This is a genomic window from Morganella sp. EGD-HP17 (genome assembly GCF_000512315.2).
Classification (GTDB): domain Bacteria; phylum Pseudomonadota; class Gammaproteobacteria; order Enterobacterales; family Enterobacteriaceae; genus Morganella; species Morganella morganii.
The window spans coordinates 287,384-345,054 of the sequence record NZ_AZRH01000002.1; the positions used below are offsets into that span (position 1 = coordinate 287,384).

At 52.9% G+C, this 57,671-nt stretch carries 56 protein-coding genes and 6 tRNA genes (2 of these 62 running past the window's edge); 40 read left to right on the forward strand and 22 right to left on the reverse strand.

All coding sequences use genetic code 11. From position 1 onward, the window contains the following. The 7 genes from sucC to sdhC form a co-directional block, all read right to left on the reverse strand. Positions 1–390, reverse strand: the start of a protein-coding gene (sucC, locus tag X965_RS03760) for an ADP-forming succinate--CoA ligase subunit beta (protein WP_004235648.1). The gene continues 777 nt to the left of window position 1, outside the view; the window shows 390 of its 1,167 coding nt (coding positions 1–390); its start codon is at positions 388–390; the stop codon falls past the left edge of the window. Positions 391–538: 148 nt separating this feature from the next. Next, a complete protein-coding gene (gene odhB / locus X965_RS03765) occupies positions 539–1,750 on the reverse strand; it encodes a 2-oxoglutarate dehydrogenase complex dihydrolipoyllysine-residue succinyltransferase (RefSeq protein ID WP_004241611.1) in 1,212 nt (403 codons plus the stop codon). Between the two features lie 14 nt (positions 1,751–1,764). Then, positions 1,765–4,569, reverse strand: coding sequence for a 2-oxoglutarate dehydrogenase E1 component (gene sucA, locus X965_RS03770; RefSeq protein WP_004235645.1), 2,805 nt, complete (start codon positions 4,567–4,569; stop codon positions 1,765–1,767). 461 nt (positions 4,570–5,030) lie between these two features. After that, positions 5,031–5,747 (reverse strand): succinate dehydrogenase iron-sulfur subunit, encoded by a 717-nt coding sequence (locus tag X965_RS03780; RefSeq protein ID WP_036417103.1) that lies wholly within the window; start codon positions 5,745–5,747, stop codon positions 5,031–5,033. A 34-nt stretch (positions 5,748–5,781) separates the two neighbouring features. After that, positions 5,782–7,548: a succinate dehydrogenase flavoprotein subunit gene (gene sdhA, locus X965_RS03785; RefSeq protein WP_036417105.1), complete on the reverse strand. Its 1,767-nt coding sequence runs from the start codon at positions 7,546–7,548 to the stop codon at positions 5,782–5,784. Continuing rightward, positions 7,549–7,908, reverse strand: a complete 360-nt coding sequence (gene sdhD / locus X965_RS03790) for a succinate dehydrogenase, hydrophobic membrane anchor protein (RefSeq protein ID WP_036417107.1) — start codon at positions 7,906–7,908, stop codon at positions 7,549–7,551. Continuing rightward, entirely contained in the window at positions 7,902–8,291 is a 390-nt protein-coding gene (gene sdhC / locus X965_RS03795; protein WP_015422545.1) for a succinate dehydrogenase cytochrome b556 subunit, read from the reverse strand. Before sdhC ends, sdhD begins: the two co-directional genes overlap by 7 nt. Before the next feature lie 589 nt (positions 8,292–8,880). On the opposite strand from sdhC, the gene X965_RS03800 reads away from it, so the two are divergent. Next, entirely contained in the window at positions 8,881–10,176 is a 1,296-nt protein-coding gene (locus X965_RS03800) for a citrate synthase (RefSeq protein WP_004235639.1), read from the forward strand. Positions 10,177–10,245: 69 nt separating this feature from the next. Here X965_RS03800 and X965_RS03805 read toward each other — a convergent pair whose 3' ends face one another. Continuing rightward, positions 10,246–11,010 (reverse strand): helix-turn-helix domain-containing protein, encoded by a 765-nt coding sequence (locus X965_RS03805; RefSeq protein ID WP_036417161.1) that lies wholly within the window; start codon positions 11,008–11,010, stop codon positions 10,246–10,248. A 104-nt stretch (positions 11,011–11,114) separates the two neighbouring features. On the opposite strand from X965_RS03805, the gene X965_RS03810 reads away from it, so the two are divergent. Then, a complete protein-coding gene (locus tag X965_RS03810; RefSeq protein WP_036417109.1) occupies positions 11,115–12,260 on the forward strand; it encodes a multidrug effflux MFS transporter in 1,146 nt (381 codons plus the stop codon). Positions 12,261–12,299: 39 nt separating this feature from the next. Here the strand turns inward: X965_RS03810 and X965_RS03815 are convergent, their stop codons facing one another. Together X965_RS03815 and X965_RS03820 are read right to left on the reverse strand one after the other, a co-directional pair. Further along, complete coding sequence (locus tag X965_RS03815; RefSeq protein ID WP_004235636.1) at positions 12,300–13,043, reverse strand: type 2 GTP cyclohydrolase I; 744 nt, start codon at positions 13,041–13,043, stop codon at positions 12,300–12,302. Between the two features lie 127 nt (positions 13,044–13,170). Next, positions 13,171–13,383 carry a YbfA family protein gene (locus X965_RS03820; RefSeq protein ID WP_015422543.1) on the reverse strand — a complete coding sequence of 71 codons (213 nt, stop codon included), beginning with the start codon at positions 13,381–13,383 and terminating at the stop codon, positions 13,171–13,173. Positions 13,384–13,657: 274 nt separating this feature from the next. Between X965_RS03820 and X965_RS03825 the strand changes: the two genes are divergently transcribed. Beyond that, positions 13,658–14,086, forward strand: a complete 429-nt coding sequence (locus X965_RS03825) for an EamA family transporter (RefSeq protein ID WP_004241607.1) — start codon at positions 13,658–13,660, stop codon at positions 14,084–14,086. A gap of 61 nt (positions 14,087–14,147) precedes the next feature. Here X965_RS03825 and pgm read toward each other — a convergent pair whose 3' ends face one another. Together pgm and seqA are read right to left on the reverse strand one after the other, a co-directional pair. Continuing rightward, positions 14,148–15,788: a phosphoglucomutase (alpha-D-glucose-1,6-bisphosphate-dependent) gene (pgm, locus tag X965_RS03830; RefSeq protein ID WP_004241605.1), complete on the reverse strand. Its 1,641-nt coding sequence runs from the start codon at positions 15,786–15,788 to the stop codon at positions 14,148–14,150. Between the two features lie 47 nt (positions 15,789–15,835). Beyond that, complete coding sequence (gene seqA, locus X965_RS03835) at positions 15,836–16,390, reverse strand: replication initiation negative regulator SeqA (protein ID WP_004241604.1); 555 nt, start codon at positions 16,388–16,390, stop codon at positions 15,836–15,838. Between the two features lie 258 nt (positions 16,391–16,648). On the opposite strand from seqA, the gene ybfF reads away from it, so the two are divergent. Further along, positions 16,649–17,428 (forward strand): esterase, encoded by a 780-nt coding sequence (gene ybfF / locus X965_RS03840; RefSeq protein WP_036417111.1) that lies wholly within the window; start codon positions 16,649–16,651, stop codon positions 17,426–17,428. 29 nt (positions 17,429–17,457) lie between these two features. Here the strand turns inward: ybfF and X965_RS03845 are convergent, their stop codons facing one another. Further along, positions 17,458–17,712 carry a hypothetical protein gene (locus X965_RS03845; RefSeq protein WP_036417113.1) on the reverse strand — a complete coding sequence of 85 codons (255 nt, stop codon included), beginning with the start codon at positions 17,710–17,712 and terminating at the stop codon, positions 17,458–17,460. Between the two features lie 309 nt (positions 17,713–18,021). Between X965_RS03845 and ybfE the strand changes: the two genes are divergently transcribed. From ybfE to fur, 3 genes are all read left to right on the forward strand, one after another. Next, complete coding sequence (gene ybfE, locus X965_RS03850) at positions 18,022–18,315, forward strand: LexA regulated protein (RefSeq protein WP_004235627.1); 294 nt, start codon at positions 18,022–18,024, stop codon at positions 18,313–18,315. Positions 18,316–18,461: 146 nt separating this feature from the next. Then, positions 18,462–18,992 (forward strand): flavodoxin FldA, encoded by a 531-nt coding sequence (gene fldA, locus X965_RS03855; protein WP_004235625.1) that lies wholly within the window; start codon positions 18,462–18,464, stop codon positions 18,990–18,992. A gap of 179 nt (positions 18,993–19,171) precedes the next feature. Further along, positions 19,172–19,621, forward strand: a complete 450-nt coding sequence (fur, locus tag X965_RS03860) for a ferric iron uptake transcriptional regulator (RefSeq protein ID WP_004235623.1) — start codon at positions 19,172–19,174, stop codon at positions 19,619–19,621. 131 nt (positions 19,622–19,752) lie between these two features. Here the strand turns inward: fur and glnS are convergent, their stop codons facing one another. Together glnS and nagE are read right to left on the reverse strand one after the other, a co-directional pair. After that, the gene (glnS, locus tag X965_RS03865) at positions 19,753–21,420 is read right to left on the reverse strand and encodes a glutamine--tRNA ligase (protein ID WP_004235622.1); all 1,668 of its coding nucleotides are present in this window, start codon (positions 21,418–21,420) and stop codon (positions 19,753–19,755) included. A gap of 174 nt (positions 21,421–21,594) precedes the next feature. After that, positions 21,595–23,628, reverse strand: coding sequence for an N-acetylglucosamine-specific PTS transporter subunit IIBC (gene nagE / locus X965_RS03870; RefSeq protein WP_036417115.1), 2,034 nt, complete (start codon positions 23,626–23,628; stop codon positions 21,595–21,597). Positions 23,629–24,057: 429 nt separating this feature from the next. Here nagE and nagB point away from each other — a divergent pair, with 429 nt between their 5' ends. The 10 genes from nagB to X965_RS03915 all read left to right on the forward strand — a co-directional run bounded on the left by nagB (position 24,058) and on the right by X965_RS03915 (position 28,155). Continuing rightward, on the forward strand, positions 24,058–24,867 hold the full coding sequence (gene nagB / locus X965_RS03875) for a glucosamine-6-phosphate deaminase (RefSeq protein WP_004235620.1): 810 nt from the start codon (positions 24,058–24,060) through the stop codon (positions 24,865–24,867). Positions 24,868–24,950: 83 nt separating this feature from the next. After that, positions 24,951–26,114 carry an N-acetylglucosamine-6-phosphate deacetylase gene (gene nagA / locus X965_RS03880; protein ID WP_036417116.1) on the forward strand — a complete coding sequence of 388 codons (1,164 nt, stop codon included), beginning with the start codon at positions 24,951–24,953 and terminating at the stop codon, positions 26,112–26,114. Positions 26,115–26,127: 13 nt separating this feature from the next. Then, positions 26,128–27,363, forward strand: a complete 1,236-nt coding sequence (locus X965_RS03885; RefSeq protein ID WP_004235618.1) for an ROK family protein — start codon at positions 26,128–26,130, stop codon at positions 27,361–27,363. 15 nt (positions 27,364–27,378) lie between these two features. Next, complete coding sequence (locus X965_RS18880; protein ID WP_004235617.1) at positions 27,379–27,576, forward strand: hypothetical protein; 198 nt, start codon at positions 27,379–27,381, stop codon at positions 27,574–27,576. Then, positions 27,554–27,630: transfer RNA gene (locus X965_RS03890), tRNA-Met, on the forward strand. The genes X965_RS18880 and X965_RS03890 overlap by 23 nt, the downstream gene beginning before the upstream one ends. Positions 27,631–27,638: 8 nt before the next feature. Continuing rightward, positions 27,639–27,723: transfer RNA gene (locus tag X965_RS03895), tRNA-Leu, on the forward strand. 39 nt (positions 27,724–27,762) lie between these two features. Then, positions 27,763–27,837, forward strand: a tRNA-Gln gene (locus tag X965_RS03900). A gap of 48 nt (positions 27,838–27,885) precedes the next feature. Next, positions 27,886–27,960, forward strand: a tRNA-Gln gene (locus X965_RS03905). Positions 27,961–27,998: 38 nt separating this feature from the next. Continuing rightward, positions 27,999–28,075 (forward strand) — tRNA-Met (locus X965_RS03910). A 5-nt stretch (positions 28,076–28,080) separates the two neighbouring features. Next, a tRNA-Gln gene (locus tag X965_RS03915) sits at positions 28,081–28,155 on the forward strand. A gap of 217 nt (positions 28,156–28,372) precedes the next feature. Here X965_RS03915 and ubiF read toward each other — a convergent pair. After that, entirely contained in the window at positions 28,373–29,554 is a 1,182-nt protein-coding gene (gene ubiF / locus X965_RS03920; RefSeq protein WP_036417119.1) for a 3-demethoxyubiquinol 3-hydroxylase, read from the reverse strand. 204 nt (positions 29,555–29,758) lie between these two features. On the opposite strand from ubiF, the gene miaB reads away from it, so the two are divergent. The 5 genes from miaB to lnt all read left to right on the forward strand — a co-directional run bounded on the left by miaB (position 29,759) and on the right by lnt (position 35,304). Beyond that, positions 29,759–31,198, forward strand: a complete 1,440-nt coding sequence (gene miaB, locus X965_RS03925) for a tRNA (N6-isopentenyl adenosine(37)-C2)-methylthiotransferase MiaB (RefSeq protein WP_036417121.1) — start codon at positions 29,759–29,761, stop codon at positions 31,196–31,198. A gap of 52 nt (positions 31,199–31,250) precedes the next feature. Continuing rightward, positions 31,251–32,333: a PhoH family protein gene (locus X965_RS03930; RefSeq protein WP_004241591.1), complete on the forward strand. Its 1,083-nt coding sequence runs from the start codon at positions 31,251–31,253 to the stop codon at positions 32,331–32,333. Next, positions 32,326–32,793: an rRNA maturation RNase YbeY gene (ybeY, locus tag X965_RS03935; RefSeq protein ID WP_004235613.1), complete on the forward strand. Its 468-nt coding sequence runs from the start codon at positions 32,326–32,328 to the stop codon at positions 32,791–32,793. The genes X965_RS03930 and ybeY overlap by 8 nt, the downstream gene beginning before the upstream one ends. Before the next feature lie 70 nt (positions 32,794–32,863). Continuing rightward, the gene (corC, locus tag X965_RS03940; RefSeq protein ID WP_004235612.1) at positions 32,864–33,754 is read left to right on the forward strand and encodes a CNNM family magnesium/cobalt transport protein CorC; all 891 of its coding nucleotides are present in this window, start codon (positions 32,864–32,866) and stop codon (positions 33,752–33,754) included. Beyond that, positions 33,751–35,304 (forward strand): apolipoprotein N-acyltransferase, encoded by a 1,554-nt coding sequence (lnt, locus tag X965_RS03945; protein ID WP_036417123.1) that lies wholly within the window; start codon positions 33,751–33,753, stop codon positions 35,302–35,304. The genes corC and lnt overlap by 4 nt, the downstream gene beginning before the upstream one ends. Before the next feature lie 71 nt (positions 35,305–35,375). Here the strand turns inward: lnt and X965_RS03950 are convergent, their stop codons facing one another. The 4 genes from X965_RS03950 to X965_RS03965 are packed head-to-tail and all read right to left on the reverse strand — an operon-like array spanning position 35,376 to position 39,060. Further along, the gene (locus X965_RS03950) at positions 35,376–35,873 is read right to left on the reverse strand and encodes a protein disulfide oxidoreductase (protein ID WP_004235610.1); all 498 of its coding nucleotides are present in this window, start codon (positions 35,871–35,873) and stop codon (positions 35,376–35,378) included. Next, complete coding sequence (locus X965_RS03955) at positions 35,873–36,601, reverse strand: DsbA family protein (RefSeq protein ID WP_004235609.1); 729 nt, start codon at positions 36,599–36,601, stop codon at positions 35,873–35,875. The genes X965_RS03950 and X965_RS03955 overlap by 1 nt, the downstream gene beginning before the upstream one ends. After that, positions 36,598–38,634 carry a protein-disulfide reductase DsbD gene (locus X965_RS03960; protein ID WP_036417164.1) on the reverse strand — a complete coding sequence of 679 codons (2,037 nt, stop codon included), beginning with the start codon at positions 38,632–38,634 and terminating at the stop codon, positions 36,598–36,600. The genes X965_RS03955 and X965_RS03960 overlap by 4 nt, the downstream gene beginning before the upstream one ends. Positions 38,635–38,691: 57 nt before the next feature. Further along, entirely contained in the window at positions 38,692–39,060 is a 369-nt protein-coding gene (locus X965_RS03965; RefSeq protein WP_036417125.1) for a hypothetical protein, read from the reverse strand. A 424-nt stretch (positions 39,061–39,484) separates the two neighbouring features. Between X965_RS03965 and X965_RS03970 the strand changes: the two genes are divergently transcribed. From X965_RS03970 to nadD, 8 genes are all read left to right on the forward strand, one after another. Further along, positions 39,485–40,387, forward strand: coding sequence for a glutamate/aspartate ABC transporter substrate-binding protein (locus tag X965_RS03970; RefSeq protein ID WP_032099113.1), 903 nt, complete (start codon positions 39,485–39,487; stop codon positions 40,385–40,387). 198 nt (positions 40,388–40,585) lie between these two features. Further along, the gene (locus X965_RS03975) at positions 40,586–41,323 is read left to right on the forward strand and encodes an amino acid ABC transporter permease (RefSeq protein WP_004235603.1); all 738 of its coding nucleotides are present in this window, start codon (positions 40,586–40,588) and stop codon (positions 41,321–41,323) included. Beyond that, complete coding sequence (gene gltK, locus X965_RS03980) at positions 41,323–42,000, forward strand: glutamate/aspartate ABC transporter permease GltK (protein ID WP_004235602.1); 678 nt, start codon at positions 41,323–41,325, stop codon at positions 41,998–42,000. Before X965_RS03975 ends, gltK begins: the two co-directional genes overlap by 1 nt. Further along, positions 41,997–42,722: an amino acid ABC transporter ATP-binding protein gene (locus X965_RS03985; RefSeq protein ID WP_004240836.1), complete on the forward strand. Its 726-nt coding sequence runs from the start codon at positions 41,997–41,999 to the stop codon at positions 42,720–42,722. The genes gltK and X965_RS03985 overlap by 4 nt, the downstream gene beginning before the upstream one ends. Positions 42,723–42,938: 216 nt before the next feature. Beyond that, entirely contained in the window at positions 42,939–45,521 is a 2,583-nt protein-coding gene (leuS, locus tag X965_RS03990; RefSeq protein WP_036417127.1) for a leucine--tRNA ligase, read from the forward strand. 14 nt (positions 45,522–45,535) lie between these two features. Further along, on the forward strand, positions 45,536–46,090 hold the full coding sequence (lptE, locus tag X965_RS03995) for an LPS assembly lipoprotein LptE (RefSeq protein WP_015422538.1): 555 nt from the start codon (positions 45,536–45,538) through the stop codon (positions 46,088–46,090). Then, positions 46,087–47,130 carry a DNA polymerase III subunit delta gene (gene holA, locus X965_RS04000; protein ID WP_004235598.1) on the forward strand — a complete coding sequence of 348 codons (1,044 nt, stop codon included), beginning with the start codon at positions 46,087–46,089 and terminating at the stop codon, positions 47,128–47,130. Before lptE ends, holA begins: the two co-directional genes overlap by 4 nt. Then, positions 47,111–47,767 (forward strand): nicotinate-nucleotide adenylyltransferase, encoded by a 657-nt coding sequence (nadD, locus tag X965_RS04005; protein ID WP_004235597.1) that lies wholly within the window; start codon positions 47,111–47,113, stop codon positions 47,765–47,767. The genes holA and nadD overlap by 20 nt, the downstream gene beginning before the upstream one ends. A 1-nt stretch (position 47,768) precedes the next feature. Here nadD and X965_RS04010 read toward each other — a convergent pair whose 3' ends face one another. Beyond that, positions 47,769–48,488, reverse strand: a complete 720-nt coding sequence (locus X965_RS04010) for an SDR family oxidoreductase (RefSeq protein ID WP_036417128.1) — start codon at positions 48,486–48,488, stop codon at positions 47,769–47,771. A 103-nt stretch (positions 48,489–48,591) separates the two neighbouring features. Between X965_RS04010 and X965_RS04015 the strand changes: the two genes are divergently transcribed. Next, a complete protein-coding gene (locus X965_RS04015; RefSeq protein WP_004240845.1) occupies positions 48,592–48,951 on the forward strand; it encodes a helix-turn-helix domain-containing protein in 360 nt (119 codons plus the stop codon). On the opposite strand, the gene X965_RS04020 is transcribed toward X965_RS04015, so the two are convergent. Beyond that, a complete protein-coding gene (locus tag X965_RS04020; RefSeq protein WP_036417166.1) occupies positions 48,921–49,448 on the reverse strand; it encodes a YbgA family protein in 528 nt (175 codons plus the stop codon). The genes X965_RS04015 and X965_RS04020 overlap by 31 nt on opposite strands. 290 nt (positions 49,449–49,738) lie before the next feature. Here X965_RS04020 and rsfS point away from each other — a divergent pair, with 290 nt between their 5' ends. The 9 genes from rsfS to lipA form a co-directional block, all read left to right on the forward strand. Further along, positions 49,739–50,065, forward strand: coding sequence for a ribosome silencing factor (gene rsfS, locus X965_RS04025; RefSeq protein WP_004240847.1), 327 nt, complete (start codon positions 49,739–49,741; stop codon positions 50,063–50,065). A 3-nt stretch (positions 50,066–50,068) separates the two neighbouring features. Next, complete coding sequence (gene rlmH / locus X965_RS04030) at positions 50,069–50,539, forward strand: 23S rRNA (pseudouridine(1915)-N(3))-methyltransferase RlmH (protein ID WP_004235593.1); 471 nt, start codon at positions 50,069–50,071, stop codon at positions 50,537–50,539. A gap of 56 nt (positions 50,540–50,595) precedes the next feature. After that, the gene (mrdA, locus tag X965_RS04035) at positions 50,596–52,476 is read left to right on the forward strand and encodes a peptidoglycan DD-transpeptidase MrdA (protein ID WP_032099116.1); all 1,881 of its coding nucleotides are present in this window, start codon (positions 50,596–50,598) and stop codon (positions 52,474–52,476) included. Positions 52,477–52,481: 5 nt separating this feature from the next. Continuing rightward, positions 52,482–53,594 carry a peptidoglycan glycosyltransferase MrdB gene (gene mrdB, locus X965_RS04040; protein WP_004235591.1) on the forward strand — a complete coding sequence of 371 codons (1,113 nt, stop codon included), beginning with the start codon at positions 52,482–52,484 and terminating at the stop codon, positions 53,592–53,594. Between the two features lie 17 nt (positions 53,595–53,611). Then, positions 53,612–54,601, forward strand: coding sequence for an endolytic peptidoglycan transglycosylase RlpA (gene rlpA / locus X965_RS04045; RefSeq protein WP_036417130.1), 990 nt, complete (start codon positions 53,612–53,614; stop codon positions 54,599–54,601). Positions 54,602–54,694: 93 nt separating this feature from the next. Next, entirely contained in the window at positions 54,695–55,909 is a 1,215-nt protein-coding gene (gene dacA / locus X965_RS04050; RefSeq protein WP_004235589.1) for a D-alanyl-D-alanine carboxypeptidase DacA, read from the forward strand. 68 nt (positions 55,910–55,977) lie between these two features. Then, on the forward strand, positions 55,978–56,241 hold the full coding sequence (gene ybeD / locus X965_RS04055) for a DUF493 family protein YbeD (protein WP_004235588.1): 264 nt from the start codon (positions 55,978–55,980) through the stop codon (positions 56,239–56,241). Between the two features lie 141 nt (positions 56,242–56,382). After that, complete coding sequence (lipB, locus tag X965_RS04060; RefSeq protein WP_004235586.1) at positions 56,383–57,015, forward strand: lipoyl(octanoyl) transferase LipB; 633 nt, start codon at positions 56,383–56,385, stop codon at positions 57,013–57,015. 131 nt (positions 57,016–57,146) lie between these two features. After that, a protein-coding gene (gene lipA / locus X965_RS04065) for a lipoyl synthase (RefSeq protein WP_004235585.1) crosses the window boundary here: on the forward strand, positions 57,147–57,671 show its 5' portion. It continues 441 nt past the right edge of the window; 525 of the gene's 966 nt are visible here — the first part of the coding sequence; it begins with the start codon at positions 57,147–57,149; its stop codon lies beyond the right edge, outside the window.

The following is a 57,671-nucleotide window of genomic DNA, read 5'->3' on the forward strand; positions in this document are numbered from 1 at the left end:
ACCACCTTCAGTGGAGGCCATAAAGACCACACGGCGTGAACCGCGATCCACCACGGCCCCCAGATAAAGCTCTTTGGCGATATCTGTTGCGCCTTCCACCAGCACCTGATGCACAGGCTGACCCAGTGCATCTGTCTGATAGGTTACCAGACGCTTGCCTAACCACTGTTCGGCAAACGCGCGAATTTCGTCTTTGCTCTTAACCAGTTTCACACCGCCCGCTTTCCCGCGGCCCCCGGCATGAACCTGGCATTTTACGACCCACGGGCCGCTGCCGATTTTGGATGCAGCTTCTTCCGCTTCACGGGGTGTGGAGCAGGCATAGCCTGCCGGTGCAGGTAAACCATACCGGGTGAAGAGTTGTTTTGCCTGATACTCGTGTAAATTCATGATGTTCTATCCATAATTTGTCTGATGAGAGCGGACTCTCTTATTGTTGTTGCCTGGATAGCGCCGGTTTTCCGGCGCAGGGACACAGATTCACTGTCGCGAGTTCAGCCGGGCGGTTTTAGCGCGATGCCGCCCGGATGAGGGTTGATTACACGTCGAGCAGTAAACGTGCCGGATCTTCTAACATCTCTTTAATGGTCACGAGGAATCCGACAGATTCACGGCCATCAATCAGACGGTGGTCATAAGAGAGCGCCAGGTACATCATCGGCAGGATCACCACCTGACCATTTACCGCCATCGGACGATCTTTGATAGCATGCATCCCCAAAATCGCACTCTGCGGCGGGTTAATGATCGGTGTGGACATCAGCGAACCGAATACCCCGCCGTTGGTAATGGTAAAGTTACCGCCGGTCAGGTCTTCCACTGTCAGTTTGCCTTCCTGACCTTTGACAGCCAGCTCTTTAATGCGTTTTTCGATTTCAGCCATGCTCAGCGCATCCGCATCACGCAGGACCGGGGTCACCAGACCGCGCGGCGTGGAGACCGCAATACTGATATCGAAATAGTTGTGATACACCACATCAGTACCGTCGATAGAAGCATTCACTTCCGGATAACGTTTCAGTGCCTCAACCACCGCTTTCACATAGAAAGACATGAAACCGAGGCGCACACCGTGGCGTTTTTCAAAGGATTCGCCATACTGTTTACGCATATCCATCACCGGCTTCATGCTCACCTCGTTAAAGGTGGTCAGCATTGCGGTGTTGTTTTTCGCTTCCAGCAGACGTTCTGCCACACGCTTGCGCAGACGGGTCATCGGCACGCGTTTTTCACTGCGGTGCGGTAAACCGGCCTGAGAAACCGGCTCAGCGGCGGCTTTTGCAGGCGCTTTCGGCTGCTGAGACAGATATTTCTCAACATCTTCACGGGTCAGACGACCACCGACACCACTGCCGGTAATATCTGCCGCTTTCAGGCCATGCTCTGCGAGCAGGCGGCGCACAGCAGGGCTTACCGCGTCATTGGTTTCTTCATCCAGACCGGCGTTCTGACGCTGTGCCGGTGTGGACTGTACTTTTTCTTTTATTTCTGCAGGCAGACCGGTGCTGTCGCCCAGACGGATACGTCCGAGCAGTTGTTTAGAGAGGACGGTTGCCCCTTCTTCTTCCAGCACCGCTTCCAGAACACCGGAATCACTGGCAGGAACTTCCAGCACGACTTTGTCTGTTTCAATTTCCACCAGCACTTCATCACGTTCGACGCTGTCACCCGGTTTTTTGTGCCAGGTTGCCACGGTGGCATCAGCAACAGACTCGGGGAGATCAGGAACCAGAATTTCTATGCTACTCATTGCTTTTCCTTAATTTATTCAACGTTCAGTGCATCATTAACCAGCTCTTGTTGTTGCTGCTGGTGAACAGACGTATAACCCACGGCCGGAGAGGCGGATGCCGGACGGCCCGCATAACGCAGTGCCGCACCTGCCGGAACCGCATCACGGAAATTGTGCTGGCAGCAGTACCACGCGCCCTGGTTGAGCGGCTCTTCCTGGCACCAGACAAAATCTTTCACATGGCTGAATGGTGCGAGAATCGCATGTATATCTTCATGCGGGAACGGATAGAGCTGTTCAATACGGATAATCGCCACATCCGTCTGATTATTCTTGCGGCGCTGCTCCAGTAAATCGTAGTAAACCTTACCGGAACACAGCACAACGCGCTTCACATCTGCCGGATTCAGATCATCTGCTTCACCGATAACCGCTTCAAAGTGACCTTCGGCCAGTTCTTCCAGAGAAGAGACCGCCAGCGGGTGACGCAGCAGTGATTTCGGTGACATGACAATCAGCGGACGGCGCATACCGCGCAGTGCCTGACGGCGCAGCATATGGTAAACCTGTGCCGGGGTTGACGGGACACAGACCTGCATGTTCTGTTCCGCGCAAAGCTGAAGGTAGCGTTCCAGACGGGCGCTGGAGTGCTCCGGCCCCTGGCCTTCGTAGCCGTGCGGCAGTAACATCACCAGTCCGCACATCCGGCCCCACTTCTGTTCGCCGGAGCTGATGAACTGGTCAATCACCACCTGTGCCACGTTGGCGAAGTCACCAAACTGGGCTTCCCAGATAGTCAGGCCGCGCGGGTCAGTGGTTGCATAGCCGTATTCAAAGGCCAGTACCGCTTCCTCAGACAGGACGGAGTCCCATACATTGAAGCGTCCCTGGGCGTTATGGACATTCATCAGCGGCACATAGCAGGAGCCGTTGCTCTGGTTATGAATAACCGCGTGACGATGGAAGAACGTACCGCGTCCCGCATCCTCACCGGACAGACGCACCGGAACACCTTCATCCACCAGTGTTGCGTAAGCCAGATTCTCCGCCGCACCCCAGTCGAGCAGTTTATTACCTTCCGCCATTTCCGCACGGTCGGTATAGATTTTTTCGACACGCGGGTGCATATGCACTTCTTCCGGCACGGTACTGATACGGCGCGCCAGATCACCGAGGCGTTTCAGTTCCACTTTATTGGCGTAGCTGTCGTTCCAGTTGTGATTCAGGTACGGTTCCCAGGTAAGCGCTGCTTTACCGATTTCACGCCACTCTTCCACCACACAGTCACCGCGATCCATCGCATCACGGTACATATTGACCATTTCAGTCACATCACCGGCAGCGACCACACCTTCGGCAATCAGTTTATCGCCGTAGATTTTACGCGGTGTCGGGTGCTGTTTGATTTTCTGGTACATCATCGGCTGGGTTGCACTCGGCTCATCCGCCTCGTTATGGCCGTGACGGCGGTAGCAGACCAGGTCGATCATCACATCGCGGTTAAAGGTATTACGGAAATCCAGTGCCAGGCGGGTCACGAATGCCACAGCTTCCGGATCATCAGCATTCACGTGGAAAATCGGTGCCTGTACCATCTTCATGATGTCAGTACAGTATTCCGTTGACCGGGTATCTTTCGGGTTGGAGGTGGTGAAACCAATCTGGTTATTGATAACAATGCGGACAGTCCCGCCCACTTCATAGCCCCGGGCCTGTGACATATTCAGGGTTTCCTGAACAATCCCCTGGCCGGTTACCGCTGAGTCACCGTGAATGGTGATCGGCAGAACCATTTTGCTCAGACTTTCCGGCAGACGGTCGCGGCGGGCGCGGACAGAGCCGATGACCACCGGGCTGACAATCTCAAGGTGAGACGGGTTAAAGGCGAGTGCCAGATGCACCTGAGCCCCTTCTGTCACGAAGTCAGACGAGAAACCCTGATGGTATTTCACATCACCGGTACCCAGATGATCTTTGTGTTTACCGGCAAACTCATCAAACAGATCCGCCGGTTTTTTACCGAACAGGTTAACCAGAACGTTCAGACGACCGCGGTGTGCCATACCCAGCACCACTTCGCGGGTGTCCTGCTTACCGGCATGACGGATCAGGTCTTTCAGCATCGGAATGAGGGAATCGCCCCCTTCCAGTGAGAAACGTTTTGCGCCCGGGAATTTCGCCCCGAGATAGCGCTCCAGCCCTTCGGCTGCGGTCAGATCCGCCAGGAAACGCCGTTTTTCATCAGCACTGAACAGCTTACTGACGTCAACGGATTCCAGACGTTGCTGGAGCCAGCGTTTCTCTTCGGTATTGGTGATATGCATATACTCAGCGCCGATGGAGCCGCAGTAAATGCGTTTTAATGCATCAAACAACTCGCTCAGCCGCATGGTTTCGCTGCCGATGGCAAAAGAACCGACGTTAAAGGTTTCATCAAAATCGGCTTTGGTCAGATTGTGGAACGCCGGGTCCAGATCCGGAACCGGTTCCTGTTTCCACAGGCCGAGCGGGTCAAGGTTGGCATTCTGATGACCGCGGAAGCGGAATGCGTTGATAAGCTGCAGGACTTTGACCTGCTTGGAATCCATCGCCGGATCGCTGACGGAGGTGTGGTAGCGGGTCGAATCTTTGGCCAGACGACGGAAGTAGTCGCGCGTCTGTGAATGAGGTTGTTCTGTGATGTCCGCTTTCGGCAGTGAGTCGAAAATCTCCCGCCAACTTCCATCGACGGAGGACGGATCGTTCAGATAGTCTTCATAGATATCTTCTATGTAGGCCTGGTTTTCTCCAGCCAGAAAGCTGGAATCCAGCCAGTCCTTCAGTGCGCCGTTCTGCATTATGATCCCTTAAGCTTAGAGCTTCATCCCCGTTGTCTTCCCGGCTGCGGTGTACCGGCTGCGTGTCCGTCCGGAAAACAGAGTGGTTCTGTTCTGCGGATTCCCCGTCTGCCGCTGCCCTGCAACCTGAATGAGGCCGGGTTTAGTTTTCGCCGTGATAACTAATACCGCGATACATTGCGGTGCGTAAAGGATTCCCGGGTGGTGCTTGTGCATCTTATGTTCTGTGTATCCCTGAGGAACCTTTAGCAACGGAATAACCGTTGCTGAAGATCCCTGTACTGTCTATAACCATACTTACATTTGAACCAAAAAACTCACATCTTAATCACAATTAACTACATTTATTGTCGCTTCTAACACTTACTGCGATAGATTATGCCTATTGTTACGGGTTGGTAAAAGATGCCTGCCGGGCAGGCATCTTATTATTATCAATCGCTTAAGCAGAATAAAGTCAATTATGCACTGCGTTTCAGTAACATTGATTTAATATGACCAATTGCTTTTGTCGGATTCAGCCCTTTCGGACATACACTGACGCAGTTCATGATGCCGTGACAGCGGAATACGCTGAAAGCATCACTGATGTCGTCAAGACGGGATTCTGTCTCGGTATCGCGGCTGTCCGTCAGGAAACGGTACGCGGCTAACAGACCGGCCGGACCGATAAATTTGTCCGGGTTCCACCAGAAGGACGGGCAGGATGTCGAGCAGCAGGCACACAGGATACATTCGTACAGACCATCGAGCTTTTCACGCTGCGCCGGTGACTGTAAATGCTCACGAGCCGGCGGGTTTTTGTTGTCGTTGATCAGATACGGGCGGATCTTTTCATACTGCGCGTAGAACTGCCCCATATCCACCACCAGATCCCGCACCACCGGTAAGCCCGGCAGCGGACGGATCACCACTTTTTTACCGCCTTTCATCAGCGCCGACAACGGAGTGATACAGGCCAGACCGTTTTTGCCGTTCATATTGATACCGTCAGAACCACACACCCCTTCACGACAGGAGCGGCGGAATGACAGGCTCGGATCCTGCTCTTTCAGCAGAATCAGTGCATCCAGCACCATCATGTCCCGGCCTTCTTCCACATCCATCTGATAGTTCTGCATGTGTGGTGCGTTATCCACATCCGGGTTATAGCGATAAACTGAAAATTCAACTTTCATAGTATTCTCTCCGCAAATGCCTCATCACCACACATCAGTAAGTACGAATCTTCGGCGGGAATGGGTCACGCAGCTTAGGCTGCATGTTCACCGCACGGCGTGTCATGGTTTCAGATTGCGGCAGGTACAGGGAATGACACAGCCAGTTCGCATCATCGCGCTCCGGATAGTCAAAACGGCTGTGCGCACCACGGCTTTCAGTACGGAAGTTGGCGGCCATTGCAGTGGAATACGCCGTTTCCATCAGGTTATCCAGCTCCAGACACTCGATGCGCTGGGTGTTGAATTCTGATGAGGTATCATCCAGACGCGCATACTGCAGACGCTCTTTAATAGCTTTCAGTTCTTCCAGTCCTTTGGCCATCGCATCCCCTTCGCGGAATACCGAGAAGTTGTGCTGCATACAGGATTGCAGGGCCTTGCGGATAGCAACCGGATCCTCACCGCTACGGGTGTTATTCCAGCGGTTCAGACGCGCCAGTGCCGCATCGATATCCGATTCACCGGCATCACGCATTGCGCCCTGCTCCAGAATGGATTCTTTCAGATGCAGACCGGCTGAACGGCCGAAGACCACCAGGTCAAGCAGTGAGTTACCGCCGAGGCGGTTTGCACCGTGAACAGAAACACAAGCAATTTCACCGACTGCAAACAGACCCGGAACCAGCACATCCTCACCCTGCTCATTCATGGTCACAACCTGACCGGTGACTTTCGTCGGGATGCCGCCCATCATATAGTGGCAGGTCGGGATAACCGGAATCGGCTCTTTGACAGGGTCAACGTGGGCGAATGTCCGGGACAGTTCCAGAATACCCGGCAGACGGGATTCCAGCACTTCTTTGCCCAGATGGTCGAGTTTCAGTTTGGCATGTGGTCCCCACGGGCCGTCACAACCACGGCCTTCGCGGATTTCGATCATAATGGAACGGGCAACCACGTCACGCCCGGCAAGATCTTTAGCGTTCGGTGCGTAGCGCTCCATAAAGCGTTCGCCGTCTTTATTGAGCAGATAACCGCCCTCACCACGGCAGCCTTCAGTAACCAGTACCCCGGCACCGGCAATCCCGGTCGGGTGGAACTGCCACATTTCCATATCCTGCAGTGGAATACCGGCACGCACCGCCATACCGACACCATCACCGGTGTTGATATGGGCGTTAGTGGTGGACTGATAGATACGCCCCGCACCGCCGGTCGCCAGAATCGTGGCTTTGGCTTTGAAATAGACCACTTCACCGGTTTCGATACAGATAGCGGTGGTGCCCATAATGGCGCCGTCCTGGTTTTTCACCAGATCCAGGGCATACCATTCGGAAAAAATCGTGGTGTGATTTTTCAGGTTCTGCTGATACAGCGTATGCAGCAGTGCGTGACCGGTACGGTCAGCCGCAGCGGCAGTACGTGCAGCCTGCTCGCCCCCGAAATCTTTGGATTGTCCGCCGAACGGACGCTGATAAATACTGCCGTCGTCCAGACGGGAGAACGGTAACCCCATGTGCTCCAGTTCCAGCACCGCTTCCGGGCCGGTTTTACACATGTATTCGATAGCATCCTGGTCACCGATGTAATCCGACCCTTTTACGGTGTCGTACATGTGCCATTCCCAGTTATCCGGATGGGTATTCCCCAGCGCCACAGTGATACCGCCCTGGGCGGATACTGTATGAGAGCGGGTCGGGAACACTTTGGATAACAGGGCACAGGACAGGCCGGACTGAGAAATCTGAAGTGCCGCGCGCATACCTGCGCCGCCTGCACCGATAACAACTGCGTCAAACTCTCTGACAGGTAAGCTCATTTAGACACCCCACACAATGATTGAACCGTAAATGACATAGGCTGCCAGCACAATAATGATAATAAATTGCAGCAGCAGGCGCAGGCTCAGGCACTTGACGTAATCCGTCAGTACCTGCCATAACCCGACCCAGGCATGGGCGAGAATGGCGATCAGTGTCAGGGTGGTGAACACCTGAGTGAATGAAGCGGTAAAGAAGCTGGACCAGACGTCATAAGTGATGTCAGAGGTAAAAGCCACAAAACCGACGAGGTAGAGTACATAAAGTGTAATCACAATGGCGCTGGCACGCAGAATTAACCAATCCTGAATACCGTTACGGCCGAGCGTGGTCGCACTGATTTTTGAATTTTTCACCATACCAGAACCCCCGCCAACACGGCTAAAATCACAGTCAGAACCATGGAAATCTTCGCGGATGAAATACCGGCAGCCAGCGTTTCATCAACAAATCCGAAATCCATTAACATGTGACGAATGCCACCACAGATGTGGTAAGCCAATGCAGTGAGGATGCCCCAGAGGATAAACTTCGCGAAGAAACCGCTCATGATATCAGCAGCCTGCGCAAACCCTTCCGGCGAGGACAGCGACAACCCTAATAACCACAGCAGAATCGCTACAGCAATGAAGGTAATGACGCCTGAGACACGGTGTAAAATTGAAGCGATTGCAGGGATCGGAAAGTGGATCGTCTGCAAGTCTAAATTGACAGGTCGTTGTTTTTTCACAATTTTGCCCACACAGCTCTTTATTATTTTTCCTTCCTCCGGACCCAGGCGGAAATCAGACAGCGCTGGGGAAATAAGAACAATCCTTAAGTAAAATCAACATCCGTATTGTTTTACAAAAGTAATGATTCAGTTACGCTGGGTGCTCCTGCTTCAGGGAATTCCGGAGACCTTGAGGCAGTATATGGACTTCACAATATGATTACAATTCCCATACAAAATGTTTGGTCAGATTTAGCCAGAACAGTGAATAAGATCACGGTTCACACAATAAAAACGCCCATTATTATGACTTGTGACATTCTGACAACATTTGAATTACATTATGTGGTTAAATACAAAAATTAAAACGGCAATTACCGGTAAGAAAGACTTCCCGTAAGTGCAAACTTATGCAAAAGTGTAACTTGCAAAAAATGCACAATATCTTGCTGTACAACATAACTTTTATCGCAACACAAAGTTTCATTAACAATCTGATAACCCGTCATGCGCCGTACCGGATAACGTAACACCAGGTACGGTATCCATTCAGGTAACGCATCAGGGGTTATCACAATAAGATTGAAAAACAAATAATAAATGCGCTAAGGAGACCTACATGTCTAATACAAAGGCGGAGCTGACACTAAACGGCGTCAGGGTTACTGATCTGGATATCCTGAGCCCGACTCTCGGCCAGCCCGTAGTTGATGTCCGGACGCTCGGCGGAAAAGGCTACTACACCTTTGATCCCGGCTTCACCTCCACTGCGTCCTGTGAATCAAAAATCACGTATATCGACGGTGATGAAGGTATCCTGTTACATCGCGGCTTCCCGATTGAAGAGCTGGCGATGAAATCTGATTATCTGGAAGTGTGCTACATCCTGCTGTATGGCGAAGCGCCTGATCAGAAAGAGTACGACGAATTTAAAGAAACCGTAAAACGCCACACCATGATCCACGAGCAGATCACCCGCTTGTTCAATGGGTTCCGCCGTGACTCTCACCCGATGGCCGTGCTCTGCGGCGTGACCGGCGCACTGGCGGCGTTCTACCATGACTCGCTGGATGTGAACAATCCGCGCCACCGCGAAATTGCGGCCTACCGTCTGCTCTCCAAAATGCCGACCGTCGCGGCAATGTGTTACAAATATTCTGTCGGGCAGCCGTTTGTCTATCCGAAGAACAATCTTTCCTACGCCGGTAACTTCCTGCGTATGATGTTTGCCACCCCGTGTGAAGAGTATGTGGTTAATCCGGTGCTGGAACGTGCCATGGACAGAATCCTGATCCTGCACGCAGACCACGAACAAAACGCCTCCACTTCCACTGTCCGGACCGCCGGTTCTTCCGGTGCCAACCCGTTCGCCTGTATCGCAGCCGGTATTGCCTCCCTGTGGGGACCTGCTCACGGCGGTGCGAACGAAGCCTGCCTGCGTATGCTGGAAGAGATCCAGACCGTCGATCACATCCCGGCCTTTATTGAGCGCGCGAAAGATAAAAATGACTCTTTCCGTCTGATGGGCTTCGGCCACCGCGTGTACAAAAACCATGACCCGCGTGCCAAAGTGATGCGTGAAACCTGTCACGAAGTACTGAACGAACTGGGCCTGAATGACAGCCTGCTCGAAGTGGCGATGGAGCTGGAACGTATCGCACTGAACGACCCGTACTTTATCGAGAAGAAACTCTATCCGAACGTGGATTTCTACTCCGGTATCATCCTGAAAGCGCTGGGTATTCCGTCAAATATGTTCACGGTAATCTTTGCTATCGGCCGCACCATCGGCTGGATCGCCCACTGGAGCGAAATGCACGACGACGGCCTGAAAATTGCCCGTCCGCGCCAGCTTTATACCGGTTACACTGAGCGTCCGTTTGAAACCAAAGTCACCAAACGCTGTTCATCGTGACAATACCGTATTAATCCTTATAAAACCCTCTCCGGAGGGTTTTTTTATGCATTTTTAACTCCCAGCTATTCATTTACCCATATATTCACCGGGTGTTTTTCCGGTCATCTTACGGAAGAAAGAGACAAACGCGCTGTCACTGGCAAATCCGAGAGCCTGTGCAATATCACTGCTGCGGTATTTTTTCGCCAAAAGTTCAACAGATTTTATTAATCGCCACTGCTGCCGCCATTGCTGATAGCTCATACCGGTTTCCCGCCGGAAAATCCGCGTTATCGTCTTTTCCCCGGCACCGCAGCAGGATGCCAGTTCATTAAGCGGCGACGGCAGTATCCGGGTGTCCAGGGTTTTCAGCCGCCGGTCTGAAGGCAGCGGTAATTGCATATCTTCCCGCCCGGCCAGCGCCAGCTCATCCAGAAACACCGGCAGCAGATGCTGTAAGCGGGGTTGTGTCCAGTCACTGTCAAACGGCAGTCCGGCAAAGAGAAACAGGATCTCACGCAGCAGCGGCGATACGCCGAAGATTTCACAGGTTGACGGCAGACAGGCACTGAGTTGTGCATCCGGATACAGTGAGCGGTAACCGACAGCCTCAAACATCTGCGCGCGATGCAGCATCTGCGGCGGGATCCACGCCACCCGCGTCGGTGGCAGAACGGAGAGAGTGTCCGTCAGGGTGATCTGAATCGCCCCTCGTTCGGTAAACAGCAATTGTCCGCGCTGATGGCAGTGAAAACCGGAATCATGCTGCGCCGCCATCTCTGCGGCAATGCCAATCAGTGGTGCGGAATAGCTGTCCGCATCAAATGCATCACTTTGCTTCAGCCACGCCATGTTGTCCCTTTTGATAAACAGAATGTCCTTATTATTATAATAAGACATCCCACCTTTTGCTAATCTGCTCCCCGTTCATTTCAGTTACAAAAAAGGGGGACAAAATGACAATACAAAAACCCGCATTAACACTTGCCGTTGCCCTGATGATGTTCCCGCAGATAGCGGAAACCATCTACAGTCCGGCGCTGACAGATATCGCACAGGGATTCGGCGTCAGTGCGGCACAGGCAGGACAGACTCTGTCCCTGTACTTTTTCGCCTTCGCACTCGGCGTGGTCACCTGGGGACGTTTATGTGATATCGCCGGGCGCAGACGCACCATGCTGAGCGGTCTGATACTTTACGCTGCCGCCTCCTGCGGCGCGGTTATCACACAGGATTTCAGCGTGTTACTGATCCTGCGGATGCTGTCTGCCTTCGGGGCGGCGGTCGGCTCAGTAGGCACACAAACCATCATGCGTGACTGTTACCGCGGGGATGAGCTGGCAAAAGTATTCTCTGTCATGGGGATAGCACTGGCTGTCAGCCCGGCACTGGGCATGTTCAGCGGCGCGTTGCTGACCGGTTTTGCCGGATATCAAGGCGTCTTTACCGGGCTTGCGGTACTGGCGGTTGTTCTGCTGGTATGGACAGCACTCCGGTTACCGGAAACACGTCCGGCACATATCACGTCAGTTTCGCTGCCGGAAACAGCCGGCCGTATGCTGTGTGACCGCTTTATTCTGCGCAATGTGCTGCTGATTGCCTTTCTGAATATCAGCCTGTTCAGCTACTACCAGTTAGCACCATTTTATCTCAGCGGGCTGGGCTTTACACAACAGGAATTCGGTTACAGCGGATTACTGCTCGCGCTTGGCGTGGCCGCAGGCTCTGTGATCAACCGTGTCCTGCTTAAACGCGGATGGCACAGCCATTCACTGATCCGCCTTGCTGCCGTAACCGGTATGGTCAGCGCTGCTGCGGTCTGGCTGTTGTCAGGATCGATTTTGTTTGTGCTGCCGGTAACAGGTATCGTGATTTGTTACGGGCTCGCCATTCCGAATATTCTGGCCGGTGTGTTACAGGATTACCGTGACCGCCCCGGTACTGCCGGTGCGCTGCTCGGTCTGATGTATTACCTGCTGATTGGCGGCGGACTGGCACTGGCCGGGCTGAGTCAGCATCTTGGCCTGACACTGTGTGTCTGTGCTGCGGGAACACTGCTCTGTGCACCGCGCAAGACAGTACAAAGCACACAAACAACATAAGAAAAAGCCGGTCTTCTGACCGGCTTTTCCTGTTACCCGTTATGCCGGGTTCGGGATATCCACAAAAATCACATCCAGCCCGTGCGTTTTCTGCAGCCATTCACCCAGAGCACGGATCCCGCCGCGCTCGGTGGCATGGTGACCGGCGGCAAAGAAGTGCATCCCGCATTCACGGGCGATATGGATTGTCTGCTCTGATACCTCGCCGGTCACAAAGCCGTCAAGCCCCGCATCTGCGGCTGCCTGAATAAAACTCTGACCGCCGCCGGTACACCAGCCCAGTTTTTTAATCTGAGCAGGCGCGTTATCCCCGCAATGCAGAATCTCCCTATCCAGCCCCTGCTGTAAACGCTGCACCAGTTCCTCGCCGCTGACCGGTTGCGCGAACTCACCGCACGGAAGCAGCGGATCAACCTGTCCGGTGACCGTGACCCCCATCAGTTGCGCCAGTTTCGCGTTATTTCCCAGTTCCGGATGGGCATCCAGCGGCAGATGATAACCGTATAAATTCATATCGTTACACAGCAGTGTTTTGATCCGGCGCTGCTTCATGCCCCGGATACTGACCGGCTCGTTTTTCCAGAAATAGCCGTGATGCACCAGCACCGCGTCCGCATTCAGTCTCACCGCTTCATCCAGTAATGCCTGACAGGCGGTCACGCCGGTCACCACGCGCTGAACCTGTTCACGTCCTTCAACCTGCAGACCGTTCGGGGCATAATCCTGAAAATCCTGTACTGCCAGCTTTTCATTAATAATCTGTTCTAATTCAATATGATTCATACATTTTTCCTGTCCGTGCGGATAGATTTACCATACCTTCCCTGCCCGCCAATAGCAATTTGCAGACATAAAAAAACGCCCCGCGATAACATCGCCGGGCGTCTCTTTTGCTTTCCGGATGCCGGTATCAGTGCTGCTGGGTACTGCTTACCGCATTTTCTGAACGTGCCAGCCAGACCGGTTTATCGCTTGTCTTGGACCACACACGGTACAGATAGCTCCAGAAGCGGGCGCGATCCCGGTAGAACAGCATAAACGGGAACGCCAGGATACCTAAAGATACTGCACCGGTACGGCGCAAGAGAACCTTATGCAACGGATATACCTGAAATGTTGACATTGAGACCCTCCTTAATAACGGATTATCGCAGAACAGCAATAATCACCGAATGTATTTCTCTTTCATATTAACCCGGCTGGTGAAAATTTACCACTCATCTGACCACTTGACGCCGGTATGATACGCACAAAATGCCCCTTTTAAGTAATTAAATTACATAATTGTTATTTTTTATCATTTCATTAACAGTTTTATTATTTAAAATTAAGCTACCACGCTGATGAAAATACCTTATGATATTCACATCACTAATTGATAATGGGAATTATTTATTATGAGCGCCTGGCTGATCTATGCCCTGCTGTCTGCTATCAGCGCCGCAATGGTTGCTGTTTTCGGGAAAATGGGGTTGCAGCATCTGGATGCCAATACCGCAACCGCGATCCGTGCCGTGATTATGGCGCTGTTTCTGGTCGGCGTGGTGGTGGTTCAGGGAAAATTTAATCTTATCAGTGAGATAATCGAAAACCGTAAAGCCCTGTTCTTTATCGCTCTGAGCGGAATTGCCGGAGCACTTTCCTGGCTGTTCTATTTTATGGCAATAAAAAACGGTCAGGTTTCACAGGTTGCCCCGATTGATAAACTGAGTGTGGTCTTTGCCGTTATTTTTGCCGTGATCCTGTTCGGTGAGAAAATTTCCCTGATTGCAGCCGGTGGCGTTGCGCTGATCACCGTTGGTGCGCTGATGGTCGCGCTGGGCTGAGACAGGCAAAAAAAAAACGCGGAGGGAAGATCCGCTCCGCGCTGCTTTTCCGGGGAATGCGTCAGTCCGCAATCACCTGGTTGACTATTTCAATCGCTTCTTTTTCTATCTGTACCAGATGTTCCGGACCCCGGAAACTTTCACAGTAGATTTTATAGGCATCTTCCGTACCGGAAGGACGCGCGGCAAACCACCCCTGCTCACTCATGATTTTCAGGCCGCCGATCGACGCACCGTTACCCGGCGCGGCTGTCAGGCGGGCGGTGATCGGATCACCGGCCAGGGTATCTGCAGTAACCATTTCCGGAGACAGTTTTGACAGCCGGGATTTCTCCGCGTGACTGGCCGCTGCCTGGATCCGGCTGTAGCACGGTGAACCGAATTTTTCCGCCAGCTCATCATAATGCTGCTGCGGGTTTTTGCCGGTCACGGCGGTCAGCTCCGCTGCCAGCAGGCAGAGGATAATACCGTCTTTATCGGTTGACCACGGTGTACCGTCAAAGCGCAGGAACGAAGCCCCCGCACTCTCTTCGCCGCCAAAGCCCAGTGTGCCGTTATACAGCCCGTCCACAAACCACTTGAACCCGACCGGGACTTCCACAAGATCACGCTGCAAATCAGCGACCACGCGATCAATCATCGCACTGGATACCAGGGTTTTGCCGACACCGACAGAGGCCGGCCAGTCCGGACGGTGCTGAAATAAATAGTTAATCGCCACCGCCAGATAATGATTCGGATTCATCAGCCCTTTCGGCGTCACAATCCCGTGGCGGTCGTAATCCGGGTCATTGGCGAAGGCCAGCGAGAAGCGGTCACGCATGCTGAGCAGACCCGCCATCGCCCATTTTGAGGAGCAATCCATACGGATAACCCCGTCGTGATCCAGCGGCATAAAGCGGAATGTCTGATCCACCTGCTCATTGACCAGCTCAATATCCAGATCATAAAAATCACGGATGCGTTTCCAGTACTCAATCCCGGCACCACCCAGCGGATCCACGCCGATTTTGAGTTTCGCGTTACGGATAGCATCCATGTTGATCACGTCACTGAGCGAACTGACGTAAGGCTCAATCAGGTTCACCGCAGTAACCAGCGGGCTGCGCAGGGCATCACACACCGGCATCTGTTTCACCTGCGCCATATTACCGGCCAGCAGCACATTGGCACGCTTTTCGATAACAGAGGTAAGGTCAGTGTCTGCCGGGCCGCCGGTCGGCGGGTTATATTTGATGCCACCATCTTCCGGCGGGTTGTGCGACGGGGTGATCACAATGCCGTCGGCTTTATCAGCATGGTCGCGGTTGTAAGTCAGGATGGCATGAGACACCGCCGGTGTCGGGGTGAAACCATTATTTTCCTGAATAATAACGCGGACACCATTTGCTGCCAGTACGGATAACACCGTCTGAAATGCCGCTTCAGAGAGGGCGTGAGTATCTTTACCCACATAGCACGGCCCGGTAATGCCCTGCTGCTGACGGATTTCGGCGATTGCCTGAGTGACCGCCAGAATATGTGCTTCATTGAAACTGCCGCGCGCCGCACTGCCGCGGTGGCCGGAAGTCCCGAATTTGACCTGCTGTGCCGGATCCGCCGCATCAGGTGCAAGGGTATAATACTGAGAGGTTAGCTGCGCCACATTGATTAAATCGGATTGTTGCGCAGGCTGACCAGCCCGCGGGTGCGTATGAGCCACTGTGTCATTCTCCCCTGATTACGCCGTCACCGGCAGATAAATACCCCTTACAGGGTATTGCAGACTTTCTCGACAGTATTTGCCGGGAAGCCCATTCCCTGCATAATCTGTTCTACCATGCTCTGTTTGCGCTGAGTATTGGTGTTGGTGATAACCCAGAACGGCGTGCCCGGAATGTGGCGCGGCTTGCTGGTTTTACCGCTGGCCAGCAGCGTGTGCTCATCACCGGCGAAATAGACACGGGTGCGGCCGTGGAGTTCATCGGTGCTTTTGCTGAACCCTTGCGGATCAATATTATACAGTGCGGATAACACCAGCATAAAACGATCGATCGTTTTCTTTTTCTCTGCATAGCTGTCGGACAGCAGCAGTTCGCGCATGACGCGGACCGGATCCTGAGACGTGGTTTTTACCGGACGCGGGGTAACCGGCGGCGTTTTGTTATCCGCGCTGTCAGTTGCAACAGGTGCGCAGGTGGTACCCGGAGCCTGCGGCCCTAAATTGAGCATACGGCGCAAAATTTCCGATGCGCTTTCACCAATGTGCTGTGTGTGGCTGGCAATATAACTGTAAAGTTCTTCATCTACATCGATTGTTTTCATTTCTACCCGGTTCTTTTATTCGTTAACGCGGAACACGTTATTATAAGATAGAAAAATGCAAAACAAAACAAGTAAAATTTCAATAACTTAAACTAAAAACCCCCGCAGTTTGCCCCGTACGGCATTTAAAAAATAAATCAGTAAGTTATCGTTTCCGGGCACACAATCAATCACAGAAACATTTACTTAACATGTTGGTTTCCGGGGGCTGCCGTGTCATCATATCCGCCTGTTTTGCTCTGCGGATCGGTTGTTAATATGAAATTACCTGCATTACTTCATCATGAAATATTCACGCCTGAAATATCACATCACACCACACCCATTGTTCTGATCCACGGTTTGTTCGGGGATCTGCATAACCTCGGGGTGCTTGGCCGTGAACTGCGGAAAACGCACACTGTGGTACAGATTGATGTCCGTAACCACGGCGATTCACCGCGCGCACAAACCATGACTTACCGGGAGATGGCGCAGGATGTGCTTGATCTTATCCGCTCCCTGAACGTTGAAAAAGTGATTGTGATTGGCCATTCCATGGGCGGAAAAATCGCCATGGCGCTGGCTGCACTGGCTCCGGATGTTACTGAAAAACTGATTGTTATTGATATGGCTCCCGTCGCTTACGGCGTACGCCGTCATGATGAGATTATTGCGGCACTGGAAGATGTTACCGCCGCCGGTGTCACCACACGTACTGAGGCCACCGCAATTATGGCGCAGCGCATCCGTGAGGATGGCGTTATTCCGTTCCTGCTGAAATCCTTTAAGCAGGGAGAATGGAAATTCAATCTGCCGGTTATCAAAGCACAGTATGAATCCATCATCGGCTGGGAAACTCTGCCGCCGCAACAGGTTCCGCTGCTGCTTATCCCGGGCGGTAATTCATCGTATGTGAAACCGGAATACCGCGACGCCATTATGGCGCAGTTCCCGCAGGCAACCGCCCATGTGATTGCCGGATGCGGCCACTGGGTACACGCTGAAAAACCGGACGCGGTTCTGCGCGCCATCAGCCGTTTCCTGGATAAAGCCTGACAGCAGTGCCGCTGTCACGGCGGCATCATTCACTGACGGAAGCTCAGTATCAGACTGTCAGTATCACTCTCCTGCCACCAGGCCACAACAGAACGCACCTGATACCTGACATCCTGCCCCGGCAGATCAAAACAGATATCCAGCAGACAGCAGCCGGATAAAATCAGACACAAATACTGAAGCGGGCGGATAAACACCGTCAGCATCTGCTTTACTTTGCAGCCGTACTGATACTTTTTGTGCGATATCCGCGATAACTCCGCAGATTCTGAGATACGATCCATGTGCGCGTCCTCTGTTATTCCCTTGCTGAAAATACATACTACGTAATGCCTGCCCGCAAAAACACTCCGTTATCCTGAGCTGAATACTCTTTTTTTTCTAATATATTCATAACGATAATTGCAATATTGAATTCATTGACGAAACCCATCACCCGTCCTGCAGGGCTGCCGCACAGACGGGCAGACGGTGCGATGTTAATCAATCTGCACGAAATCCGCGGTAACAGGCCGCGAAGCGGTGGCGGTAAGCGGGATGGCGGTGTATCATTGCGCGTTTATCATTGTAATCCGCCTTTTCGTAGTAAAATTATGGCCAAAGAACAAACGGATCGTACCACGCTGGATTTGTTCGCTGACGAACGCCGGCCCGGACGACCGAAAACAAACCCGCTCTCCCGTGATGAGCAGTTGCGGATTAACAAACGCAATCAGCTGCGGCGTGACAAAGTTAACGGATTACGCCGCGTTGAGCTCAAACTGAATGCGGATATTGTCGATGCCCTGAACCAGCTGGCATACGAAGAAAACGTGAACCGGGGCGAGCTTATCGAGCAAATTCTGCTTGATTACCTTCAGCGTTCAGATTTATGCACCAAATTGTGAGACGACACACCACACAAATTTGACAGACTTCAAATACTGTTTTCGTCAGAATGGTATTTATGAAGATGAAATAGTTATAATTTCTGCTTGTTGTCGCTGCGGCGTCCTTTTGCAGGCACAGAGATTTTCGGTTGAGAGGCTTATTTATGGCAATCGCAGGTATATTTTTTGGTAGTGACACCGGTAACACAGAAAATATCGCTAAAATGATTCAGAAATTACTCGGCGATGACGTTGCTGAAGTCCGGGATGTTGCCAAGTGCAGCAAAGAGGACATCGAAGGGTTTGATTTCTTACTGCTGGGTATCCCGACCTGGTATTACGGCGAAGCACAGTGTGACTGGGATGATTTTTTCCCGACACTGGAAGAAATTGATTTTAACGGTAAAATTGTGGCTATCTTCGGTTGTGGTGACCAGGAGGATTACGCAGAGTATTTCTGTGACGCCATGGGCACCATCCGTGACATCATTGAACCGCGCGGCGCGACCATTGTGGGCCACTGGCCGACAGAAGGCTACCACTTTGAAGAGTCAAAAGGCCTGGCGGACGACAGTCACTTTATCGGCCTGGCTATTGATGAAGATCGCCAGCCGGAGCTGACTAACGAACGCGTGGCAAAATGGGTTGAGCAGATCCGCGAAGAAATGAGTCTTGACGAGATTCTGGCAATTTAAGGTTTTCCCTTAAATTGCGAATGATAATTCTGCTTATTTATGTAATGATATTATTTATCCGGTCCGGCATCGGTCAGGCGAATCGCACCTGACACCTTTTGATAGCCGGACATTGTGTTCAGCCGTTGAGCGTTTTCCCGAATGTGCGCTCACCAGCGACAATATAGGACTAAATCCGCATGACCGATAACAATAAAGCATTGAAAAATGCAGGACTGAAAGTCACACTTCCCCGCCTGAAGATTCTGGAAGTGTTGCAGGATCCGGAGTGCCATCACGTCAGTGCGGAAGATCTCTACAAAAAACTGATCGATATCGGTGAAGAGATTGGACTCGCAACTGTCTACCGCGTTCTGAACCAGTTTGATGACGCCGGTATTGTCACCCGTCATAACTTTGAGGGCGGCAAATCCGTTTTCGAACTGACCCAGCAACACCACCACGATCACCTGATCTGCCTGGATTGCGGTAAAGTGATTGAGTTCAGTGATGAATCCATTGAATCACGTCAGAAAAATATCGCGGAACGCCACGGTATTAAACTCACCAACCACAGCCTGTACCTGTACGGCCACTGTGCGGATGGTGACTGCCGTTCTGATGAAGGTATCCACGACGAGAAAAAATAATTCTCGCCGTTAACCATTTTGTATGAAAGGCGCGTATCGCGCCTTTTTTGTTGCCGTTTTTCAGAACACATGCACACAAAAAAGCCGTTCCTGCGAACGGCTTTTTTATATTAATAACACTGTGTTATCTGTTATTTACTCTCAATTTTCGCCCAGGTATCACGCAGGCCGACAGTCCGGTTAAAGACTAATTTATCCGCTGAGGATAATTTGGCATCAGCACAGAAATACCCTTCACGCTCAAACTGATACGGCTTGCTGCTGTCAGCGGCAACCAGTGACGGCTCCACAAAGCCCTGACGGATCACCAGAGAATCCGGGTTAAGCGTCGACAGGAAATCATCCTCTGCGCCCGGGTTCGGTACACTGAACAGGCGGTCATACAGACGGATTTCCGCCGGTACCGCGTGTTTCACGCTGACCCAGTGGATAACGCCCTTCACTTTACGTCCGTCAGCCGGATCTTTATTCAGGGTTTCCGGATCATAGGTACAGTAGATAGTGGTGATATTGCCTTCGCTGTCTTTTTCCGCGCGCTCTGCTTTAATCACAAACGCATTACGCAGACGCACTTCTTTATTCAGCACCAGACGCTTGTACTGCTTGTTCGCTTCTTCACGGAAGTCCGCGCGATCAATCCAGATTTCACGGCTGAACGGCACTTCGCGGCTGCCCATCTCCGGTTTGTTCGGATGATTCGGCATGGTGACCATCACATCGCCTTCCGGCATGTTTTCAATCACGACTTTCACCGGGTCGATAACCGCCATGGCGCGTGGTGCGCTTTCGTTCAGGTCATCACGGATACAGGATTCCAGAGCCGCCATTTCGACGTTGTTATCCTGTTTGGTGACGCCGATACGGCGGCAGAACTCGCGGATAGAGGCAGCGGTATAACCACGGCGGCGCAGACCGGAAATGGTCAGCATGCGCGGGTCATCCCAGCCTTCAACAAATTTCTCTGTTACCAGCTGATTCAGTTTCCGCTTGGACATCACGGTGTATTCAAGATTCAGGCGGGAGAACTCATACTGACGCGGATGGCAGTCAATAGTGATGTTATCCAGCACCCAGTCATACAGACGGCGGTTGTCCTGGAATTCCAGCGTACAGAGTGAATGGGTGATCCCTTCCAGCGCATCAGAAATACAGTGGGTGAAATCATACATCGGGTAGATGCACCATTTGTCACCGGACTGATGGTGGGTCGCAAACTTAATGCGGTAAATCACCGGATCACGCATCACCATAAAGGAGGATGCCATATCGATTTTGGCACGCAGACACGCTTTACCTTCCTCAAAGCCACCGTCACGCATTTTTTCAAACAGCGCGAGGTTCTCTTCCGGGGTGCGGTCGCGGTACGGGCTGTTTCTGCCCGGCTCTTTTAAGGTGCCGCGGTATTCACGGATCTCTTCCGGACTTAATTCGCAGACATACGCCAGACCTTTGTTGATCAGTTCAACGGCGTAGTTGTACAGCGTGTCGAAATAGTCGGAGGAGTAACATACTTTGCCGCTCCACTGAAAACCGAGCCATTTGACATCGTTTTCAATGGAATTAACGTATTCCACGTCTTCTTTAACCGGGTTGGTGTCATCAAAACGCAGATTGCATTGCCCCTGATAGTCTTGTGCAATGCCGAAATTCAGGCAGATTGATTTCGCATGACCAATATGCAGGTAACCGTTCGGCTCAGGCGGGAAGCGCGTGTGAACCGTGGTATGTTTTCCGGAAGCCAGGTCTTCGTCAATAATCTGACGAATAAAGTTTGTCGGGCGGGCATCAGCCTCGTTCATTGTCATAATTCCTCAATGCAATATGCGCGTTAATAACCTCTTATCATCCGATATGATGCGCTCATATACAACCACCTGAGCACAGAAATATCAGCCGGGCAGATGCCTTCGCGCAAAAAACAGATAAAAAAACGGGGAGCAGCTGCCTCCCGTTATTATCATAACCGCAATCACTTATTTAATGACATGATACAGCTCAGATTCGTTTGCCTTAACCAGACCTTTGGCAACAATCTCCACGCGATCATAATCATCGATATTACTGATGATTACCGGGCTTATCATGGATTTGGCATGTTCGTTCAGATACGCCAGATCCAGTTTCAGCACCGCATCACCGGCAGCAACCTGTGCGCCTTCTTCAATCAGGCGGGTAAAACCGTTACCGTTCAGATTCACGGTATCAATACCCATGTGGACAATAATTTCCGCACCATTATCGGTTTCCAGGCAGAATGCATGGTTGGTATCGAAAATTTTCACCACAGTACCTGCCGCCGGGGCATATACGGTGTCACTTTTCGGTTTGATGGCAATACCGTCGCCGACAACACGGCCGGCAAATGCTTCATCCGGTACAGCGGATAAATCAACCACTTCACCGTCGAATGGTGCCACCAGCGTCAGTACCACGTTACCATTGCCCTGTGCTTTGGCTTTCACAGCTTCCGGAGCCGCCGCCGCAGCCTGAGCTGCCGCAACCGGGCCTTCTTTCAGCACGTCACGCATTGCGTTGGCGATCAGCTCGGCACGGGTGCCGACAATCACCTGCACACTCTCTTTATTCAGACGGATAACGCCGGAAGCACCGATTTGTTTCGCATAAGCATCATTGACCTGCGCGGAGTCTTTTACAGTCAGACGCAGACGGGTGATACAGGCATCAATACCGGTCAGGTTATCTGACCCGCCGATAGCCGCGATATACTGACGTGCTTCGCTGCTGATGGATTTTTTCTCATCTTTTTTGTTATCAGTGCTGACATTCTCACTGTAACCATCAACGGTATCGTTGGTTGCCATCGCCGCTTCACGGCCCGGGGTTAACAGGTTGAATTTGGTGATAACAAAGCGGAATACCACATAGTACAGCGCGAAGAAGACCAGGCCCTGCAGGATCAGCATATACCAGTTGGTTGCCAGCGGGTTGCGTGAAGACAACGCCATATCCACCAGCCCCGCACTGAAGCCGAAACCGGAAATCCACTGCATGGTTGCAGCGATAAACAGGGAGATACCGGTCAGGAAGGCGTGGATGACATACAGCACCGGTGCCACAAACATAAAGGAGAATTCAATCGGCTCGGTGATACCGGTGAAGAACGCGGCAAATGCACCGGCGATCATAATACCGGCAACTTTTGCTTTGTTTTCCGGTTTGGCGCAGTGATAAATCGCCAGCGCGGCACCCGGGATACCAAACATCATGATCGGGAAGAAACCGGCCTGATAGCGCCCTGTGATACCCGGAATCGCCGTACCGGCATCAATGGATTGCTGACCGGCCAGGAAGTTAGGAATATCGTTGATATCCGCCACGTTGAACCAGAACACGGAGTTCAGTGCATGGTGCAGACCGACCGGGATCAGCAGACGGTTAAAGAAGCCGTAAATCCCCGCGCCCCACGCGCCCAGGTCTTTGATGCTCTTACCGAAGGAAACCAGTGCATCATAAATGACCGGCCAGACATACATCAGCACCGCAGCCACCAGGATCATCACGAATGATGCCAGGATAGGCACCAGACGGCGGCCGCTGAAGAATGACAATGCCATCGGCAGCTCAACACCGCTGTAACGGTTATACAGTTCGGCGGAAATAACACCGACCAGGATACCGATAAACTGGTTGTTGATCTTACCGAACGCCGCCGGAACCGCTTCCGGAGGGATCCCCTGAATCATACCGACTGTCGCGGTGGAACACAGGGTGGTCACCACCATAAAGCTGACAAAACCGGTCAGTGCTGCCGCACCGTCTTTGTCTTTTGACATCCCGTAAGCGATACCGATAGCAAACAGCATTGACATGTTATCAATGATAGCTGCACCGGATTTAATCAGGAACGCGGCAACCACGTTGTCCGCACCCCAGCCCGTCGGGTCGATCCAGTAGCCGACCCCCATCAGAATTGCCGCAGCCGGCAATGTGGCGACAGGCACCATCAGTGCCCGGCCAATCCGCTGCAGATAGTTCAGTATACCCACTCACTCCCCCTTGCCGCCCTGACGAACGGCCTTTTTTGTTTTACAGCATTATTATCACAGCCATGACCGGCTGCCTTATTGTGTACAACTGAATTTGTAACAACCGGTCTGATCACTCACCGGATTGTGTAACACTTATTTTACTGCCAACTATACGTATCAGTCTAAAAAGTTTATTTCGCTTCGCAAATTAAATAGCTGTGATTTGTGATTATTGTCACCAATATTCGTCACCGGCTGGTTAAAATGCTGGCAGTCACACAAAACTTATTTTAAGATAAAAAATATCTTTTCCGGCGGCTGTATTCTCTCCCGTGACTAATAAATTCCGGGTATTCATGCTATAGATGAGACAGGAAGGATCTTCCTGAGACAGCACAGCAGATACCGGGCCGATAACCCGGTATAACTTAACGAGGTAGAATCGATATGCGTTTAATCCCTCTTGCGAAAGCGCAGGATGTCGGTCAGTGGTCCGCACAGTACATCGCTGACAAAATCAATGCGTTCCGCCCGACGGCTGAGCGACCGTTTGTTCTGGGACTGCCGACCGGCGGCACCCCGCTGGCCACCTACAAGGCGCTGATCGCCCTGCATCAGGCCGGAAAAGTCAGTTTCCGTCATGTGGTGACTTTTAATATGGATGAGTATATCGGCCTGCCGGAATCCCATCCGCAGAGCTATCACTCATTTATGCATGAGAATTTCTTTAATCACATTGATATCCCGGCAGAAAACATCAACCTGCTCAATGGTAATGCCCCGGATACCGATGCGGAATGTGAACGCTACGAAGCGAAGATGAAAGCTTACGGCGGCGTGCAGCTGTTTATGGGCGGCGTCGGTAATGACGGTCACATTGCCTTTAACGAACCGGGCTCATCACTGACTTCACGCACCCGTGTCAAAACGCTGACACCGGAAACCCGTATCGCCAACTCCCGTTTCTTTGATAATGACATCAATAAAGTGCCGAAATATGCGCTCACTGTAGGTGTCGGCACACTGATGGATGCCAAAGAACTGCTGATCCTCGCCACCGGCCATAACAAGGCGATGGCGGTACAGCAGGCGGTTGAAGGCTCGGTGAATCATATGTGGACGATTACCTGTGTGCAGATCCACCCGAAAGCCATTGTGGTGTGTGATGAACCGGCCACACTTGAGCTGAAAGTGAAAACCCTGAAGTATTTCTGTCACCTTGAATCTGACATTATCGAACAATTTGCTGCTGAATAACCGCTGCTGACCGCCCTTTATCCGGGCGGTTTTTGTTGTGTTGTCTTATCTTTAAATAAGTATTCTCTCCCCCAGGAGGCGTTATGTACGCATTAACCAATGCCATTATTTATACCGGTCACGATCGTCTGGAAAACCACGCGGTCATTATTGACGGCGAATTAATCCACAGCGTGTGTCCGGTCAGTGAGTTACCGGACGGAATTGACACCCGGGATCTGGGCGGTGCCATTCTCTCCCCGGGATTTATTGATTTGCAGGTCAACGGCTGCGGCGGCGTACAGTTTAATGACAATGAGGACGATATCACTGTCCGCACCCTGGATATTATGCAGAAAGCCAACGAACGCACCGGCTGCACCAGCTTCCTGCCGACACTGATCACCAGCCCTGATTCGCTGATGAAACTGAGTGTCAGCACCATGCGTGATTATCTGAAAAATCATAAAAATCAGGCACTTGGACTGCATCTGGAAGGGCCTTACATCAACCCGGTGAAGAAAGGTACGCACAATCCGGACTATATCCGTAAGCCGGATGCCGCGATGATTGATTTCCTGTGTGACAACGCAGATGTGATAACCAAACTCACCCTGGCACCGGAAATGGTGGAACCCGCTGTTATCCGCAAACTGACGGATGCCGGAATTGTGGTCTCCTCCGGGCACTCCAATGCGGGTTATGAAGAGTCCCGTGCCGGGTTTGAAAACGGTATCACCCTCTCCACACACCTGTTTAATGCCATGCCGTACATTTCCGGCCGCCAGCCGGGACTGATTGGCGCGATTTATGATACCTCAGAAATATATGCCGGAATTATTGCTGACGGCCTGCATGTTTCCTGGCCGAACATCCGCAACAGTAAAGCTCTCAAGCGTGACAAGCTGATCCTGGTCACCGATGCCACTGCCCCGGCGGGGCTTGATCCGAAAACCAGCGGGCTGGATCATTTTATCTTTGCCGGCAAAACGATATATTATCGTAATGGTTTATGTGTGGACGAAAACGGCACACTGAGTGGTTCCTCACTCACCATGATCCGCGCAGTGGCAAACTGTGTTCAGCATGTCGGTATTCCGCTGGATGAAACCCTGCGCATGGCCACACTCTATCCGGCACGGGCAATTGGTGTTCAGGACAGACTGGGAAGTATTAAATCCGGCAGTATTGCCAACCTGACCGCCTTCACCGCTGATTTTTCTGTCTGTATGACAATCGTTAACGGGAATGTGGTCCATACATCATGAGTAAAAGACGCCGATGGGTAACGGAATTCCGCAGATAGGTAATATTGATTTAGTCAAACAGCTGAACGGGGCGGTGGTTTACCGCCTGATAGACCGTTCCGGCCCGATTTCACGCATTCAGATTGCCGAACAAAGTCAGCTGGCACCCGCCAGCGTGACCAAAATTACCCGTCAGCTTCTTGAGCGCGGCCTGATAAAAGAGGTGGATCAGCAGGCATCCACCGGCGGACGCCGCGCTATCTCCATTATTTCCGAGCACCGCGCCTTCCAGACTATCGGCGTGCGTCTCGGCCGCCATGATGCCACGATCGCACTGTTTGATCTCAGCGGACGGGCGCTCGAAGAAGAGACCTGTCCCCTGGAAGCCACTTCTCAGGCAGATGCGGAAGCTAAACTCATTGCGCTGATCGACAACTTCAGACAGACGCACCAGCGCCGCATCCGCGAGCTTATCGCTATTGCGGTGATACTGCCCGGACTGGTCGATCCGGATCGCGGTATTGTGCGCTATATGCCTCACATTACTGTCAGTGACTGGCCGCTGACTGAAAATCTTCATCACCATTTTAAACTGCCGTGCTATGCCGGCCATGATATCCGCAGCCTCGCGCTGGCCGAACACTATTTCGGCGCCACGCGCGATTGCGCGGATTCCCTGCTGGTGCGTATTCACCGGGGGGCCGGGGCGGGGATCATTATCAACAATCAGATCCTGCTGAACCGGCGTGGTAATCTCGGCGAAATCGGCCATATTCAGATAGATCCGCTCGGCGAACGCTGCCACTGCGGAAACTTCGGCTGTCTGGAAACAGTCGCGTCGGATGCCGCCATTGAAACCCGGGTAAAACACCAGCTGGCTCAGGGATTTGAGAGTGAACTGACGCCGGATAACTGCTCCATCCGCGCCATCTGCCGTGCCGCTAACCGGGGGGATGCTCTCGCGGCAGAAGTGATAAAACAGGTCGGTAATTCCCTCGGAAAAGCCATTGCCATCACAATAAACCTGTTTAACCCGCAAAAAGTGGTGATTGCCGGTGAGATAACCGCCGCTGAAAATGTGCTGCTCCCTGCTCTGCAAAGCTGCATAAATACGCAGTCGCTGAAAAATTTCCGCGAGGATCTGCCGGTGGTGATTTCACAGCTGCCGCCGAACTCCGCTATCGGGGCATTTGCCCTGATAAAACGGGCGATGCTGTACGGTGAACTGCTGCTGCATGTTCTGGAAAATAAACCGGATACGGCGGAATAATCCGCCACCGGATAAATGCGTCAACTCCGTGATTTTATCCTGTTTTTTGTACTGTTTATCTTCAAAGTGATTATTATGCAGGCAAACAAACGGATTTCATCAAAATATCTGCAAAAAGCAGTTGACGCTTTTGGCTGTAATCCGCATAATGCGCCCCGCAACGCCGATGAAGGTCACGCAAAAAAAAGATGGCTACGTAGCTCAGTTGGTTAGAGCACAACACTCATAATGTTGGGGTCACAGGTTCGAATCCCGTCGTAGCCACCATCTTTTTTGCGGGAGTGGCGAAATTGGTAGACGCACCAGATTTAGGTTCTGGCGCCGCAAGGTGTGCGAGTTCAAGTCTCGCCTCCCGCACCATTTCTCGTGACATTCGTTGTTGCCCATTGTATTTCCGGATGGGGTATCGCCAAGCGGTAAGGCACCAGGTTTTGATCCTGGCATTCCCAGGTTCGAATCCTGGTACCCCAGCCATCTTCCACTGAGTGGAAAAATGAAGTATGATAGGCGTCGTTTTTCAGGTGGGGTATCGCCAAGCGGTAAGGCACCAGGTTTTGATCCTGGCATGCCCTGGTTCGAATCCAGGTACCCCAGCCATATTTCTGGGAAACGGTTTTGTCAAAGCAGTAAAAGATGGCTACGTAGCTCAGCTGGTTAGAGCACAACACTCATAATGTTGGGGTCACAGGTTCGATTCCCGTCGTAGCCACCATCTTTTGGGGTATCGCCAAGCGGTAAGGCACTGGATTCTGATTCCAGCATTCCCAGGTTCGAATCCTGGTACCCCAGCCAAATTCTGAAAGCCCGTCTCTGACGGGCTTTTTGCTTTTCTGAGTCCGGATAAAAACCTTATTCTGTTATTTCGTGTTTCTGCTGCCAGCGGGTAAAAACGAAAAGACGCTGTAAACACATCCCTGTCCGCTCGATTCGCGCCATCCATGGCGCTTTACGCTTTTCGTTTCTTTTACCCGCTGTCCGCTGTTACCTGACCGGCCGGAAAACCAACGGGTTATACTCCCAGCGCATATTTCAGCGCCAGTTTTTTCAGCGGTGTTGCACGTTGTGCCACCGTCAGTGCCAGGTTACGCAACGGCTGTAATCCCGGCAGGGTATTACTGAAAGTGAGATAAAACGCATCCATCCCGGCCTGCATCAGCAGGTTATCCGGACGGCGGCGGCGCTCATAACGTCTGAGAACAGATTCGCTGCCCCAGTCCTCACAGCACTCCCGCGCCGCAATCAGGGTATTCAGCAGAGTATCCGCATCACGGTAACCGAGGTTTACTCCCTGCCCAGCCAGCGGATTGATGGTATGCGCCGCGTCACCGATCAGCGCCAGACCGTCCTGTACATAACGGGCGGCATGATGTCGCACCAGCGGGAAAGAGCCGCAGGCCAGCGGCGTGACATCTCCGAGACGCTCAGGGAATGATGCGCGGATTTCCGCCTGCAGTTGCGGCAGCGGCAGTTTACTGAGCTGGCGGATCCGCGCCGGTGAGTCATACCAGACCAGCGAGGCATAAGAGTCAAACAGCGGCAGAAACGCACGCGGGCCGGACGGGAAAAACTGCTGCCAGGTGATATCCTGCTGCTCACGCCCGGTATCAACGGTGATCAGCATACAGGACTGACGATACTGCCAGCCGCGGCTGCCGATACCGGCCAGCGTTCTGACCTGTGATTTCGCGCCGTCCGCGCCGATAACCAGCCGGGTATTAATTACGTCGCCGTTATCAAATGCAAGCAACCATTCACCGGATTGCTTTGTCATACTCTGCAACCGCGCCGGGCACAGACAGGTGATCAGCTCATGTGTGGTGATCATCTCCCACAATGCCCGCTGCAGCACCGGGTTTTCCACCATATACCCCAGCTCAGGTAACCCGAGGCTCTCTGCGGTAAAGGTCACTTCCGACCCCGGTTCCTCATACGTTTCCAGGGTGCGGTACGGCACACAACGCATGGCACGGACACGCTCCCATACCCCGAGACTCTCCAGTAACTCAGCAGACGCGCGGCTGATAGCGGAAATCCGCACGTCAGGGCGGCTCTGAGCATCGAACGGTGCCGGTGCCTGTAACTCAGCCACAGTGACACGAAAACCGGCCTGAGCCAGTCCCAGGGCTGTGGCGGCACCAATCATTCCCCCGCCGATAACGGTGACTTCAGAATGTGTTAACGGGTTATCCATGACATACCTATTCTAATACGTTGATTTTTTGTTCAATTGCCGTAAATTCACCGGGAAAGGTGAAGATCCGTGCTGCCGGGTCTGGTCACTGGTGTGTCAAATGACTACAATATCGACCATTGGTTACATCAAAACCTGATTGAATACACACAATGCTTTTCAGTGTTGCGGGTATTGTTTCACTGAAAACAGCGGATTGAGAAAATGTCGACGAGTAAAAAACTGTACATAAAAACCTGGGGCTGTCAGATGAATGAGTACGATTCATCCAAAATGGCTGACCTGCTGGAAAGCACCCACGGCTATACTTTAACAGACAATGCCGATGAAGCCGATATTCTCCTGCTTAATACCTGTTCTATCCGTGAGAAAGCGCAGGAAAAAGTGTTCCACCAGCTCGGCCGCTGGAAAAACCTCAAGGATGTGAATCCGGACATTATTATCGGTGTCGGAGGCTGTGTGGCCTCCCAGGAAGGAGATTTTATCCGCCGCCGCGCCCCGGCTGTGGACATTGTCTTCGGCCCGCAGACACTGCACCGCCTGCCGGAGATGATCAACAAACTCAGAGGCGACCGCAGCCCGATTGTGGACATCAGCTTCCCGGAAATCGAAAAATTTGACCGCCTGCCGGAACCGCGCGCCGAAGGCCCGTCCGCCTTTGTTTCTATCATGGAAGGCTGTAATAAATACTGCACCTTCTGCGTGGTGCCTTACACCCGTGGTGAAGAAGTCAGCCGTCCGTGTGATGATGTGCTGTTTGAAATCGCACAGTTAGCCGCTCAGGGCGTGCGTGAAGTGAACCTGCTGGGTCAGAACGTGAATGCTTACCGTGGCCCGGCGTTTGACGGCAGTATCTGCAGTTTTGCCGAACTGATCCGTCTGGTGGCCGCCATTGACGGTATCGACCGCATCCGCTTTACCACCAGCCATCCGATTGAATTCACGGATGATATTATCGCTGTGTATGAAGATACCCCGGAACTGGTCAGCTTCCTGCATCTGCCGGTACAGAGCGGCTCAGACCGTATTCTGACCCAGATGAAACGCGCCCATACCGCGCTGGAATACAAATCCATCATCCGCAAACTGCGCAAAGCACGTCCGGATATCCTGATAAGCTCTGACTTTATCGTCGGCTTCCCTGGAGAAACTAATGACGACTTCGAAAAAACCATGCAGCTTATTGCAGACGTGAATTTCGATATGAGCTTCAGTTTCATCTACTCCCCGCGTCCGGGTACCCCGGCGGCTGATCTGCCGGATGACGTGACCGAAGAAGAGAAAAAACAGCGTCTGTACCTGTTACAGCTGCGGATTAACCAGCAGGCGATGAGCTACAGCCGCCAGATGCTCGGCACCACACAGCGTATCCTGGTGGAAGGCCCGTCCCGTAAAGACGTCATGGAATTATCCGGACGCACCGAAAACAACCGCGTGGTGAACTTTGAAGGCACCCCGGACATGATCGGCAAATTTGTGGATGTTGAGATTACCGATGTTTACACCAACTCACTGCGCGGCCGCGTGATCCGGACAGAAGATCAGATGAACCTGCGTGTTCACGAAACCCCGGAATCCGTGATTGCCCGCACCCGTAAAGAAGACGAACTGGGTGTCGGCATCTATCAGCCATCCGTACACTAACTAACGATCACGCGCAGAATGACCTGCGCGTGAGAATACACAGAGAGATTCAGTGACAGAGACCTATATATCACCTTCACAGGTAGCAACACAGGAAATTTTCCTCGAACCCGCCGAAAATCAGCGTCTGCAAAGCCTCTGCGGTCCCTTCGATGATAACATCAAACTGCTTGAGCGCCGTCTCGGCACCGAAATCAGCCGCCGCGACAACCGCTTCCGGCTGACCGGCAAACCGCACTGCGTCAAAGCCGCTGCGGCTATCCTGCGCCAGCTCTATGTGGAAACCGCCCCGGTGCGCGGTGTGATCCGCGATATCGACCCGGAGCAGGTTCACCTGGCCGTGGCAGAGAGCCGTGTACTGGAACAGAGTGATGAACATGTGCCGGACTACGGCAAATCCGTCAATATCAAAACCAAACGCGGTGTGGTTAAACCGCGCACGCCAAACCAGGCGCAGTATATCGCCCATATTCTCGACCACGATATCACCTTCGGTATCGGCCCTGCCGGGACCGGGAAAACCTATCTGGCGGTTGCTGCAGCTGTGGATGCCCTGGAGCGTCAGGAAATCCGCCGCATCCTGCTGACGCGCCCTGCCGTTGAGGCCGGTGAGAAACTCGGCTTCCTGCCCGGCGATCTCAGTCAGAAAGTCGATCCGTATCTGCGCCCGCTGTACGACGCGCTGTTTGAAATGCTCGGCTTTGAGAAAGTGGAAAAGCTGATTGAGCGCAACGTGATTGAAGTCGCGCCGCTGGCCTATATGCGCGGCCGGACCCTGAACGATGCCTTTATTATTCTCGATGAAAGCCAGAACACCACCATCGAACAGATGAAAATGTTCCTGACCCGTATCGGCTTTAACTCCAAAGCGGTTATCACCGGGGATATCACCCAGATTGACCTGCCGAACGGCAATAAATCCGGTCTGCGCCACGCCATTGAAGTGTTGGCGGATGTACCGGAACTGAGCTTTAACTTCTTTCACAGTGAAGACGTGGTGCGTCATCCTATCGTGGCAAAAGTGGTTATTGCCTATGAAGCGTGGGAAGCCGCAGAACAGAAACGCAAACAGATGCTGAAACAGCAGCGTGATGCCGAACGCGCGCAGGCGCAGCAGGAACAATCTCATGAGTAATCCGGTTCTTGATTTACAAATCGCCTGTGAAAACACAGACAACCTGCCCTCTGAAGCTCAGTTTCAGCGCTGGATTGACGGCGTGCTGCCGATGTTTCAGGAAGAGAGTGAAGTTACCATCCGCCTGGTGGATGAAGCGGAAAGCCACGAGCTGAACCTGACTTACCGCGGCATGGATAAACCGACCAACGTGCTCTCCTTCCCGTTTGAAGTGCCGCCGGAAATTGAACTGCCGCTGCTGGGGGATTTGATTATCTGCCGTCAGGTGGTGGAGCGCGAAGCCGCCGAACAGGAAAAAACCGAAGAAGAACACTGGGCGCATATGGTCATCCACGGCTGCCTGCATCTGCTGGGTTATGACCACATCGAAGACGATGAAGCAGAAGAGATGGAAGGCCTGGAAACGGAAATCTTAAAAAAATTAGGCTATTCTGATCCGTATATCACAGAAAAAGCGTAGTCAGCGATGCCGTTTTTATGCTACATAATACGGCATCTTTCATTAAATCGGGGAATGTAAAAAAACCGCCATGAGCGACGACCATCCATCGGGTAGTGATACACCGAACCAGAAAAAGGGTTTCTTTTCTCTGCTGCGCCAGCAACTGTTCCACGGCGAGCCCAAAAGCCGTGAAGACCTCGTTGAGGTCATCCGTGATTCCGAACAAAATGCACTGATCGATCCTGACACCCGCGACATGCTCGAAGGGGTAATGGATATTTCTGATCAGCGTGTCCGCGATATCATGATCCCGCGTTCACAAATTGTGACTCTCAAGCGCAATCAGACACTCGACGAGTGCCTGGATGTCATTATTGATTCTGCCCACTCCCGCTTTCCGGTGATCAGTGAAGACAAAGATCACATTGAAGGCCTGCTGATGGCAAAAGATTTGCTGCCGTTTATGCGCAGTGATTCCGAAGAGTTCAGTATTGATAAAGTGCTGCGCCAGGCGGTTGTTGTGCCGGAAAGTAAGCGTGTTGACCGTCTGCTTAAGGAGTTCCGCTCCCAGCGCTATCATATGGCGATTGTGATCGATGAATTCGGCGGAGTCTCCGGACTTGTCACTATCGAGGATATTCTGGAGTTAATTGTCGGCGAAATTGAGGATGAATATGATGATGAGGATGACGTGGATATCCGCCAGCTCAGTCTGCACTCCTATTCTGTCCGCGCCCTCACCCAGATAGAAGATTTTAACGACGCATTCGGCACCCGCTTCAGTGATGAAGAGGTCGATACCGTCGGCGGGCTGGTGATGCAGGCCTTCGGCCATCTGCCGACCCGTGGTGAAACCATTGAGATTGACAACTACCAGTTCAAAGTTGCGATGGCAGACAGTCGTAAAATTATCCAGTTACATGTTAAGATTCCGGACGATGCTCCAATCCCGTCTTTAGATGAAGATAATCTGACATGATAAAATCACCTCATGGTTTACGCCAGTGGCCGCGTCTGCTGCTGGCACTGATTTTCGGGGCCGGCGGAACGCTGGCCTTTTCGCCTTTTGATCTCTGGTATTTCTCACTGCCCGCACTGGCCGCCCTGCTGCTGCTGACTCTCAACCGGACAGGTAAACAGGCCTGTGCTATCGGTTTCGCCTGGGGGCTGGGTTTATTCGGCAGCGGCGTAAACTGGGTGTATGTCAGTATCGCGGATTTCGGTGGTATGCCGGAAATTGCCAACCTGTTCCTTGTTGTCCTGCTGGCTGCCTATCTGGCGCTCTATCCGATGCTGTTTGCCGGCCTGCTGGCCAAATGCTTCCCGCACGCCACAGTCTGGCGTCTGGTGATTGCCGCCCCGGCACTCTGGCAGCTCACTGAATTTTTACGCGGCTGGGTGCTGACCGGCTTCCCGTGGCTGGAATTCGGCTATACCCAGATTGACGGCCCGATGCGTGCACTGGCGCCAATCCTGGGTGTGAATGCCATCACCTTCCTGCTGATAGTGATAAGCGGGCTGATTGCTCTTTCACTCTCACAGCGCCGTATCCGTCCGCTGATCCCGGCGCTGGTACTGCTGTTCGCGCCGTGGCTCGCCCGCAACTACCAGTGGTATCAGATGAACAACGACCCGACTCAGGTCGCGCTGGTTCAGGGAAATATCGCCCAGTCCCTGAAATGGGAACAGGGTATGCTGGATAAAACGCTGGGTATCTATCTCAAAGAGAGCCGCCCGTACTTCCGGCCTGATACCCTGATTATCTGGCCGGAATCCGCTATTCCGGATTTTGCCGCCAGTCAGTCTGCGTTTCTGGATCAGCTCAACGGCCTGCTGACACTCAGCGGCGCACAGCTGATCACCGGTGTGGTGGATGCAGTTCCGAAAGCGGACGGCAAAGAATATGATGTTTACAACACCCTGATTGTGCTGGGTAATAAGAGTGAATACGACAGCCGGGATAAAAACCGCTATTACAAACATCACTTAGTGCCGTTCGGGGAGTTTGTGCCGCTGGAAGATTTACTGCGTCCGCTGGCGCCGTTCTTTAATCTGCCGATGTCTGCTTTCAGCCGCGGGGGTTACATCCAGCCGCCGCTGACCGCCGGAAAAATGACACTCACCGCCGAGATTTGCTATGAAGTGATCCTCGGGGAGCAGGTGCGCCGCAATATGACCGATAAAACCGGCGTGCTGCTGACTGCCTCCAATGATGCCTGGTTCGGCCGCTCCATCGGCCCGTGGCAGCATTTCCAGATGGCACGGATGCGTGCGCTGGAGCTGGGTCGTCCGCTGCTGCGTGCCACCAATAACGGTATTACCGCTATTATTGCGCCGGACGGCTCTGTCACCGCTCAGTTGCCGCAGTTCACACAGGCCACCCTGAGTGCCACTGTAACCTCAGCGTCCGGCTTCACACCGTATTACCGTATGGGCACCTGGCCGGTCTGGGGTGCCACCGTTGTCTTCCTGGGTCTGGCACTGATAAAACGCAGAAAGAGCACAGAACGCGGTCTGCATTTTCGCTGATACGAAAAGTTTCCGCAGATAAAAAAATCCCGCCGTGATTGCTCACCGCGGGATTTTTCATTTCAGACTGATTACTTCGCCAGCCACAACCGTGCCATCATCCCCAACTGACTGGTCCAGCCGCTGGTGTAACTGACTATCTCCCCTTTGTGATAAATCACAAAAGTCGGCGTGACATTCACACCCCAGAGCTGAGAGATACGGCCATCCGGATCATTAATCACCGGAAAATAGTAACCTTTCGCTGCCATCCCTTTCGCCAGCCGGTCATCTTCACCGGAGCGGATAGCAACCGTCACCACATTGTAGCCAGACTCAGACAGTTCGCTGACTGACGGCGAGGTCAGTTTGCAGATCCCGCACCAGGATGCCCAGAAGTAGACCAACAGCGGTTTTTCCGCACTCATCTGCGCAATGGACACCGGTGTGCCATCTGTCAGTGTCAGCGAAGGCACCGTGTTTAAATCCGGTGCCTGCGGTTTGCGCCAGTAGTCCATCGCCTGTGACGCAATAAATAAAATCACCAGCAGCAGGAGAAATTCCTTTCCCCATCTGCGCAGTAACCGCATTATTTAACCTTAGCCAGCTGTTCCTTAATGATGGCATCCAGCTGTGCTTCATCCACGGCACCCGGCAGCATCACATCACCAATCAGCGTTGCAGGGGTTCCCTGAACACCTAACTGCTCTGCCAGCATCATATTCATACGCATGGTATTCATACTGTTATCAGTGACTTTCACATCACCGGCTTTGGCGGTTTTCAGTGCGCTGTTGATGTCATCCTGAGTCAGTGCGGTTTTCTTCTGCATCAGTCGGTTATGCAGCGGTGCAAATGCTTCCGGCTTGCTTTCCCATACAGAAAGTGCGGCACGGCTGGCATTCAGGGAACTTTCCCCTTTGAACGGCAGCAGTTTGAAGACAACTGCCACGTCAGGGTATTTTTTCACCATCGCTTCCAGCTGCGGATCAAAACGCTTGCAGTACGGGCAGTTGTAATCGGTGAAAGACACGATGGTCAGTTTCGGTGATTTTGAACCGATACGCGGCGTGTATTTATCATTAAACAGCGCGTCAGCATTGGCTTTAACGGCATCTTTCATCTGTGCGGTCTGTTTTTCGGTCTGTTTCTGCTGAAGCGCCATAATCGCTTCTTCCAGAATTTCCGGGTTTTTGACCAGCGTGTCACGAACCAATTCACGCACCTGCGCTTCCTGGTCAGCGGTAAAAGCGGCCGCATGAGCTGTGGCTGTAAAGATAAGCGGAGCAATCATTAAAGCCGCGAGTGTTTTTTTCATGGTTCAATTCCTTGTGACTGATTTAACAGATGTAAGAGTGTTTCTTTATCCAGCAATGGTGACAAGATTTCACCATCAGGTAAAGCGGGGCCGTAAATCTGATTAAACGGCACAGCCAGATGCCCGCGCTTTTGTAAAAACGCATTAATATCCGGTGACGGTTTGGTCCAGTCCCCGCGCAGTGCGACAACATCCGGTTCACGGAGTGCGTCCTGAACATCATCGCGTAATAATACATTGTATTTGTTTGCTTTGCAGGTCACGCACCATTCGGCGGTCACATCCACAAAAACCCGTTTCCCCTGAGAAAGCGCGGTGTTCACCGCCTCTTCCGTCAGCGGCTGCCAGTCCACCTGATCACTGACCAGGCTCTGCTGCCGGTCATCCGTCATATTGATACCGGCCCAGACACCTCCTGCCACCAGCAGTGCCACCAGTGCCGCAGATCCCCGCTTAATACCGGTACGGCGGAAAGCCAGCAGCGCAAGTACCAGCAGCACAACTCCCACCATCACGGCAGCGGTTTCCGGCCCGGTGTGCGGGATCAGCAGACTGATCAGCCACAGTGCCGTAATAAACATCATGCCACCCAGCACCAGACGCAGGCCGTTCATCCAGCGGCCCGGTTTCGGCAGCGCCCGGGCAATTCCCGGAAACGCGGCGATCAGCAGCCACGGCAGGCTCATCCCCAGCCCCAGCGCGGTAAAAATCATCCACAGCTGTGAATACGGAGCCACCAGCGCAAACGCAACGGCGGTACCGAGGAACGGCGCGGTACAGGGGGTCGCCAGCAGCGTGGCAAACATACCTTCCATAAAGTGGCCGCGCATCCCTTTGCCGCCCGCTGTCGCCAGTTTTGTGGTTGCATTACTGCTCAGGCGGATAGAAAAAACACCGAACAGATTGGCACTGAACAGTAAAGTTACCACCACCATAAAGCCGAGGAACCACGGGTTCTGGAACTGAATTCCCCAGCCGACCGCACTTTGTGTCAGACGTAACAGCGACACCAGCGCCGCGAGGATCCAGAAGGAGACCATAATACCGGAGGAGGAGACCAGGAACTGGGTGCGGATCATCCGCTGTTCGCGGTTTTCCACATACAGCACAGAGCCGAGTTTCATCGCCAGCACCGGCAGAACACACGGCATAACGTTGAGGATCAGCCCGCCCAGCAATGCAAACAGCAGCAACATAATAAAGGAGGTATCACTGCCGGATGCGGCCGCAATATCCGGTCCGCTGCCGATCACCGTGGTGAGCGCCTGCGCTGCCGGGCCGTCTGTCACAACGACCGACAGCGGTTTTCCGTTCAGATCTGACGGCATTTCCCCCCAGTCATCCGTTACTTTAACGGTGGCAGTGAGATTATCCCCGGAAATCGTAAATAACGGTGCGGCAAAAATGGTTTCTTTATCCGCATTAAAAAACAGCTGCGGATCCTGCCAGCCGCCCGGGCGGTGCAGTGCCATCGTCAGCGTCCCGCCGTTCACCCGGCTGCCGCCGATAGTAATATCACCGCCGGTCTGCGGCACCTGCTGCATGGCCATCGCATACTGACGGTCAAAATCGTCCGGCGCGGGTTCTGAGGTATCCAGTGAGACCGGATAATCGGTCAGGATACAGACATTACTGCATGTGGATAAGGTCAGTGTCCCGCTGAGCACCGGCAGCGCCTGAGCCGCCGTGACTTCCAGCGGGAACACCACACTGCCGCCGTAGCCCTGGGTGGAGAGCCCTGCGACATCAAAACGCTGAGGTGCGGGCCAGAACCACTGTGTTCCGGCAGAGGCCTCCTGCCATGTCAGTTCAGGAGCAACGCCTCCCTCTCCCGGTGACTGCCAGTAGGTTTTCCAGCCGGGTTGTAATTCAACCGCCAGCAGCAGACGCAGTTTTCCGTCTTTCCACTGATCTGATGTGACTCTGACACGGGCGTGATCATTGTGCGGCATTTCGGTCCAGCCGGTATCAGCCGCATGCACAGTGGTCAGCGTGAACAAAAACAGCACAAACGCTGTTAATACAGAACGCATAATTTTTTTCATCTCCGAATTAAGCAAAAAACCCGACAATACACAGATTGCCGGTTGCTAATCCCTCATTACACAGAAATGGAGATGCCTGCGCAGCCGCATCGGCGGGATATGCTGACGCCACGAGCGCGAACGGTAACGGACAGGAACAATCACCGCGGTCATGACGAAGAAAAGAAGTTCAAAAAAGAGAGGTTCTGCCGGGAACTGCGGCACGGTACTCAGCGACTTGGCGCTGATATCACAGGTGCCGCCGGGATTGGCGCTGCCGGTTTCGGTATCACTCAGCAGCACCGGGGTAGTGAAATCCGCAGACGGGCTCAGACTGATGCGCGGCGCACCAGACATCCGTTGTGTCAGACACAACAGGATAAAGAATAATGTGAAAAACAGCAGCAGATAACCCTGCCTGCGTTGCTTCAGCATAGCCCGCTCCCCGATAGTTACCGCCTATCTTACACAGCCTGCGATTTCAGACAACCGGATAACCATAACTTTACACATTTAACCGCAATGTGATGTTACCGCCGCACAGCAGAATTGTTACAACAGCGGATTATGACACAATAGCACTTCCCGGCCATAACAGCATCCCGCCTGACAGTAAAAACAACCATTAATAGGTTAATAATCACCCCGATATCAGCACATAAAACCAAATCAACTAAAAATATCATAATTTAATGTGAGTGTACGTTCTGTGTGTAACTTGCACATCTTTATCTGACAGAGTGAGAGGGATCTCCCGATTTAAAACAAATTAACTTCCATTAATTAACAATTATGTTCTATTTTTAACAATACAAACACAAGAGCAATACACGTCCTTATACCGTTTCCCGAAAAGGAGTTGTTTATGCGCAAGTTAGTTTTGTCTGTACTGGTCACCGGAGCCGCGCTTGCCAGTGCGGCGGTTTCTGCTGAAGAGCTGACCGGTACACTGAAAAAAATCAATGACAGCGGCGTGATTGTTGTCGGTCACCGCGAATCCTCTGTTCCTTTCTCTTATTATGATAACCAGCAAAAGGTGGTCGGCTATTCCCAGGATTACTCCAACCATATTGTTGATGCAGTGAAAAAGACCCTGAATAAGCCGGATTTACAGGTCAAACTAATTCCGGTGACCTCTCAGAACCGTATCCCGCTGTTACAGAACGGCACATTCGATTTTGAGTGCGGCTCCACCACCAACAACCTGGCCCGCCAGCAGCAGGCCGCCTTCTCCAATACTATTTTTGTGGTCGGTACCCGTCTGCTGACCGGTAAAGATTCCGGTATCAAAGACTTTGCCGATCTCGCCGGGAAAAACGTGGTGGTCACATCCGGTACCACGTCTGAAATGCTGCTCAACAAACTCAATGATGAGAAGCAGATGAAGATGCGCATTATCAGCGCCAAAGATCACGGGGATGCCTTCCGCACCCTGGAATCCGGTCGTGCTGTCGCCTTTATGATGGATGATGCCCTGCTGGCCGGTGAGCGCGCCAAAGCGAAAAAACCGGATAACTGGGTGATTGTCGGCACACCGCAGTCCGAAGAAGCTTACGGCTGTATGCTGCGCAAAGATGATCCGCAGTTCAAAGCCCTGATCGATAAAACGGTTTCTGATGCACAAACCTCCGGTGAGGCTGAGAAATCCTACACCCGCTGGTTCAAACAGCCGATTCCGCCTAAGAACCTCAACCTGAACTTTGAATTATCCGATGAAATGAAAGGGCTGTTCAAAGCGCCGAATGACAAGGCCTTTGAATAACCACCACGGCGGCTGACAGCCTGACCGGCTGCGCCGTCCGGACTGAGGATATAACTAAGACCGCCGCGCCCGCGTTCACAACTGACGCGGGCGCGGACGATAAACCACAGTCCGTTGCATGCAAACACACTGTCTGTCCGGTAACCACTGGTTATCCGTCTTATACAAGGAGTTCGTTCTTTTACCGGGAGCCGCGCTATGTCAGCTAACTGGGACTGGGGCATCTTTTTTCAGCCCGCCCCCTTCGGCAACACCACTTACCTCGGCTGGATCCTGTCCGGCCTGAAGGTCACTGTGCTGCTGTCAATCTGTGCCTGGATTATCGCCTTTCTGGTGGGATCCCTGTTCGGTATTCTCCGTACGGTACCGAATAAGTTTCTCTCCTCGCTCGGCACCATTTATGTGGAAATTTTCCGTAATGTGCCGCTGATCGTCCAGTTCTTCACCTGGTATCTGGTGATCCCGGAGTTCCTTCCGTCGTCCCTGCGCGACTGGTTTAAAATGGATCTCGACCCGAATATCCAGTTCTTTATTTCCTCCACCCTCTGTCTGGGGCTGTTTACCGCCGCCCGTATGACCGAACAGGTACGTGCCGCCATTCAGTCACTGCCGCGCGGCCAGAAAGCCGCCGGGCTGGCAATGGGGCTGACACTGCCGCAGACTTACCGCTATGTGCTGCTGCCGAATGCCTACCGCGTGATTATTCCGCCGATGACATCGGAAATGCTCAATCTGGTGAAAAACTCCGCCATCGCCTCCACTATCGGGCTGGTCGATATGGCCGCGCAGGCCGGGAAGTTACTGGATTATTCCGCCAGAGCCTATGAGTCCTTTACCGCAATCACCCTCGCCTATGTCGGCATCAACGTTATTATTATGCTGGCCATGCATTTACTGGAAAAACGGGTGCGTCTGCCCGGGACAGGAGGCCACTGATGTACGAATTTGACTGGAGTTCGGTGATGCCGGGTATGCCGTTCCTGTTACAGGGGCTGGTTATTACGGCGAAAATCACAGTTACAGCGATTGTTATCGGCATCCTGTGGGGCACGATACTGGCTATGATGCGCCTGTCATCCATAAAGATTGTAAGCTGGCTGGCTGCTCTCTATGTGAACGCCTTCCGCTCCGTTCCGCTGGTAATGGTGCTGTTATGGTTCTATCTGATTGTGCCTAACTTAGTCCAAAATGTTCTTGGCATATCACCAAAAACAGATATCCGTCTGATCTCAGCTATGGTAGCGTTTTCCCTGTTTGAAGCTGCGTATTATGCTGAAATTATCCGCGCCGGGATTCAGAGTGTGTCACGGGGACAAACATCCGCCTCACTCGCCCTCGGTATGACCAAAATGCAGACCATGCGCCTGGTGGTTCTGCCGCAGGCATTCCGCGCGATGATCCCGCTGCTGCTGACCCAGGGAATCGTCCTGTTCCAGGATACCTCGCTGGTGTATGTGCTCAGCCTGACCGATTTCTTCCGCACCGCCAGCAATATCGGCGAGCGTGACGGAACACAAATCGAAATGGTGCTGTTTGCGGGTGCGGTTTATTTTGTTATCAGCTTTGGTGCGTCAATGCTGGTTAATTATCTCAAGAGAAGGACTGTGTCATGATCTCCCTGAAAAATATCTCCAAATGGTACGGTCAGTTCCGTGTCTTAACCGACTGCTCGACCGAAGTCAAAAAAGGGGAAGTGGTTGTGGTGTGCGGCCCGTCCGGCTCCGGTAAATCCACGCTGATAAAAACCGTCAACGGCCTTGAGCCGGTGCAGCAGGGCGAGATTTTCGTCAATGATATTCAGGTGAATGACAAACGCACCAACCTGGCGAAACTGCGTTCCAAAGTCGGCATGGTCTTCCAGCACTTTGAGCTGTTCCCGCACCTCTCCATTGTGGAAAACCTGACCCTGGCACAGGTAAAAGTGCTGGGGCGCGATAAAGCGGCAGCAAAAGAAAAAGGACTGAAACTGCTGGAGCGTGTCGGGCTGTCTGCCCATGCGGATAAATTCCCGTCCCAGTTGTCCGGCGGGCAGCAGCAGCGTGTGGCTATCGCCCGCGCCCTGTGTATGGATCCTGTCGCCATGCTGTTTGATGAGCCGACATCCGCCCTCGACCCGGAAATGATCAACGAAGTACTGGATGTGATGGTTGAACTGGCACACGAAGGTATGACAATGATGGTGGTCACCCATGAAATGGGCTTTGCCCGTAAAGTGGCGGACCGCGTGATTTTTATGGATGAAGGCAAAATCGTCGAAGACAGCAGAAAAGACGATTTCTTTGCCAACCCGAAATCCGAGCGCGCCAAAGATTTTCTTGCCAAGATTCTGCACTGATGTTCTGACCGGCCGGTCACAGACCGGCCTTTCTTCTTCACTTTATCATTCCCCCGCTTTTTTCATCCCTTTACGCCCTTAACTGTTGTTCCCTCAGGGGCATATCGGCTATGCTAACGCGTCAGAAATTAACGAAACCCAATATTTTCATGCTGTCCGCCCGGTCTGGTCGTCAGTCCGTGTCCGGCAGTTCATCACCACAGGAATACCGGTGCCATGCAAGAACAATATCGTCCCGAAGACATAGAGCAACAAGTCCAGAGTCACTGGCAGGAAAAACAAACATTTAAAGTGACTGAAGATAACAGTAAAGAGAAATACTACTGCCTGTCTATGCTGCCATACCCTTCAGGACGACTACACATGGGTCACGTGCGTAACTACACCCTGGGTGATGTGATGTCACGTTACCAGCGCATGCTGGGTAAAAACGTCTTACAGCCAATCGGCTGGGATGCGTTCGGTCTGCCTGCGGAAGGTGCTGCGGTAAAAAATAACACTGCACCGGCACCGTGGACCTATGCCAATATCGAATACATGAAACAGCAGCTGAAAAAGCTGGGTTTCGCCTACGACTGGGATCGCGAAGTCACCACCTGTACGCCGGAATATTACCGCTGGGAACAGTGGTTCTTCACCAAGCTGTATGAAAAAGGTCTGGCGTATAAGAAGACTTCCGCCGTGAACTGGTGTCCGCATGACCTGACGGTGCTTGCCAACGAGCAGGTTATCGACGGCTGCTGCTGGCGTTGTGATACCCCGGTTGAGCGCAAAGAGATCCCGCAGTGGTTTATCAAAATCACCGCTTATGCCGAAGAACTCCTCAATGATCTGGATACGCTGGAAGACTGGCCGGAGCAGGTCAAAACCATGCAGCGCAACTGGATCGGCCGTTCCGAAGGTGTGGAAATCACCTTTGATGTCGCGGACAGCACCGAAAAACTGAGTGTCTACACCACCCGTCCGGATACCTTTATGGGTGTCACTTATCTGGCGGTGGCGGCGGGTCATCCGCTGGCACAGCAGGCTGCACAGAACAATCCTGAACTGAAAACCTTTATCGATGAGTGCCGTAATACCAAAGTGGCCGAAGCTGAAATGGCCACGATGGAGAAAAAAGGCATGGCAACCGGTATGTTTGCCATTCACCCGCTGACCGGTGAAAAAGTCGCGGTCTGGGTCGCCAACTTTGTCCTGATGGAATACGGTACCGGCGCCGTTATGGCCGTTCCGGCGCACGATCAGCGCGACTGGGAATTCGCCACCAAATACGGTTTACCAATCAAGCCGGTCATCCTGGGCGAAGACGGCAATGCACCGGACATCAGTGAAGCAGCAATGACCGGCAAAAACACCCTGTTCAACTCCGGTGAGTTCGATGGTCTGGATTACACCGCCGGTTTTAACGCAATTGCGGACAAACTGGTGGCACTCGGCGTCGGCGAGCGCAAAGTCAACTACCGCCTGCGTGACTGGGGAGTTTCCCGTCAGCGTTACTGGGGCGCACCAATCCCGATGGCAACCCTGGAAGACGGCACCGTGGTTCCGGTTCCGGAAGATCAGTTACCGGTTATTCTGCCGGAAGATGTGGTCATGGACGGCATCACCAGCCCGATTAAAGCCGATCCGGAGTGGGCAAAAACCACCATCAACGGTCAGCCTGCACTGCGTGAAACCGATACTTTCGATACCTTTATGGAATCCTCCTGGTATTACGCCCGTTACTGCTGCCCGGACTATGACAAAGGCATGCTGGATCCGGCTGCGGCTAACTACTGGCTGCCGGTCGATCAGTATATCGGCGGTATCGAACACGCGATTATGCACCTGATGTATTTCCGCTTCTTCCACAAACTGATGCGTGATGCCGGTCTGGTGAACTCAAATGAACCGGCGAAAAACCTGCTGTGTCAGGGCATGGTACTGGCTGATTCCTTCTATTACACCGACACTGACGGCCACCGCGTATGGGTGTCTCCGGAAGATGCCATTCTTGAGCGTGATGATAAAAACCGTATCATCAAGGCAACAGATAAAGAAGGCCGCGAGCTGGTTCACACCGGCATGAGCAAAATGTCAAAATCGAAGAACAACGGCGTTGATCCGCAGATTATGGTGGAAAAATACGGCGCGGATACCGTTCGTCTGTTTATGATGTTTGCGGCACCACCGGAACTGACCCTGGAGTGGCAGGAATCCGGCGTGGAAGGCGCGAACCGCTTTATCCGCCGTGTATGGCGTCTGGTGTATGAGCATGTTCAGAAAGGCAAAACCGCGCCGCTGGATATCAGCAGCCTGACACCGGAACAGAAAGATCTGCGCCGCTCACTGCACAAAACCATTGCCAAAGTCAGCGATGACGCCGGCCGCCGTAAGCAGTTCAACACCGCCATCGCGGCGATTATGGAACTGCTCAATGAACTGCAGCGCGCACCTCAGGAAACAGAGCAGGATCGCGCACTGATGCAGGAAGCGCTGGATGCGGTTATCCGTATGCTGTCGCCGATTATCCCGCACGCCGGTTTCACCCTGTGGAAAGCGCTGGGTCATGAAACGGATGTGGATGATGCACAGTGGCCGGTCGCCAGCGAAGAAGCGATGATTGACGATACCAAACTGATTGTTATCCAGATCAACGGTAAAGTCCGCGGCCGTATCACCGTTGCCGCCGATGCGGAGCAGGATGCGGTCATAGCGCTGGCCTCGCAGGAAGCTAATGTGGCGAAATACCTCGAAGGTGTGAGTGTTCGCAAAGTCATTTATGTGCCGGGTAAATTACTGAACCTGGTCGTGGGTTAATTTAAGGAGATATCGTGCGACATCGCATTATCACGCTGTTGCTCGGGCTTGCGGTGCTGGTCACCGCAGGCTGCGGCTTCCATCTGCGCGGCACCACGCAAATCCCGCCTGAACTGCAGAAACTGCAAATCAGCACCGGTGATCCGTATGGCGAACAAACCCGTGCTATCCGCCAGCAACTGCTGCTGAATAACGTTCAGATTATTGAAGGTGGTGATGCCACCATCCCGGTTCTGAAGATCACCAGTTCTTCCGAAGGTTCGGAAGAGACAGTATCGATTTTCCAGGACGGTAAAGCCGCTGAGAAAGAGCTGGTTTATTACCTGAATGCCCAGGTCATTATGCCGAACGGGTCGGTTTATCCGATCAATGTCCGCGTTGACCGTTCATTCTTCGATAACCCGCTGGAAGCACTCGCAAAAGATGCGGAAAAAGATATGATCCGCCAGGAAATGCGTGAGCAGGCAGCCGCCCGTCTGGTTCGTAAACTGCTGATTATCCAGCCGTCCGAACAACAGAAACAGGCTGAAAATGCTGAAGCGGCTGAGATTGTCGCACCGAAGGCATGATAAAAGTTTCACCTGAGCAACTCATCACGCAGCTCCGTTCGGGGCTGCGTGAACGTTACCTCCTCTGGGGGAACGAACCGTTACTGCTCCAGGAATCCCGGGATGCTATCCGCCATGCGGCGCAGGAACAGGGATTTGACGAGCACTTCACCTTTTCTCTTGAACAACATACTGACTGGGATGCGATTTTTTCTGTCTGCCGGTCACTCAGTCTGTTTGCCGGACGGCAGACACTCACCCTGTATCTGCCGGAAAACGGCCCCAATGCCGCAATGGGCGAACAGCTTCTCCGGCTGGCCGGGCAGTTACATCCGGATCTGCTGCTGATACTGCGCGGCCATAAACTGACCAAAGCCCAGGAAAACAGCGCCTGGTTTAAAGCGCTGGCACAGGATGGCGTCTATATCGCCTGCATGACCCCGGAACTGAACCGACTGCCGCAGTGGGTCACCGCGCGGGCAGCACTGTTACAACTGCAACCGGATGAACAGGCTGTCCGCCTGCTCTGCTATTGCTACGAAGGCAATCTGCTGGCGCTGTCACAGGCTCTCTCCCGGCTGGCGCTGATCTATCCCGACGGCAAACTCACACTGCCCCGTGTGGAAGCAGCAGTGAATGATGCGGCACACTTTACCCCGTATCACTGGGTGGATGCCCTGCTGGCCGGAAAAAGCAAACGTGCCTGTCATATCCTGACTCAGCTGCTGGCGGAAGATAACGAGCCGGTGATACTGCTGCGCACCGTCCAGCGGGAAGTGATGCAGTTACTGACATTACAGCGCGAAAGCCGAAACCAGCCGCTGCGCACACTGTTTGACAAGCACCGTATCTGGCAGAACCGCCGCGGTATGATAACCGAAGCCCTGGATCGCCTTGATGCGCATACCCTGCAGGTGGCGATATCCCTGATCACCCGTATTGAAATCCGCCTCAAGCAGGATTACGGACAATCCGTAAGTGATGACTTACTGACACTGACACTGCTCCTGAGCGGTAAAGCACAGACAGGACAGATCCTCTATGACGAACAACGCGGATAACCGGATTCTGGCGCTGTACGGCGGCACATTTGACCCGATCCACCAGGCGCATATCAATACCGTGAAAGCCATGGCATCGGAAGCCGGTCTGGAACAGGTGATTTTACTGCCGAACAATGTCCCGCCGCACCGTCCGCAGCCGAAAGCGGATGCAAAACAGCGGCTGATGATGGCGCAACTGGCCGTCAGCGGAGACCCGCTGTTTCTGGTAGACGACCGCGAACTGCGCCGCGATGCCCTCTCCTATACGGTGGAAACACTGCGTCAGTACCGGGCTGAGATTGGTTCACGGCGGCCGCTGGCTTTTATCATCGGTCAGGATTCTCTGCTCACGATTGATACCTGGCATGAATGGGACAAAATCCTGACCCTGTGCCATATCCTGGTCTGCAAACGGCCGGGGTATTCACTCGATTTTCCGTCCGAACAGCTGGCTGACTGGTTTGTGCAGCATCTGGTCACCACGCCGGAAAGCCTGCACAAACGGCCGTGCGGTTATATTTTCCTGGCTGATACCCCTCTGTTTCCGATTTCCGCCACCAATATCCGCGAACGGCTGAAAAACGGCGAGGACTGCAGCGATCAGCTGGCCCCCGCCGTTCAGGACTACATTCTGGCACAGGGACTGTACCGCTGACTCACCCAGCCTGCCGGGTTTTGGCAATTACAATCTCACGGATGCACACATCCTGCGGTTGCTGATAAGCAAACTGAATACAATCCGCGATTTTTTCCGGATCCAGACCTGACTGAATCTCTTTTTTCCAGGTCTGGTAATTCTGCTTAATTTCCTCATTGGTGGTATGACTTAATAACGGCGTTTCCACCACACCTGGCGCAATGGTAATTAAACGGACATTTGACGGTGCCACTTCTTCACGGATATTTTCCGTTATCGCATGAACGGCAAATTTGGTTCCGCAATAGACGGAATGGCTCGGGAATGTTTTTCGTCCGGCAATTGAACTGATATTAATAATGGTTCCTTCCTGACGTGAAACCATATCGCGCAATACAATATTAATCCCGGTCAGAACACCATTAATATTCACATCCACCATTTGCTGCCACTCTGCATAATCCTGATCATACGGATTATCCAGCAGCATAACACCCGCACAGTTAATTAATAAATCTGTTTTGCCATACAGGCTTTCTGCTTCCGCTATGGCGGCTTTCATTGCCGCAAGATCCGTCACATCCACGCTGCGGCACAGGCTGTCCGGCAGATGAAACCCTTCGGTAATCTGACTGCGGCGGGCCAGTAATAAGACCGGATGTCCGGCCTGACTCATCCGTTTTGCCACAGATTCACCGATACCGGAACTGGCGCCGGTAATAACCACTAATTTTTTCATTGCATTTATCCTGAGAAGATAAATAAAGTTGCATGATTTTATGCCTTGCTTTACATATATCAAGAAGGCAGATTTATTTCACAAAGTAACCTGCAGGTAACTAATGGACGATAAAATAAAGAAAATTGTAGTGGTCAGTGAAATAGAAGTTACGCTGTCTGTTATCGGAGGGAAATATAAACCGTTAATATTAAATTTATTATCTGAAAAAACCGTTCAGCGTTTCGGGGAAATACGGGCTTATATTGTCAATATTTCACAAAAAACATTAACCAATCAATTACGCGAGATGGAAGCGGACGGCCTGCTGACCCGGACGGTCTTTGCCGAAGTGCCGCCCCGCGTGGAATATACTATTACAGACAAAGGCCGTTCCCTGATCCCGATTCTGCTGCTGATGTGTGACTGGGGTTATGAGAATATGGGCGACCGCTACACACTGCTGCGCCCGGAGTGTGACTGAGCCGCTGTTACCGGCTGCAGTATTGCCTGATCACACAGATAATCTGTCTGATAGTGGCGGGCAGTGGTGAGCAACAGATGTTTCACCGCCTCCGCAGAGCCGGTGCCGGTTCGGTAAGTTTCAATCGCCGCACTCATCTGCTGCTTTTCTGCCGGGCTCAGTAAACGTTTGAAATAGCCCTGCATATGCATCAGTGCATTGGTCATATTGGCGCGGGTCGCAGGCTGTGAAAATGCGGTAAGCAGCGCCTGCTGCCAGACCGCCGCCGTTTCCGCCAGTTCCGCCGGGGAAAGTTTTCCTGCCTGTGACAACAGCCGTCCGCTGCTTTTATATAACTGTGGTGAATATGCCATCAGCGCATATTTGTAACAACTGTGCAGACGGATCAGCCCGCCCGCACTGAGCGGCGGATTCAGTGCCTGAATCAGTTCCTGCCGCGCCCTCTGCCGCCACAGTGCATCCTCATCGCTACTTTCCGGTTGTCGCTGATATGTCATATTTTCCGCCTTTTTATCTGTTACGGAGTGACTATAGTACAAATCGCACTGTTTCTGTTTTCCCTGTCCGCACATTTCCTGATATTTCTTTAATCTTTACTGCTTTGTATTCCCCCTGTTCGCTGTTATTCTTGCGGTGCCGGCGGCAACGCAGGGTGAGCCTCGCAAAATTGCCCTCTGTAACGTAAAATAGCGATTATCCCCCGGCACACAGCAACCCCGCGCCGGAACTGCCACGGCGGTACGACTGACGGGGATGTGTTCTGTTATCTATTTATCCGGAATATAAGGTGAACCTTTTGCAAGGCACAGAATTACTTGAGTTTATTATTGATAAACTCGAAGACTCCAAAGCACAGGACATTATTACTATTGATGTACGCGGTAAATCCAGCATTACCGACCACATGATTATCTGTACCGGCACATCCAGCCGCCATCTGGCGTCTGTGGCCGATAACCTTGTCACTGACTGCCGTCAGGCCGGTATGATGCCGCTCGGCGTGGAAGGTCAGGGCATTTCCGACTGGATTGTTGTCGATCTCGGTGAAGCTATCGTGCATGTGATGCAGGATGAAAGCCGCCGTATGTATGAATTAGAGAAACTCTGGAGCTGAGTGTTGAAGTTACAGCTCATTGCCGTCGGCACCAAAATGCCTGACTGGGTCGAAACCGGATTTCAGGATTATCTCCATCGTTTTCCGAAAGATATGCCGTTTGAACTGACCGAAATCCCGGCCGGAAAGCGGGGAAAAAACGCGGACATCAAACGGATCCTGGAAAAAGAAGGTGAGTTAATGCTGGCGGCGGCGGGCAAAGGCAACCGGATTGTCACACTGGATATTCCCGGCGCACGCTGGGATACCCCGCAGCTGGCCGGGCAACTGGAACGCTGGAAGCAGGACGGACGCAACATCAGCCTGCTTATCGGCGGCCCGGAAGGTCTTTCGCCTGCCTGTAAAGCAGCCGCAGAACAGAGCTGGTCTCTCTCCCCGCTGACCCTGCCGCACCCGCTGGTGCGTGTGCTGGTCGCGGAGAGTCTGTACCGTGCCTGGAGTATTACTGCCAATCATCCGTATCACAGGGAATAACCGCAGTGCCCGGTCTGAACGCGCCTGACGGCGATAAGAAAAAACACAAGCAACGGATGGACTTCCGCGATTACAGCGCGGAATCCGCCCTGTTTATCCGCCGTGCGGTGGTTGCATTTATCGGTATTGTTATTTTATCTGCCGTACTGGTGGTGAATCTCTATCATCTCCAGATTAACCGCCATGAAGATTATCAGACCCGTTCCAATGATAACCGGATCAAACTGGTGCCTATTCCGCCGAGCCGGGGTCTGATTTATGACCGCAAAGGCACGCTGCTGGCGGAAAACAGAACCATTTATCAGCTCGAAATCGTGCCGGAGAAAGTCACTGACCTGCCGGACGTACTGAATGAGCTGCGCGAGATTGTCGATCTGACCGATGAAGACATCGCGAATTATGAAAAAGAACGCCGCCGTTCGCGCCGCTTTACCTCAATTCCGCTGAAAACTCCGCTCAACCAGATACAGGTGGCGCGGTTTTCGGTAAATCAGTACCGCTTCCCGGGACTGGAAATCAAAGGCTATCAGCGCCGTTTCTACCCTTACGGCTCCGCCCTGACCCATGTTATTGGTTATGTGGCGAAAATTAACGACAAAGATGTCGAGCGCCTGGATAAAGACGGTCTGTTGCCGAACTACGCCGCCACTCATGACATCGGAAAGCTGGGTATTGAGCGCTATTATGAATCCGTTCTGCACGGCAAAACCGGCTATGAGGAAGTGGAAGTCAACAGCCGCGGCCGCGTGATCCGCCAGTTACACGAGCAGGCACCGCAGGCCGGGAAAGATATCTATCTGACGATTGATCTTGAATTGCAGATGTATATCGAAAAACTGCTGACCACCAGCCGTGCGGCTGTCGTGGTGAGTGATCCGCGCAACGGCGAAATTCTGGCACTGGTGTCCAACCCGAGTTATGACCCGAACCTGTTTGTGAACGGCATTTCCGGCCCGGATTACCGGGGCCTGCTCAATAACCCGGATCGGCCGCTGATCAACCGCACCACCCAGGGGCTCTATCCGCCGGCATCCACCGTGAAACCATTTATTTCTGTGGCGGCACTCAGCGAAAAAGTGATCACCCGTAACACCACGATTTTTGATCCCGGCTGGTGGCAGTTGCCCGGCTCAGAAAAACGTTACCGCGACTGGAAACGCTATGGTCACGGCAACCTGAACGTAGTGAAATCGATTATTGAATCAGCGGATACCTTCTTCTATCAGGTGGCGTATGACATGGGGATCGACCGTCTGTCCGCCTGGATGACCCGCTTCGGTTACGGCGAATATTCCGGTATCGATCTGATGGAAGAGTACAACGGTGTGATGCCGACCCGTGAATGGAAACAGCGGCGCTATAAGAAACAGTGGTATCAGGGCGATACCATCCCGGTCGGGATCGGCCAGGGATACTGGACATCAACACCGATCCAGATGTCAAAAGCCCTTAATACCCTGATAAATGATGGTGTGGTGAAAACACCGCACCTGCTGCTCGGCACCAAAGAAGGTAGCGGTATGCTGCCGTATGAGCAGAAAGAATATATTGCTATCGGTGATATTCATTCCGGATACTGGGAGCTGGCCAAGTCCGGGATGTTCGGCGTGGCCAACGCACCGAACGGCACCGGCCGCAAATTCTTTGCCGGTACGCCGTACAAAGCAGCCGCCAAATCCGGTACAGCACAGGTGTTCAGCTACGAAACCTATAACGCCAGCAAACTGGCGGAACGCCTGCGCGACCATAAATTAATGATTGCTTACGCACCGTACGATAACCCGAAAGTGGCGGTGACCATTATTCTGGAAAACGGCGGTGCAGGCCCGGCAGTCGGTACTCTGGTCCGCCAGATCCTTGACCACGTCCTGCTGGGTGATAACAACACGGTACTGCCGGATGCTCCGCCATCACCGCCCGGCAGTGAAACAGAGTGATGCCCATGACTGATAATCCGCGCAAAGTATCCCTGATGACCCGCATGCACATCGACTTCCCGTTGCTGGTGCTGCTGCTGATCCTGCTGGTTTACAGTGCATTTGTGCTGTGGAGTGCCAGCGGGCTGGATCCGGAAATGATGGAGCGCCGCCTCGGGCAGATTTTCTCCGGTATCATCATTATGCTGGTTCTGGCGCAGATCCCGCCCCGCGTGTATGAGACCTGGGCACCGCACCTCTATATTGTCTGTGTCATCCTGCTGGTCTTTGTGGATGTCTTCGGGCAGATCAGTAAAGGCGCGCAGCGCTGGCTGGATCTGGGGATTGTCCGTTTCCAGCCGTCCGAGATTGCCAAAATTGCCGTTCCGCTGATGGTGGCGCGGTTTATGAACCGCGACCAGTGTCCGCCGACCCTGAAAAATACCGCCATCGCCCTGCTGCTGGTGGTGGTGCCGACCCTGCTGGTCGCCGCACAGCCTGACCTCGGGACATCCATTCTGGTGGCCGCCTCCGGTATTTTTGTACTGTTCCTGGCCGGAATGAGCTGGCGCCTTATCGGGATAGCCCTGCTGCTGCTCGCCGCCTTTATTCCGCTGCTCTGGTTTTTCCTGATGCACGATTACCAGCGCGGCCGCGTGATGATGCTGCTCGATCCGGAAACCGACCCGCTCGGTGCCGGTTATCATATTATTCAGTCAAAAATTGCCATCGGCTCCGGCGGACTGGCCGGAAAAGGCTGGATGCTGGGCACACAATCCCAGCTGGAATTCCTGCCGGAACGTCATACTGACTTTATCTTTGCCGTCCTCGCGGAAGAGCTGGGGCTGGTCGGGGTGATCTTCCTGCTGGTACTCTATCTGCTGATCATTATGCGCGGGCTGATGATTGCCGCCCGAGCCCAGAATACCTTCGGACGGGTGATGGTGGGCGGTCTGATGCTCATCTTCTTTGTCTATGTGTTTGTGAATATCGGCATGGTCAGCGGGATCCTGCCGGTGGTCGGTGTGCCGCTGCCGATGATGAGTTACGGCGGCTCCGCCCTGATTGTATTAATGGCAGGGTTTGGTATTGTCATGTCAATTCATACACACCGTAAGATGCTGTCAAAAAGCTTATAATACATTACGAGGTTTTCATGCGTTTACAATGGATTGCGGTCACAGCGATGGCCGCGTTGCTGGCAGGTTGCCCGTCAGTGCAGCCGCCGGTCAAACAGACACCGCCGCCGGGCCCGGCAAAAGAGATTCTCGGCGCCGTACCGGCCTACGAGCCGCTGCATCCGGGCGCGAATAATGATTACGTCCGTAATGGTCAGCAGTATCAGATTGTCCGTGATCCGGAAAACTTCAGTCAGCAGGGATATGCCTGGATTTATGGTCAGGCCCAGAACGGTAACCGGACCGCTACCGGCGAAATCGTCAACAGCGCCGAACTGACCGCATCCCACCCGACGCTGCCAATCCCCGGCTATGCGCGGATCACCAATATGGCGAATAACCGCATGATGGTGGTGCGGATTAACGATCGCGGCCCGTATATGCCGGGCAAACAGATCGGGCTTTCCCGCGCTGTCGCAGATCGCCTGAACCTGCTGCCGAATACCAAAATTAAAATTGACCCGATTGTGGTTGCGGAAGACGGCTCGCTGAGCGGCTCCGGGACTGTCGGTACCGTGGTCGCCAAACAGAGCTATGCCCTGCCGGGCCGCCCTGAACTGGGCAAAACCAGTGCTCTCGGTACGCCGGTGACCAATACCACCCCGGTGGTACCGATCAACAGCCGTCCTGTTATGGCACAGCCGCAGCCGGAATCCGCACTGATCCCGATCGTCAAACAGCCCGCAGCACCGGCAGAAACCCAAACTGAGAACACCGCCGCACCTGCGCCGCAACAGGCCGCCGTCAGCGGTTACCGTGTCCAGGTGGGTGCCGTGGCAAGTGAGGAACGCGCATCACAGTGGCAGAAAGAACTCAGCGACAAACTGGGTGTGCCCGGTATGACAGAATCCTCCGGTGATATGTTCCGTGTCCAGCTGGGGCCGTTTACCAGCCGTGAACGGGCCGCCGAAGTACAGGGACGCCTTCAGCAGCAGCTGAATATGAATTCATTTATCCTTGCACCTTAAAAACAGGCAGTGATAACACTACGCGCTGTCATAGCAGTTTTGCTATGATAGCGTTTCTTTTTCACCGTCATCATCAATGTTGTTTTAACACTCATGAAATACGCAACGACTTATCAACACCGCGCCGGGCGCCTGGCCGCTTTCGGTCTGACCCTGGCACTGAGCGCCGCAGCTTCTGCCGCTGATGTTCCGAATCTGAATACCACCATCCCGCCTGTTCCGGATATTGAAGCGGAATCCTATATTCTGATGGATTACCACTCCGGCAAAGTGCTGGCGGAGAAAAATGCCGATGTCCGCCGTGATCCGGCCAGTCTGACCAAAATGATGACCAGCTATGTCATCGGCCAGGCAATGAACACCGGTAAATTTACGCCGGACACCATGGTCACTATCGGGGAAAACGCCTGGGCAACCGGTAACCCGGTATTCCGCGGCTCCTCGCTGATGTTCCTCAAACCGGGCGAGCGCGTCAGCGTGGCGGATCTCACACGCGGTATCAACCTGCAGTCCGGTAATGATGCCTGTGTGGCGATGGCCGAGTTTGTTGCCGGTGATCAGGACACATTTGTCGGCCAGATGAACCAGTATGTGGCGCAGCTTGGTCTGAAAAATACCCACTTTAAAACCGTTCACGGTCTCGATGCCGACGGCCAGTACAGCAGTGCGCGGGATATGGCGCTGATTGGTCAGGCGATGATCCGCGACGTGCCGAATGAATATGCTATCTATAAAGAGCGCTCATTCACCTATAATAATATTACCCAGCAAAACCGTAACGATCTGCTAGGTGATAAAAGCCTGAATGCGGACGGAATTAAAACCGGCCACACCAACGGCGCTGGCTATAACCTGGTCGCTTCCGCCACCGAAGGGGATATGCGTCTGATCTCCGTGGTGATGGGCACCAAATCTGCCAAAGCCCGTAATGCGGAAAGCAAGAAACTGCTCACCTGGGGCTTCCGTTTCTTTGAAACGGTCAGACCGATGCAGAAAGACAACCCGCTGGTCTCGGAAATCGTCTGGTTCGGTGATAAAGACAAAGTGCAGTTAGGAGTGGAAAATGATGTTTATATCACCATTCCGCGCGGCCGCCTGAAAGATCTGAAAGCCGGTTTTGTCCTGACCGATCCGGAGCTGCATGCGCCGCTGGCGAAAAACCAGGTGGTCGGTACCATTAATTTCCAGCTCGACAACCAGATCATTGAAACACGGCCGCTGGTCGTGACGGAAGCGGTACCGGAAGGGAACTTCTTCAGCCGTCTGATCGACTACATCCGCCTGCTGTTTCACCGCTGGTTCGGCTGAGACTTGAAATCAGATGAACTATCCCCATATTTAGTTCATCTGACGTTTTGCTTTATTAAGGAGCACCCATGAAAACCAAACTCAATGAACTGTTAGAGTTCCCCTGCTCATTTACCTACAAAGTGATGGGTGCCGCTGAACCGGAATTAGTGAATGATGTTCTGGAAGTGATTCAGCGCCACGCGCCGGGTGACTACAGTCCGTCAATCAAACCAAGCAGCAAAGGAACCTATCATTCCGTTTCTGTCACCATTGATGCGACACACATTGAGCAGATCGAGAATCTGTACGAAGAATTAGGCGCGTTAGAGCGCGTCAGAATGGTGTTGTAACACCGTCATTTCTTCATCATTTCAGGCCGCCTTTCCGGGCGGCTTTTTTTTATCCCTCTGAACATTTTATGCGCATCACTGGTACGCATTTGCCGTGCGCGTTATACTGCTGGCCCGGCATACCGAACTGAAGATACCATTTTGCAAAATAACACCATTATTTTACGTCAGCTGGGCCTGCGGCCTTATCATCCTGTCTCTGAAGCCATGCACCAATTTACTGAACAGCGTACGGCGGAAACCGGCAACGAGATCTGGCTGGTCGAGCATGAGCGCGTTTTTACCCAGGGCCAGGCAGGGAAAGCCGAACATGTTATCTCCCCCGGTGATATCCCGGTGATCCAGTCTGATCGCGGCGGCCAGGTGACCTACCACGGCCCGGGACAGCAGGTCATGTATGTGATGATTGATCTCAAACGCGACAAAATCGGTGTGCGCGAACTGGTAACCGCGCTGGAAAATTCAGTGGTTGAGACCCTGAAACAGTGGAATATTGACGCTTACCCGCGCCCGGATGCGCCCGGTGTTTATGTGGCGGGTAACAAAATCTGTTCACTCGGTCTGCGGATCCGCAACGGCCGCTCATTCCACGGCCTGGCGCTCAATATCAATATGGATCTCGAGCCTTTTCACCGTATTAATCCGTGTGGCTATGCCGGTCTCGCCATGACACAAATGGCTGATTTTGTTCCCGGTATTACCCTTGCGGATGTTCAGCCCGTGCTGACCGCACAATTCTGCCGGCAATTAGGATTCCAACTTGCCGCAGAATAGTGATATAATTTTTTTAACATTTTTAAAAAGATTTTTAAAAGATTGATGACTTCGTTACATTCAGCAGACAGGCCGTCACCACGGCACTCATCAATCACTATCCGATGAATCTAACCGGAAATGACATAAACATGAGTAAACCAATTCAGATGGAACGCGGTATCAAATACCGTGATGCCGATAAAATGGCGCTTATCCCGGTCAAAAACCTGGTATCAGAGACGACCGAACGATTACGCAAACCAAGCTGGATGAAAATCAAACTTCCGGCTGATTCCCATAAAATCAAAGGGATCAAAGATGCAATGCGCCGTAACGGCCTGCATTCTGTCTGTGAGGAAGCCTCCTGCCCGAACCTGAGCGAATGCTTTAACCACGGTACCGCCACGTTTATGATCCTCGGGGCTATCTGCACCCGCCGCTGCCCGTTCTGTGACGTTGCCCACGGCCGTCCGAATGCACCGGATGCCAACGAACCACAGAAACTCGGTCAGACCATCAAAGATATGGGACTGCGTTATGTGGTGATCACCTCTGTTGACCGTGATGACCTGCGTGACGGCGGCGCACAGCACTTTGCTGACTGTATCACCGCTATCCGCGACCACAGCCCGGCGATTAAAATTGAAACCCTGGTGCCGGACTTCCGCGGCCGT

Bases quoted from the DNA above. Each gene is read 5' to 3' on its own strand.
- leuS (WP_036417127.1), top strand. From the start codon at position 42,939: ATGCAAGAACAATATCGTCCCGAAGACATAGAGCAACAAGTCCAGAGT.
- X965_RS03810 (WP_036417109.1), top strand. From the start codon at position 11,115: ATGACAATACAAAAACCCGCATTAACACTTGCCGTTGCCCTGATGATG.
- nagA (WP_036417116.1), top strand. From the start codon at position 24,951: ATGTACGCATTAACCAATGCCATTATTTATACCGGTCACGATCGTCTG.
- X965_RS04015 (WP_004240845.1), top strand. From the start codon at position 48,592: ATGGACGATAAAATAAAGAAAATTGTAGTGGTCAGTGAAATAGAAGTT.
- X965_RS03780 (WP_036417103.1), bottom strand. From the start codon at position 5,747: ATGAAAGTTGAATTTTCAGTTTATCGCTATAACCCGGATGTGGATAAC.
- X965_RS03815 (WP_004235636.1), bottom strand. From the start codon at position 13,043: ATGAATCATATTGAATTAGAACAGATTATTAATGAAAAGCTGGCAGTA.
- mrdA (WP_032099116.1), top strand. From the start codon at position 50,596: ATGGACTTCCGCGATTACAGCGCGGAATCCGCCCTGTTTATCCGCCGT.
- lnt (WP_036417123.1), top strand. From the start codon at position 33,751: ATGATAAAATCACCTCATGGTTTACGCCAGTGGCCGCGTCTGCTGCTG.
- X965_RS04010 (WP_036417128.1), bottom strand. From the start codon at position 48,488: ATGAAAAAATTAGTGGTTATTACCGGCGCCAGTTCCGGTATCGGTGAA.
- nagB (WP_004235620.1), top strand. From the start codon at position 24,058: ATGCGTTTAATCCCTCTTGCGAAAGCGCAGGATGTCGGTCAGTGGTCC.
- gltK (WP_004235602.1), top strand. From the start codon at position 41,323: ATGTACGAATTTGACTGGAGTTCGGTGATGCCGGGTATGCCGTTCCTG.
- X965_RS03885 (WP_004235618.1), top strand. From the start codon at position 26,128: ATGGGTAACGGAATTCCGCAGATAGGTAATATTGATTTAGTCAAACAG.
- sdhA (WP_036417105.1), bottom strand. From the start codon at position 7,548: ATGAGCTTACCTGTCAGAGAGTTTGACGCAGTTGTTATCGGTGCAGGC.
- sucA (WP_004235645.1), bottom strand. From the start codon at position 4,569: ATGCAGAACGGCGCACTGAAGGACTGGCTGGATTCCAGCTTTCTGGCT.
- X965_RS18880 (WP_004235617.1), top strand. From the start codon at position 27,379: ATGCGTCAACTCCGTGATTTTATCCTGTTTTTTGTACTGTTTATCTTC.
- glnS (WP_004235622.1), bottom strand. From the start codon at position 21,420: ATGAACGAGGCTGATGCCCGCCCGACAAACTTTATTCGTCAGATTATT.
- X965_RS03960 (WP_036417164.1), bottom strand. From the start codon at position 38,634: ATGCGTTCTGTATTAACAGCGTTTGTGCTGTTTTTGTTCACGCTGACC.
- X965_RS03800 (WP_004235639.1), top strand. From the start codon at position 8,881: ATGTCTAATACAAAGGCGGAGCTGACACTAAACGGCGTCAGGGTTACT.
- holA (WP_004235598.1), top strand. From the start codon at position 46,087: ATGATAAAAGTTTCACCTGAGCAACTCATCACGCAGCTCCGTTCGGGG.
- X965_RS03805 (WP_036417161.1), bottom strand. From the start codon at position 11,010: ATGGCGTGGCTGAAGCAAAGTGATGCATTTGATGCGGACAGCTATTCC.
- ybfE (WP_004235627.1), top strand. From the start codon at position 18,022: ATGGCCAAAGAACAAACGGATCGTACCACGCTGGATTTGTTCGCTGAC.
- X965_RS03955 (WP_004235609.1), bottom strand. From the start codon at position 36,601: ATGAAAAAAACACTCGCGGCTTTAATGATTGCTCCGCTTATCTTTACA.
- ybeD (WP_004235588.1), top strand. From the start codon at position 55,978: ATGAAAACCAAACTCAATGAACTGTTAGAGTTCCCCTGCTCATTTACC.
- miaB (WP_036417121.1), top strand. From the start codon at position 29,759: ATGTCGACGAGTAAAAAACTGTACATAAAAACCTGGGGCTGTCAGATG.
- X965_RS03975 (WP_004235603.1), top strand. From the start codon at position 40,586: ATGTCAGCTAACTGGGACTGGGGCATCTTTTTTCAGCCCGCCCCCTTC.
- ybfF (WP_036417111.1), top strand. From the start codon at position 16,649: ATGAAATTACCTGCATTACTTCATCATGAAATATTCACGCCTGAAATA.
- seqA (WP_004241604.1), bottom strand. From the start codon at position 16,390: ATGAAAACAATCGATGTAGATGAAGAACTTTACAGTTATATTGCCAGC.
- X965_RS03845 (WP_036417113.1), bottom strand. From the start codon at position 17,712: ATGGATCGTATCTCAGAATCTGCGGAGTTATCGCGGATATCGCACAAA.
- nadD (WP_004235597.1), top strand. From the start codon at position 47,111: ATGACGAACAACGCGGATAACCGGATTCTGGCGCTGTACGGCGGCACA.
- X965_RS03985 (WP_004240836.1), top strand. From the start codon at position 41,997: ATGATCTCCCTGAAAAATATCTCCAAATGGTACGGTCAGTTCCGTGTC.
- X965_RS03950 (WP_004235610.1), bottom strand. From the start codon at position 35,873: ATGCGGTTACTGCGCAGATGGGGAAAGGAATTTCTCCTGCTGCTGGTG.
- sdhD (WP_036417107.1), bottom strand. From the start codon at position 7,908: ATGGTGAAAAATTCAAAAATCAGTGCGACCACGCTCGGCCGTAACGGT.
- odhB (WP_004241611.1), bottom strand. From the start codon at position 1,750: ATGAGTAGCATAGAAATTCTGGTTCCTGATCTCCCCGAGTCTGTTGCT.
- ubiF (WP_036417119.1), bottom strand. From the start codon at position 29,554: ATGGATAACCCGTTAACACATTCTGAAGTCACCGTTATCGGCGGGGGA.
- X965_RS03825 (WP_004241607.1), top strand. From the start codon at position 13,658: ATGAGCGCCTGGCTGATCTATGCCCTGCTGTCTGCTATCAGCGCCGCA.
- mrdB (WP_004235591.1), top strand. From the start codon at position 52,482: ATGACTGATAATCCGCGCAAAGTATCCCTGATGACCCGCATGCACATC.
- fldA (WP_004235625.1), top strand. From the start codon at position 18,462: ATGGCAATCGCAGGTATATTTTTTGGTAGTGACACCGGTAACACAGAA.
- X965_RS03965 (WP_036417125.1), bottom strand. From the start codon at position 39,060: ATGCTGAAGCAACGCAGGCAGGGTTATCTGCTGCTGTTTTTCACATTA.
- X965_RS03820 (WP_015422543.1), bottom strand. From the start codon at position 13,383: ATGTCAACATTTCAGGTATATCCGTTGCATAAGGTTCTCTTGCGCCGT.
- rlpA (WP_036417130.1), top strand. From the start codon at position 53,612: ATGCGTTTACAATGGATTGCGGTCACAGCGATGGCCGCGTTGCTGGCA.
- corC (WP_004235612.1), top strand. From the start codon at position 32,864: ATGAGCGACGACCATCCATCGGGTAGTGATACACCGAACCAGAAAAAG.
- fur (WP_004235623.1), top strand. From the start codon at position 19,172: ATGACCGATAACAATAAAGCATTGAAAAATGCAGGACTGAAAGTCACA.
- X965_RS04020 (WP_036417166.1), bottom strand. From the start codon at position 49,448: ATGACATATCAGCGACAACCGGAAAGTAGCGATGAGGATGCACTGTGG.
- dacA (WP_004235589.1), top strand. From the start codon at position 54,695: ATGAAATACGCAACGACTTATCAACACCGCGCCGGGCGCCTGGCCGCT.
- ybeY (WP_004235613.1), top strand. From the start codon at position 32,326: ATGAGTAATCCGGTTCTTGATTTACAAATCGCCTGTGAAAACACAGAC.